Genomic DNA, 55,734 nt, shown 5'->3' with positions numbered 1-55,734 from the left:
GCCGACGCAGCTCCTCGGACAGCAGCTCGCTGAGCGTGCGGCGGGGCATCGTCACATGCTGGCCGCTCTGATCGCCCGGGAGGTTCATGACGATCGAGTCGTCGCTGGTGCGGACGAGCTCGATCGTGCCGTCCTCGCGGTGCAGACGCACGCCCCGCACGGAGGGGCCCTCCGAGACCTCACCGGCCGGCTCGACCGTGCGGACATCCACGCCGAGGGTGTGCTCGAGCCAGGCGGCCATCAGCACCACCGAGGGGTCCTCGGCGCTGCCGGAGACCTCCACCAGCTTCGGGGTCGAGATCGGGGGCACCTCGTAGGCGCTGGCGACGAGCCCGCGCCACCGGGTCAGCCTCGACCACGAGAGGTCGGAGTCCCCGCTGGCGTAGCCACGGCGCAGACGCTTGAGGGTGGCCAGCGGGCTGGAGCAGGCCGCGGCGTCGGTGATCCGGCGCTGCGACATGGAGCCCAGCACGTCGTGGACGGGGGAGGACGGGGCGCTCTCCGGCCACCAGGTGACGATCGGGGCGTCCGGCAGCAGCAGCGCCATCACCAGCGTGTCCAGCGAGTACATGATGTCCCCGCGGGCGCGGAGGATCACGATCTCGCCGGCGCCGGCGTCACGGCCCACGCGGATCTCCGCGTCCAGTCCCGAGGCCTCGGCCTCCGGGTCGACGTCGAGAACGAGGACCCGGGCGGGGTGCTCGTGACTGGCGCGCACGGCCGCCTCGAGAGGATCCTCGACATCTCCGGTGGAGATGATGATCAGCGTGAGCACCCGGCCGATGGTGTTCGCGCCGAAGGTCTCCCGCATCTCGATCATCTTCTTGTCGATGGCCGAGGCGGTGGTGTCTGTCAGGGTGGTGATCACGGTCGCCTCCAGGTACGTCCGTCACGGGCGAGCATCTCGTGGGCGGTGTCGGGCCCCCAGGTGCCGGGGCGGTAGGGCGCCGGCTCGAGGTTCTCCGACCAGAACTCGGTGATGGGGTCGAGGATCCGCCAGGAGAGCTCGACCTCCTTCTGCCGGGGGAACAGCGGCGGATCGCCCAGCAGGAGATCCAGGATCAGCCGCTCGTAGGCCTCCGGGGACTCCTCCGTGAAGTTCATGCCGTAGGCGAAGTCCATCGTCACGTCCCGCACCTCCATCTGGGTGCCGGGGACCTTGGAGCCGAAGCGCATGGTCACGCCCTCGTCCGGCTGGACGCGGATGACGATCGCATTCTGGCCGAGGTTCGCGGTATCGGTGGAGCGGAACGGGAGGAACGGGGCGCGCTTGAACACGACCGCGATCTCCGTGACCCGCCGGCCCAGCCGCTTGCCGGCGCGCAGGTAGAACGGCACGCCCGCCCAGCGCCGCGTGGCGATGTCGAGCCTCATCGCGGCGAAGGTCTCCGTGGTCGAATCCGCGGGGATGCCCTCCTCCTCGCGGTAGGGGCGCACCTCCTCGCCGCCCTGCCAGCCGCCCACGTACTGCCCGCGGGCGGTGTGCGCGGCGAGATCCTCGGGCAGCTCGATCGCGGCGAGCACCTTCTCCTTCTCCGCCCGCAGGTCGGAGGCACGGAAGGAGACCGGCTCCTCCATCGCCGTCAGCGCGAGCAGCTGCAGCAGGTGGTTCTGGATGACGTCCCGCGCGGTGCCGATGCCGTCGTAGTACCCGGCCCGGGACCCGATACCGATGTCCTCGGCCATCGTGATCTGGACGTGGTCGACATAGCTCGCGTTCCACACCGGCTCATAGAGCTGGTTGGCGAAGCGCAGCGCCATGATGTTCTGGACGGTCTCCTTGCCCAGGTAATGGTCGATGCGGAAGACGTCCTCCGGGCGGAACACCTTCTCGACCACGTCGTTGAGCTCGCGCGCGGAGGCGAGGTCGTGCCCGAAGGGCTTCTCGATGATCACGCGGCGCCAGGAGCCGTCCCGCGGGGTGTTCAGTCCCGACTCGGCGAGCTGACCGCAGACCTTCGGGAAGGCGTCCGGCGGGATCGAGAGGTAGAAGGCGTGGTTGCCGCCGGTCCCGCGGGTGCGGTCCAGCTCGCCGACGACCTCGGTGAGGCGCTCGAACGCCGCGGAGTCGTCGAACGTGCCGGTCACGAAGCGCAGCCCGCCGCGGAGCTGCTCGAAGACGCTCTCCGAGAAGCCGGTGCGGGAGTGCTCGGAGACGCTCTTGCGCACGTACTCGGCGAAGTCCTCGTCGGACCATTCGCGGCGCCCGAACCCGACCAGGCCGAAGCTGGCCGGCAGCAGTCCGCGATGGGTGAGGTCATAGATGGCAGGCAGGAGCTTCTTGCGGGCGAGGTCGCCGGTGACGCCGAACATCACCATGGAGCTCGGCCCGGCGATGAGCGGCAGCCGGCGGTCGCGGGGGTCACGCAGGGGGTTGGCGATCTCCGGTGTCTCGGCGCCTGCCGGAGGAGTGCTGGTATCGGTCACGATCGTCCTTTCTCGGACACGGACGGCGAGAGCACGGCCTGCCCCAGCGGGCGCGGCCGTGCTCTCGGAGAACTCAGGCTCGGGTGTCGTCGATGGTCGCCGACACGGTGTCGATGAGCTCCTGCCAGGACTTCTCGAACTTCTCGACGCCCTCGCGCTCGAGCAGCGCGAACACGTCGGCCAGGTCGACCCCGGCCTCCTCGACGCGCTCCAGGACGCTCTCGCCCGTCTTGGCGGTCTCGGCGTTCAGCGCGGCCTTGGGCTCGGAGTGCTCGGCGACGGCCTCCAGCGTCTTCTCCGGCATGGTGTTCACGCACGGATCGGCGACGAGGTTGTCGACGTAGAGCGTGTCGGGGTAGTCGGGGTTCTTGACCCCTGTCGAGGCCCAGAGCGGGCGCTGCACGTTCGCGCCCTTGTCCTTGAGAGCCGCGAAGCGCTCCTGCCCGAAGGCGGTGAGGTACTCGCCGAAGGCGGCCTGGGCGTTGGCGACGCCGGCGGAGCCGCGCAGCGTCTCGGCCTCGCCCCCGAGCGCCTCGAGGCGCTTGTCGATCTCGGCATCGACGCGGGAGACGAAGAACGAGGCGACGGAGTAGATCTTCGAGAGGTCCTTGCCCGCCTCGGCGGCCTGCTCCAGGCCGGCGAGGTAGGCCTCCATGACCTCCTGGTAGCGGGCCACGGAGAAGATCAGGGTGACGTTGACGCTGATGCCCTCGGCGATGGTGGCGGTGATCGCCGGCAGGCCCGCCTCGGTCGCGGGGATCTTGACGAACAGGTTCTCCCGGTCGACCAGGTCGCGCAGCCGCTTGGCCTGCTCGATGGTCTTGTCGGTGTCGTGGGCCAGCCGCGGGTCGACCTCGATGCTGACGCGTCCGTCCACGCCGCCGGTGGCCTCGTGCACGCCCTGGAAGAGGTCGCAGGCGCTGCGCACGTCGTCGGTGGTGACGACCTCGAGGACGCCGTCGACGTCCTTGCCCTCACCGGCCAGGCGAGCGATGTCGTCGTCGTACTCGGAGCGGCCGGAGATCGCGGCCTGGAAGATCGAGGGGTTCGTGGTGACGCCCACCACGTTGCGGGTATCGATCAGTTCCTGCAGGTTGCCGGAGGTCATCCGCTGGCGGGAGAGGTCGTCGAGCCAGATGGAGACGCCGGCGTCGGACAGGGCCTGGGTGCGGGGATTCTGAGTCATGTGCATATCCTTCCGGACGCTGCGCGCCCTGTGTCGAACTGCTGTCGTCGTCTAACGCTGGTCGGGCCGGATTTCTTCCAGCCAGAGGCGGGTGCGGGGCAGGACCCGTGGGCCCCGCCCCGCACCGGTCAGGCGCCGGCGGCCGCGAGGGACTCCTTGGCGGCGGCGATGACCGCCTCCGGGGTGAAGCCGTACTCGCGGAACAGCGTCTTGGCGTCGGCCGAGGCACCGTAGTGCTCGAGCGAGACGGCCCGGCCGTGGGCGCCGAGGAAGCGGTACCAGGGCATCGCGATCCCGGCCTCGACGCTGACGCGGGCGGTGACCGCCGAGGGCAGGACGGACTCCTTGTACTCCTCGTCCTGTTCGTCGAACCACTCCACGGACGGCATCGAGACCAGCCGGGTGGCGATCCCCTCGGCCTCGAGCTGCTTCTGGGCCTCGGCGGCGTACTGCACCTCGGAGCCGGTGCCGATCAGGATCACCTGAGGAGTGCCGGAGGAGGCCTCCTTCATCACGTAGGCGCCCTTGGCCAGCCCGTCGGCGCCCGCGTACTCCGAGCGGTCGAAGGTCGGCATGGCCTGACGGCTGAGGATCAGCCCGACGGGCCCGCTGTCCCGCTCGAGCAGAGCCTTCCAGGCCTGCGCGGTCTCATTGGCATCCGCCGGACGCACGATCGAGAGGTTCGGGATCGCCCGGTAGGCGGCCAGGTGTTCGACAGGCTGGTGCGTGGGGCCGTCCTCGCCCAGACCGATCGAGTCGTGGGTCCACACGTAGGTGGCGGGGACCTTCATCAGCGAGGCGAGGCGCACGGCGCCGCGCATGTAGTCGGCGAACTGGAAGAAGGTGCCGCCGTAGGGACGCGTGAGGCCGTGCAGCGAGATCCCCGAGAGGATCGCGCCCATCCCGTGCTCGCGGATGCCGAAGTGCAGCGTACGGCCGTACTCGTCACCGGCGAACTGCTCCGAGCTGTACTCCTCGGGCAGGAACGACGGCTCGCCCTTCATGGTGGTGTTGTTCGAGCCCGCGAGGTCGGCGCTGCCACCCCACAGCTCGGGCATGACCGGGGCCAGCTCGGCGAGGATCTTGCCGGAGGCGGCGCGGGTGGCGATGCCCTTCTCGTCGGCCTCGAAGGCCGGGAACGCCTCGGCGAAGCCCTCGGGCAGCTCACGCGCGACCAGGCGGTCCAGCAGCGTCGCCCGCTCGGGGTTCGCGGAGCGCCAGGCCTGGTAGCCCTCGTCCCACTCGGACTTGGCCGTCGCGGCGCGCTCGGCGAGCGAGCGGGTGCGGGCGAGCACGTCCTCGTCCACCTGGAACGACTTCTCGGGGTCGAAGCCGATGGCTTCCTTCAGCCCGGCGACGGCGTCGGGGCCGAGCTTGGCCCCGTGGACGCTGTGGCTGCCGGCGAGCTCCGGGATCGGCCAGCCGATGACGGTGCGCAGCCGGATGAAGGTCGGCTTGTCGGTGACCTTCTGGGCCTCGAGGATCTCGGCCTTGAGCGCGGCCACGTCCTCGAGGTAACTCTCGCCGCCCTGGGTCCAGTCCACGGTGCGCACGTCCCAGCCGTAGGCCTCGTAGCGAGCGGTGGTGTCCTCGGTGAAGGCGATCGAGGTGTCGCCCTCGATGGAGATCTCGTTGTCGTCCCACAGGACGATGAGGTTGCCCAGCTTCTGGGTGCCGGCCAGCGAGCTGGCCTCGCTGCTGACGCCCTCCTGGAGATCGCCGTCGGAGGCGATCACATAGGTGAAGTGGTCGAACGGGCTGGTGCCCGGCGCGGCCTCGGGGTCCAGCAGGCCGCGCTCGCGACGCTGGGCCATGGCCATGCCGACGGCGGAGGAGATGCCCTGGCCGAGCGGGCCGGTGGTGATCTCCACGCCCTTGGTGTGGAAGTTCTCCGGGTGGCCGGGGGTCTTGGAGCCCCAGGTGCGCAGCCCCTCGATGTCCTCCAGCTCGAGCCCGAAGCCGCCGAGGTAGAGCTGGATGTACTGGGTCAGGCTGGAGTGGCCGGCCGAGAGCACGAAGCGATCGCGACCGAGCCAGTCCGGGTCGGTCGGATCGTGCCGCATGACGTCCTGGTAGAGCAGGTATGCGGCGGGGGCCAGGCTGATGGCCGTGCCGGGGTGCCCGTTGCCGACCTTCTCCACCGCATCGGCGGCGAGGACGCGCACGGTGTCCACTGCGCGCTTGTCCAGGTCGGTCCAACCCTCCGGGGCCTTGAACGTATCGGTCACGTCGATTGCTTCCTTTCGCCGGGTAGCGGCCGCAGCGGCCGCGCGGATCGATGGCTCCGGCAGGCATCCCCGACAAGCATCCTTCGACGTGGTCAGTTCCTGCCCGAAGCGACGCGTCCCACCTTAGTGCTGGTCGAGACCGATGATGGACCTCGTCCAGCCGGTTGCCGCGAAGATCCCTCGCAGCGGCGGCCGACGGTGCCCTGCCTCACCCCGCCGGTGACTGCGACAGCGGCGCTCGAGCACATAGACTGGCCGGGTTCATGCGACGGTCCCGTCGCGCTCAGGAGGAAGGACGGTGGGCGGTGACCGCCACCCAGGGAGCTTCGACCCGGGACGCCGGCACGGGGGGTGACCCCGCTGCGCAGCGCACGGCAGGTTCCGTGATCCGGGCCTACGTGGCGCTGACCAAGCCCCGCATCATCGAGCTGCTGCTGATCACCACCATCCCCACGATGTTCCTGGCCGCGGGCGGGTTCCCCTCGGCGTGGCTGATCCTGACGACCATGATCGGCGGCTACCTGGCCGCCGGCGGCGCGAACGCGCTGAACATGTACCTCGACCGCGACATCGACGCGCGCATGAAGCGAACCCGGAACCGGCCGCTGGTGACCGGTGAGATCAGTCCGCGCGCCGGCCTGATCTTCGGCATCGCCCTGTCGCTGCTGTCCGGGGTATGGCTGGGCCTGCTGGTGAACTGGGCCTCCGCCGGCCTCGCCCTCGTCGCGATCGTGCTCTACGTGGTCTTCTACACGATGATCCTCAAGCGCCGCACCAGCCAGAACATCGTCTGGGGCGGCGTGGCCGGGTGCATGCCGGTGCTGATCGGCTGGTCGGCGGTGACCGGCACGGTGTCCTGGACGGCGGTGCTGCTGTTCCTGGTGATCTTCTTCTGGACCCCGCCGCACTACTGGCCGCTGGCCGAGAAGTTCAGCCAGGACTACGCCGATGCGGGCGTGCCGATGCTGCCGGTGGTGGCCTCCCGCGTGAGCGTCGCCCGCCAGATGATCATGCACACCCTGCTGATGATCGCCGCGAGCCTGGCGATCATCCCGCTGGGCCATACCGGATGGGTCTACGGCGTCAGCGCCGTCGCCGCCGGAGCCTGGTTCGCGTTCCTCGTGATCCGCTACGCCGTCCGGGTCCACCGTGGCCTGACCGGCAGGAAGCTCGGCCCGATGGTCGTCTTCCACGGCTCGATCACCTACCTGACCCTGCTCTTCGTCGCCCTGGCGATCGATCCCTTCGTCCGGCTGTGACCGAGCGCGGCGGTCGCCGACCCACCGGGGAGCCGACGCTGCGCCCCGGCGACCGCCGGATCCTCGAGCAGTACCTGAGCCATCTGCGGATCGAGCGGGGACTGTCCGCGAACACCCTCGCCGCCTACCGGCGCGACCTGGAACGCTACCTCCGCGATCTCGCGCAGGACGACATCGATCCCGCCGCCGTGGAGCCCGGGCGGCTGGCCGGATGGCTCCAGACCCTGCGGACCGGGGCCGACGGCGGCACCGCTCTGTCACCGTCCTCCGCAGCCCGCTCCCTCGCCGCCGTGCGCGGACTGCATGCCTTCCTCGACGCCGAGCGCGTCTCGAACACCGGGGACCCGTCCCGCCTGGTCCCCACCCCCGCCCTGCCCGGACGGCTCCCTCACCCCTTGACCATCGAGCAGGTCGAGGCGCTGCTGGAGGCGGCCGGACGCCCCGGGACCGGACGTGACGCCACCGAACGCGCCCTGCGCGACCGGGCACTGCTCGAGGTCCTCTACGGCACCGGCGCGCGCATCTCCGAGGCCACGGGCCTCGACCTCGACGACATCGATCGCGAGCAGCGGGCGGCGATCCTGCGCGGCAAGGGCGACAAGCAGCGCGTGGTGCCCGTCGGCCGGTACGCCCTGGACGCGCTGGATGCCTACCTCACCCGCGGCCGCCCGGTCCTCGCCAGCCGGGGGACGGGCACCCCGGCCGTCTTCCTCGGCTCGCGGGGGACCCGGCTGACCCGACAGGCCGCCTGGCAGGTGATCCAGCGCGTGGCCGGCGATGCGGATCTCGGCGAGCTGACCGAGCCCATCAGTCCCCACACGCTGCGCCACTCCTATGCGACCCACCTCCTGCACGGGGGAGCGGACGTGCGCAGCGTGCAGGAGCTGCTGGGTCATGCCTCGGTCACCACGACGCAGCTGTACACGCAGGTCACAGTGGATTCGCTGCGAGAGACACACGCCAGTGCCCACCCCCGGGCGCGACGGGGGGCTTAGACTTGTCCGGCACGAGGACCCGGCACGAGAACGACGACCGTCCCGCCCCGCGCACCAGCACTCGGGGCCGGCACCCACAGCCGGCTCTGCCCGGGCCATGGCCGGTCGCGAGCCGGTCCCTCGGCGGGCCGCCCCGCACCAGAGAACGACGCCGACGACAGGACAACGACGTGAGCTCGACTTCCGACCAGCAGCTGGACATCGATCTCGGTCCCACCGGCCGCCCGATGCCGGAGCTGCCGGAGCCAGCCCCGCTCGACGGTCACGGACCGGCCCGGGTCATCTCGATGGTGAACCAGAAGGGTGGGGTGGGGAAGACCACCAGCGTCATCAACCTCGGCGCGGCTCTCGCGGAGCTCGGCCGCAAGGTCCTGCTGGTCGACCTCGATCCGCAGGGCGCCCTCAGCGCCGGCACCGGGGTCAACCCGTACGAGCTCGACGTGACCGTCTACAACCTGCTGATGGAGCGCGGTCACGACGTCCATGACGTCATCCAGTCCACCGGCACCGAGGACCTCGACGTGCTGCCGGCGAACATCGACCTCTCGGCCGCCGAGGTCACCCTGGTCAACGAGGTGGCGCGCGAGATGGCCCTGGCCCGCGTGCTGCGCCCCGTCGCGGACGAGTACGACGTGATCATCATCGACTGCCAGCCCTCCCTGGGGCTGCTGACCGTCAACGCCCTGGCGGCCAGCCATGGCGTGATCATCCCGCTCGAGGCCGAGTACTTCGCGCTGCGCGGCGTGGCGCTGCTGGTGGAGACCATCGAGAAGGTGCAGGACCGCATCAACCCCAAGCTCGAGATGGACGGCATCCTCATCACGATGTTCGACCCGCGCACGCTCCACGCCCGCGAGGTGTGCCAGCGCGTGGTCGAGGCCTTCCCCGACAAGGTCCTCCACACCACGATCAATCGCACCGTGAAGTTCCCCGACGCGTCCGTGGCCGCCGAACCGATCATCTCCTTCGCCTCCTCGACGAAGGGCGCGGACGCGTACCGCCAGCTGGCCCGCGAGCTGATCTCCCGCGGCGCGGCGGCCTGATGGCCGGCGCCGCCTCCCCAGGGCGCCGTCAGCGCCGCCGCAGCGCCTTCACCCCGCCGAAGAAGGTGCGCTTGCGCGACGGCGAGGGCACCCCGCGTCCGCCGGCCCCGCGCGCGGACGACGAGAGCCCCGACGTGCATCGCGAGGACGGCGAGCGGCTGCAGAAGGTCCTGGCCCACGCCGGATTCGGGTCCCGCCGTGCCTGCGAGACGCTGATCTCCACGGGCCGCGTCATGGTCGACGGCCTGGTGGTCCGCGAACAGGGCGTGCGCATCGACCCGGCCACCCAGGTGGTCCACGTCGACGGCCGCCGCCTCCAGCTGGACACGGCGAAGGTGACCGTGGCGCTGCACAAGCCGCGCCGGGTCGTCTCGGCCATGAGCGATCCCGAAGGGCGCCGCGACCTCACCGAGTTCGTCGCGGGCTATCCCCAGCGGCTCTATCACGTGGGCCGGCTCGACTACGAGACCGAGGGCCTGCTGCTGCTGACCAACGACGGCGAGCTCGCCCATCGCCTCACCCATCCCCGCTTCGAGGTCTCCAAGACCTACGTGTGCCGCTTCGAGGCACCCGGTGGGCCGCCTCGCGGACTGGTCAAGGCGCTGCGCGAGGGCATCGAGCTCGAGGACGGCCCGGCCCGCGCCGACAGCGCGCGCGTGCTCGCCCAGAACGGCCGGGAGGCCGTCGTCGAGGTGACGCTGCACGAGGGTCGCAACCGGATCGTGCGCCGGATGTTCGCCTCCCAGGGCTTCGAGCTGACCGCGCTGGTGCGCACCCGCATCGGCCCCGTGCTGCTCGGTGACCTCGGCCCGGGGGCGACCCGCGAGCTCACCGGGCGCGAGCTCGGCACTCTGATGGCGGAGGTCGGCCTGTGAGCCCCTTGGTGGCCTCACCCGTGCGGATCATCGGCACCGGCCTCATCGGCGGCTCCCTCGGGCTGGCGCTGCGCCGCGCCGGAGCCACGGTCCAGGTCGAGGACATCTCCCCGGGTACCACTGCTCTCGCCGTCGAGCTCGGCGTCGGCTCGCTTCCCGCGGCCGAGGACGAGGACCCGGCGCTGGTCGTCGTCGCCGCTCCGCCCGACGTCGCCGCACAGGTCATCGCGGACTCGCTGCGTCGCTGGCCCTCGGCCCTGGTCACGGACGTCGCCAGCGTCAAGGCCACGGTGCTGGAGGGTGTGCGCGCCCAGGCCGATCCCGGCGATCTGCCGCGCTACATCGGTGCGCACCCGATGGCGGGACGCGAGGTCTCGGGCGTCATCTCCGCGCGCAGCGACCTGTTCCACGGCCGCCCCTTCGTCGTCGTCCCCCATGCCCAGACGCGCGCCGGGGCGGCCTCCGTCCTCAAGGGCCTGGCCACCGAGATCGGCGCAGTGCCCGTGGTGATGGACCCCCGCGCCCACGACATCGCGGTCGCCCACGTCTCCCACGTGCCGCAGGTGCTCGCGAGCCTGCTGGCCTCGACGCTGCTGGAGCCCACCGAGGAAGCGCTGGGCCTGGCCGGGCAGGGACTGCGCGACACCACCCGCATCGCCGATTCGGATCCGCGGCTGTGGGTCGAGATCCTGGGCGCCAATGCCGAGGCCGTCGGCACCGTCCTGCGCTCGGTGAGGGACCGGGCCGACGACGTGCTGGAGGCTCTCGACTCACTCGCCGGCACCCCGGATCCCGCGGTGGGGTCGCGCCGTGCCCTCGCCGATCTGGTGGCCGACGGCAACCGCGGCGTGCGGCGTATCCCGGGCAAGCACGGCGGGGCGACCGACGCCTTCGCGACCGTCGTGGTGCTGGTGCCCGACAGCCCGGGCGAGCTGGGACGCCTGCTGACCGAGATGGGCGAGATCGGTGTGAACCTCGAGGATCTGCGCCTCGAGCACACGATCGGCCAGCCGGTCGGACTCGCGCACATCGCCGTGGACGCCTCGCGTGAGGACCTGCTCACCAGATCGCTCGCCGAACGCGGCTGGACCGTCGCCGACGCCTGAGCGCCCCGTATCCTTGCAGGATGCACACCAGCGCGCCGCACGATCCCTCTGCCCTCGCGACCCCGGGACCGCAGATCGGCGTGACCATCGCGATCGACGGCCCGGCCGGCTCCGGCAAGTCCACCGTCTCCCGCCTCGTCGCCGAGGCCCTGGATGGCGGCATCGTCGACACCGGAGCCATGTACCGCGCCGTGACCTGGTCCTGCCTCGACCGCGGCGTCGATCTCGGCGACCGTGACGCGGTGGCGCAGGTCGCCCAGGACCTCGAGCTGGACCTCGGCACCGATCCGGGCGGGGCCAGCGTGGTCGTCGGCGGGCAGGACATCACCGGCGAGATCCGCACCGAGCGCATCTCCCAGCACGTCAGCGCCGTGGCCACCAACACGCTCGTGCGCGCCGTCCTCCAGCGCCGCCAGCGCGAGCTGCTGTTCGCCACGGCCGCCGACCGCGGATTCTGCGTCGCCGAGGGCCGCGACATCACCACGGTCGTCGCCCCCGACGCCCACGTGCGGGTCCTGCTGACCGCGAGCGACGAGGAGCGGATGCGCCGACGCGCCGCCGAGCTCGACCTGGAGGACTCCGAGAGCACCCGCCAGCGGATGGCCGACCAGGTCCTGCGGCGCGACCGCGACGATTCCACGGTCTCGGAGTTCCTCAGCGCGGCCGACGGGGTCGACACGGTCGATACCACCGGGCTCGAGGTCGAGGACGTCGTCGAGCAGGTGCTGATGCTGGTCGCCCAGGCGGAATCCGAGCTGGAGTCCGCCCTGGAGGACGAGGCCGACGGCCGCGCCGGATCCCCGGGCGAGGCGCAGGCGACGGATGCGCCGGAACCGAGCGGATCGCGGGCCGACGGCAGTCTCGACCCTGTCGGCCCCGGCCAGGCGGACGAGGATCCCGCCGGCGGACCGTCCGACGAGGAGATCGAGTCCGCACTGCGCGCCGGACTCACCGACTACGAGCTCGACGACGAGGACCTCGCTCTCCTCGGTGACGAGGACGGCGAGTACGCGCGCCCGACCGTGCAGCGCAACCTGCCGGTGGTCGCCGTCGTCGGCCGCCCCAACGTCGGTAAATCCACCCTGGTCAACCGCATCCTGGGCCGCCGGGAGGCCGTCGTCGAGGATGTCCCGGGCGTGACCCGTGACCGCGTGTTCTACGAGGCCGAGTGGGCAGGCAAGGACTTCTGGCTGGTGGACACGGGCGGCTGGGAGGACCGCCTGCAGGGAATGGCGCACCGCGTCGCCGAGCAGGCGGAGGTCGCCATCTCCCTGGCCGATGTCGTGATGTTCATCGTGGACGCGAACGTCGGCATCACCGCCACCGATGAACAGCTGCTGAAGGTGCTGCGCAAGGCCGAGCACCCGGTGGTGCTGGTGGCCAACAAGGTCGATGATCAGCGCGGGGAGCTCGAAGCCGCCGCGCTGTGGAATCTGGGCCTGGGCGAGCCGCATCCCGTCTCCGCGCTCCACGGACGCGGCTCCGGCGACCTGCTGGACGCCGTGCTCGCCGTGATGCCCGAGGAGGGTCGCGGTGCCGCGGTCGATCACGGTCCGCGCCGCATCGCCCTGGTGGGACGCCCCAACGTCGGCAAGTCCTCGCTGCTGAACCGGCTGGCGGGGGAGCAGCGGGTGGTCGTGGACGAGAGCGCAGGCACCACGCGCGATCCGGTCGACGAGAAGATCGTCCTGGGCGGCAAGGACTGGACCTTCGTCGACACCGCCGGCATCCGCCGCCGGGTGCTGCAGTCCCAGGGCGCGGACTACTACGCCTCCCTGCGCACGCGTGCGGCCCTGGACCGGGCGGAGGTCGCCATCGTGCTGCTGGAGGCCTCCGAGCCGATCTCCACGCAGGACCTCAAGATCATCGACATGGTGCTCGAGTCCGGCCGGGCCCTGGTGCTGGCCTTCAACAAGTGGGACCTGCTGGACGAGGAGCGCCACAAGCTGCTCGAGCGCGAGATCGAGCGGGACCTGGCGCACGTCGCCTGGGCGCCCCGGGTGAACATCTCGGCCCAGACCGGCCGGCACGCAGAACGCCTGGTGCCCGCGATCGAGAAGTCCTTGGAATCCTGGGACCGGCGCATTCCGACCGGGCGCCTGAACGCCTTCCTGGGCACCCTGGTCGCCGCACATCCCCACCCGCTGCGCGGCGGCAAGCAGTCGCGCATCCTGTTCGCCACGCAGGCCCGCACCCGACCGCCGCGCTTCGTGATCTTCGCCAGCGGATTCCTCGAGCACGGCTACCGCCGCTTCATCGAGCGCCGGCTGCGCGAGGAGTTCGAGTTCACCGGCTCACCGATCGTCATCGGGGTGCGGATCCGGGAGAAGCGGCGGCGCTGATCCCGGCCGCGACCGCACCGCAGCCGCGGCGCGCCCGTCGACGGCCGGGGCGAGTGCGGTCCCGCCCAGCGAGCACGTATTGTGGGCGGCATGAGCAACTCCGGTGACAACGGCTCCTGGACGCCCCAGGACGACCAGTTCGACGGCCAGCAGCCCGCCCACGGCCCCAGCGGTGAACAGGCTGCCGGCCAGGACCCCTGGGCCCAGCCGCAGTCCCAGGATCCCTGGGCCCAGCCGCCGTCACAGGATCCCTACGGCCAGGCGTCGGCCCAGCCCGCGCCTCAGGATCCGTACGGGCAGTCCTCGGGTCCGTCGGCGTCCGATCCCTATGGTCCCTCGTCCGGCCAGTCCGCGCCGGATCCGTACGGCCAGGGCCAGCAGTCCTGGGCCCCGGCCGCCGGGTCCGCCCCGTCGGCCTCGGACCCCTACGGTCAGCCGGCCGGGGGAGCGCAGCCGGCCGGCACGCCCTATGGCCAGCCGGCGCCCGGCCAGCCGGGATACGGACAGCCGGAGTATGGCCAGCAGGGATATGGCCAGCAGGGCGCTCCGCAGGGAGGCCAGCCGGGTGCGCCCGGCGGTGAAGCGCAGAGTCGGCTCCTGGTCGGCCTGCTCGGCATCTTCCTCGGAGCCTTCGGGGTGCACCGCTTCCTGATGGGATACACCACCATCGGGGTCATCCAGGTCTGCATCACGGTCCTCAGCTGCGGCATGCTCAGCTTCGTCAGCGGTATCTGGGGTCTTGTCGAGGGCATCATGGTCCTGGCGAAGTCCCCGCAGTTCGAGCGCGACGCCCATGGTCGCCCTCTGACCGATTGATCCTCTCAGCGACGAACGGCGAGGACCGCGATGAGCTATCCGCCCCCTGGACCTCTCGTGCCCGGCTACAGCGCGCCGGTTCCCGACCAGGAATCCATCCGCACCAGCGCCATCGTGCTGATCGTCGTCGGATTCCTGTGCGGAGGAATGCTCCCCTCGATCTTCGGGATCATCGCCCTGGTGCAGGCGGATACGGATCCGTACTCCGCGCGCACGATGAACAAGGTCGGCTGGATCATCACCTGGGTGCTGCTGGGTATCACGGTGCTCGCGCTGCTGGCGAGTCTCGCGTGGGCGGGGTTCGTGGTGCTGTTGATCGGGTCCCTGGCCACCGCGACGTGAGCGCCCGTCCCGCCTCGTCCATCCCGCTGCCGGCGTCGAGAGCGACGAGGTCCCATGGCCACGCCTGAGTTCGTCCTCGCCCTGCGCGAGCGCATCGGTCACGACCTGCTGTGGATGCCCGGGGTCACGGCGATCGTCCTGGATCAGCAGTCCTCGCGCATGCTCGCGGTCCGCCGCGCCGACAGCGGCGCCTGGACTCCCGTGACCGGGATCATCGACCCGGGCGAGGAGCCCGCGACCGCCGCGGTCCGCGAGGTCGGCGAGGAGGCGGGCGTCGACTGCCTGCCGATACGGCTGGTCGACGTGCGCACGCATCCGCCGATCCAGTACGCCAACGGTGATCACGCCCAGTACCTCGATCTGTGCTTCCTGTGCCATTACGTCGGCGGCGACCCGTACCCGGCCGACGGCGAGAACACCGAGGCCCGCTGGTTCCCCCTCGATCAGCCTCCGCCGATGAGCGCGCGGTTCCTCGAACAGCTCGAGCTCGCGCTCTCCGACGAGCCCCAGGCGCGCTTCCGCACATGAGCCGGCCGGCCTCCCACCGATGACGTCACCACGACCTTCCCCGCTCCACGGCGGAGCGCACCACCCGCTACCCGGCACCCGCGTGTCCATCCCGCTCACCGACCGCGTCGACGACGTCGCCGTCGTCCGCGTGATCGCGGCGCCCCGGCGCGACATGGTCCATGCCGGTCGCCTCAGCGTGCCTCTGCACCCGTTCGCCGACGCGCTGCTGGTCGACGTCGCGGTCGACGGGCGGATCGTCCTGCCCGGGGCCTGGGTCCAGCGCGAGGTGATCGACCGCGGAACGCCGATCGCGCCGGCCCGGGTCACCGCGGCGGACCTGCGCCCGCCGGCCGTGATCGTCGGCACCCCCGATCAGGCCGAGCTGCACTGGGGTGAGACCGTCTGGCCCCTGGCGCTGGGCGGCGCGATCGCGATCCCCGATGCGAGCCGGGCCGACCCCCACCCGCTGTCGCGGCTGCGGCGGCTGACGCTGGTCGCCGCCGGCCGGCGCGCCGAGATCGCCCTGACCCTGTGGCAGGGCCAGGACGTCGAGATTCCTTGGCACGACGTCCGGCTGCTGCCGCGAGCCGGGCGCTGGTTCGAACTCGCCCAGGTTCCCCCGGGCATGCGGTACGCCGATGCGGAGCGCGCCCAGGGAACCGGCAGAGCCCGCCCACGCCCCTGAACCGGCCCGCCCCGGCGCCCGCCGCCGTACCGGATGGTCCGGGCCGCGGCGCGCCGGTGGCGATGTGGTGTGACGCGCGAGACACAGGCTATGGTTCGGTGCGTGAACGACGACGACGAGGAGGTCATCGTGCCCCCCACCCCGCTCCATCGGATGCCGGCCGACCGCCGCAGCTTCCTGCGGTTCACCGCCGGAGCTGCGGCCGTGCTGCCGTTGACGGCCCTGGCCGGCTGCTCAAGTGCCAACCGCGACCCCAACCTGATCCGGATCGCGTTCCAGCAGTTCGGCTCGGGGACGATCAAGGAGGAATGGATCACCACGGCCGCCCAGGAGTTCTCGGAGGAGCACCCCGAGCTGAGCGTCGAGCTGGTCCCGATCGTCGCCTCCGAGAACGACTACTTCACCAAGAACGAACTGCTGATGAGCTCGCCGCGCACCAGCCCCGACCTGGTCTACGAGGATTCGTTCATCCTGCTCTCCGACGTCGGCGCCGGATACCTCCAGCCGATCACCGACCTGGTCGAGGGTTTCGAGCACTGGGACGACATCGCCGATGCCTCGAAGGAAGCGGTCACCGGCGAGGACGGGGAGGTCTACGGCATTCCCATCACCACCGATACCCGTGCCCTGTGGTTCCACAAGGACGTCTTCGCCGAAGCCGGGCTGCCGGAGGACTGGCAGCCCGGCAGCTGGGAGGAGATCCTCGAGGCGGCCCGCACGATCCGCGACTCCGACAGCGAGGCGACCCCGCTGTTCATCTTCGCCGGCACCCCGCAGGGGGAGAAGGCCTCCATGCAGGGCTTCGAGATGCTCCTGTACGGCACCGGGGACGGGACCGGGCTCTACGACCGCGACGCCGAGAAGTGGATCCTGGGCAGCCAGGGCTTCATCGACTCCCTGACCTTCCTGCGCACGATGTTCGACGAGAAGCTGACGCTGTCCCTTGGCCAGCACCTGGATCCCAACATCTCCGAGACGATCTACACCTCGCTGCTGCCCGAGGGGAAGCTCGGGATCCTCGTGGACGGCTCCTGGATCTCCCAGAACTGGACGGAGTCGGCGCCCGCCCCGTGGCCGGAATGGCCGGATGTGCTGGGCCTGGCGGACATGCCCACCCAGGACGGCGGCGGCACCGGCACAGTCACCCTCGCCGGCGGCTGGGGCCTGTCGATCCCGCACGGGGTCACGGACCGCGAGGTCGCCTTCCAGTTCCTCGAGAAGCTGGTCTCCACCGAGACCCTCGTGAACTACGCGATCTCCGACAACCACATCACCGTGCGCGAGGACGTCGCCCAGGACGAGCGCTACCTGAGCTACTCCCCGGCGGTCGAGTACTTCACCGACCTGCTGGAGACCGCGTACTACCGGCCGGCGCTGCCCTCGTACCCGGAGGTGTCCTCCGCGATCCAGGAGGCCATGGAGGCCGTGATGACCGGCACCGAGCCGGAGGCCGCGGCCGCCGAGTACGACGCCACCGTCACGGACATCGTCGGTCCGGAGAACGTGCAGGAGGCCACCTCATGACCACCAGTGCACCCGCAGCCCCGGAGCAGGATGCCGCAGCGCAGGACGCCCCGGCGCAGCCGCGTCGGCGCACCCGTCTCGGCGACCGCCTCACCGCAGCTCGCGCCGTCCCGATGCTTCCGGCCGGGCTGCTGCTGGTCGGTTTCATGCTCGGGCCGATCCTGTATTCGCTGTACCTGGCCTTCACCGACAGTGCGATCCGCGGCAAGGGCGCGGAGGAGACCAGCTTCGTCGGCTTCGAGAACTTCACCGATGCGTTCACCGACGGTGACTTCTGGAACTCGGTGGCCCTGACCCTGGTGTTCACCGTGATCTCCGCCGTGATCGGCCAGAACATCATGGGGATGGTGCTGGCGCTGCTCATGGAGCGCGCCAACCGTGTCATCACCTTCGCGGTCACCTCGATCGTGATCGCGGCCTGGATCCTCCCGGAGGTGGTGGCCGGGTACCTGCTGTACACGTTCTTCGCTCCGGAGGGCAGCCTGAACACGATCATCACCGCGATCGGGCTGCCTGAGCAGGACCTGCTGTTCAGCGCACCGATCATCGCGGTCGCCTTCGCCAACATCTGGCGGGGCACGGCCTTCTCGATGCTGGTCTACTCCGCAGCGCTGAGCTCCGTGCCGGCCGACGTGTACGAATCGGCCTCGCTGGACGGCGCCGGTCCGGTGCGCCGGTTCTGGTCCGTGACCGTGCCGCTGCTGCGGCCGGCGATCGCGACCAACCTGATGCTGATCACCCTGCAGACCCTCTCGGTGTTCGGCCTGATCTTCATCATGACCGGCGGCGGGCCGGCCAGGCAGAGCCAGACCCTGCCGCTGTACATGTACGAGCAGGCGTTCTCCTACGGCCAGCTCGGCTACGGCACCGCCGTCGCCCTGCTGCTGCTGATGATCGGGGCTGTCGCCTCGCTGGTGTACCTGCGTCTGCTGCCGGAGGAGGAGAAGCGATGAGCGCGACCCCAGAGACCACGACCGGGACCACCCCCGGCACCCCCGGCGCGGCGGATCCCGCCGGAGACGGCTCCGGAGGCCGCCGGAGCATCACCCCGAGGGCGTCGGAGGGACCGCGTGCGCGAGCCACCATGGCCGCCAGCAGCGTGGTGATGCTCGTGATCGGTCTGATCTTCCTGATCCCCCTGCTGTGGGTGGTCCTGGCCTCGTTCGACGTCGAGGCGTCGCTGTCGGTGGCCTGGCCGGAGAGCTGGAGCCTGGGCAACTTCGGCGCCATCTGGAACATGGAGACCACGTTCCGGCCGCTGGCGAACTCGCTGATCCTGTGCGGCGGCGCCACCGTGGTGACGATGACCGCGGCCGTCCTGTGCGCCTACCCGATGTCGCGGTTCCGGTTCCGCGCGAAGCGGCCGCTGCTGCTGACGATCATCTTCTCCACGGGTCTGCCGATCACCGCGATCATGATCCCGGTGTACTCGCTGTTCGTGCAGGTGAACCTGATCGACTCGATGTTCGGCGCGATCCTGTTCCTCGGTGCCAGCTCGCTCCCGTACGCCATCTTCCTGACCAAGGGCTTCATGGACGGCGTCCCGGTGGAGATCGAGGAGTCGGCATGGACCGAGGGCGCCGGTGTCTACCGGGCGCTGTGGTCCGTGGTGCTGCCGCTGATGCGTTCGGGCCTCTCGGTCGCCACGATCTTCACCTTCGTGATGATGTGGGGCAACTTCTTCGTCCCGTTCATGCTGCTGCTGAGCCCGGAGAACCTCCCGGCCGCGGTCACGCTGTACACGTTCTCCTCGCAGTACGGGCAGGTCGCCTACGGCCAGCTCGCGGCCTTCTCGATCTTCTACTCCCTGCCGGTCGTGGTGCTGTACCTGTTCCTGGGCCGCAGCCTGGGCACGGGCTTCGCCGCCGCAGGCGGGGTCAAAGGCTGATCGACGTACTGCGAGCTTGCGAGCGGTAGGAGATCAGGCGGTGGAACGCAGGCTGATCGACGTACTGCGAGCTTGCGAGCGGTAGGAGATCAGCGGGGCTGATGGAGGCTGATCGACGTACTGCGAGCTTGCGAGCGGGCGAACAATGCTCGCGGCCGCCGTCGCCCGTTCAGCCACGCCCCCAGCCACGTGGACCGCACGAACAGGTCGTAGCTGACCAGGAGCACGCCCACCACGATCACGAGGGCGATGGTCAGCTTCACGATGACCGGTAGGGCGAGGTCGGCCAGCGGCACCTCGACCAGCAGCAGCAGCGGCAGGTGCATGAGATAGATCCAGTACGAGGCGTCGGCGAGGTACCGGACCGCCGGGATCTCGCGGTCCAGCACCCGCCCGCCGAGCCCGAGCAGGGCGTACACCCAGGTCCACGCCGCCACGGCCGTCACGATCGCGGCCACGGGGAGCGGGACCAGGTGCTGACCGAGGAATTCGAGGATGCTCAGCAGCACCGCACAGGTGAGGTGCGCTGGCCACTGACGCTGCAGTCGCCGGAGTGCCTCCGGGCGGGCGTGGAGGGCCCAGCCGATGAGGAACGCGCCGGTGTAGGCGATGCTGGCGCCTGCCACAGGCATGAGGGTGCGGGGCTCGACGATCCCTCCCGCCATGGTCCCTTGCGCCATCACACCCAGCGCGTACGGCACCGCAGCGATCAGCACCCCGGCAGGTGAGGAGAGCAGTCCTCCGGCGCGGGAGATGAGCTTCTCGGCGCGGTGAGCACCGATGATCCGCACCAGGATGGCGCGAGCGGCGACGGTCACGAGCACGATCTCGAGCAGGAGCAGCAGGAACCACAGGTGGAAGGTGGGTAGAGCGAGGATGCCCGCCTCCGCGTCCCCACCGCTGCCCTCGGGAGCCGGCGGCTGGGTGAGGGGGCCCGCGCCGCGCAGCAGCTGATTCGTGACCAGGGCGAGCACTGTCAGTCCCGCCACGATCGGCCAGAAGCCCACCAGCGGGAGGCCGATCCTGGTCGCTCGGTCGCGGAGGTAGGCCCCGGCGCCTCGCCGGTTCAGCACCATGCGACCGAAATAGCCCGCGAGGAGCATGAACAGCACCATGCGGAAGAGATGGAGCACGTAGACCACCACGAGCGCGGCGTCCGAGCTGCGCGAATCGGTGACGAGCCAGGGAACGCCGGGGAGGAACGGCATCACGGCATGGAGCAGGACGCCCAGCAGCAGCGCACCACCGCGCAGGGCGTCGAGGGACGGGATGCGCATCGGCGGGGGAGCGGGCCGCGACTGAGGTCCGGCCCCGGAGCTGGAGCCGGACGGCGAGCCGGGTACCCGTGCGGGTTCCGCCGCGGTGCCGGGGCCGGAGGCCGGCCCGGAGAGGGGAGCGGCAGGGGAGGCGAGGGCAGGATCGCGATGTTCGGGCATGTCCACAACCTAGGAACGGCGGGCGCTGAGCGCCTCACCCGAACGGGCCGGGTGCGCTCCACCGATCGGTGGAGGTGGCGGGCCTGGTGCTGGCGGGCCCGGCACGGGAGACTGACAGCTATGGCGAGGACAGCGACCGGATCCGGGGTCACGGAGGAGGACCAGGCCGGTTCCATGCCGTCCGGATCCATCCGGCGCGGGCCGTCGGCATCCACAGTCCCTGCAGCGGAGACCGCCCCGCTGTCCGCCGGTAGGCCTCCGCTCGACGGCGAGCGCACGCCCGCCATCGCCGCCTCGCCCGCGGTGGCGACCGGAGCGGACGCCGGCCGGATCGGGACCATGGTGCTCGTGTGGCTGCCTCCCGTGCTGCTGGTCCTGGCGTGGGCCATCGGCCGGGCCGTCGCCGGGCGTGGGCTCGAGCCCCTCTCGGTGAACGGATCACTGGTGCCCGCGGCTGCCCTGCTGGCTCTGCGCCCGGTGCTGGAGCTCCGTCTCCGTCGCACCCGCCCCGGGGACCACGGACTCACCGCCCTCTACGCGCTGCATCTGCTCCTGGTCGCGGCGGCGGTGATCCTGAACCCGCTGATGTGCATCTATGCCTTCGTCGGCTACCTCGACAGCGGGCGTTTCCTCACCGGCCGTGCCGTGCTCTTCGTGCTCGCCGCCACCGCGCTGGTGTCGGCCCTCGGTCAGGTCGGAGGGGCCGAGGTGGCATTCGCCCATCCCGCGTTCTACGCCCTGCTGGCGCTGGTCAACCTCGGCCTCGCGGGAGCGATGACCTTCCTCAGCGGTGAACGGGAGCGGATGATCGATCAGCGAGAGGCAGCGGTCCGGGAACGGGACCGGGTCACTCGCGAGAACGCGGCGCTGCACGAGCAGCTGATGGGCCGGGCCCGTGAATCCGGCGTCGCCGAGGAGCGGGCACGGCTCTCGCGCGAGATCCATGACACCGTCGCCCAGGGTCTGGTGGGCGTCATCCGTCAGCTCGAAGCCGTCGGCGACCACATCGATCCAGCAACCCGCTATCGCCTAGCCGCCGCGGAGGACGCCGCGCGGGACAGCCTGCTGGAGGCTCGCCGGGCGGTCGAGGCGCTCGGGCCCCACCAGCTCCAGCACGGCGATGTGATCGAGGCGCTCGGGGACCTCGTGGCCCGATGGGCGCGCGCCCGCCACGTGGTCGCCACCTTCGATGCCGACGACGCCCCGCGCACCGGTGAGCACAGTGCCGTGCTGGTGCGGATCGTGCAGGAGGCCCTCGCCAACGTCGCGCGCCACGCCGAGGCCGGCACCGTCACCATCACCCTCGTCGGCGACGAGCACGAGCACGTGCTGCGGATCGCCGACGACGGCGAGGGCTTCGACCCCGACAGCGTCCCCCGCGGCCACGGACTGGCGAACATGAGCGATCGGCTGCGCGCCGTCGGGGGCAGCCTCACCGTCCTCGCCGAGCCGGGACGGGGATGCACCGTCACCGCCCGGGTGCCCCGATGAGCGCCGTGCCATCCGGGGCCCCGGTGCGGGTGATCGTCGTCGACGACCATCCGGTGGTGCGCGACGGCCTGGCGGCCATGCTCGGTGCGGACGAGCGCATCGAGGTGGTCGCCACCGCCTCCGACGGCGGGGAGGCGCTGCGGGAGATCGCCGCGAGCGGCACGGACGTGGTGCTCATGGACCTGCGGATGCCTGGCATGCCCGGCGCGGAGGCGATCCGAGCATTGCGCGAGTGTGAAGGCCCCCAGCCCAGGGTGCTCGTGCTGACCACCTACGACACCGATCGTGACATCCGCAGCGCGCTCGAGGCCGGCGCCGACGGATATCTGCTCAAGGACGCCCACCGCGAGGAGGTGATCCGTGCCGTCCATGACCTCGCCGAGGGCCGTCCCGTGCTGGCCCCGGCGGCGCTCGCCGCCCTGACCGGAGCGCGCAGCCAGCAGATCAGTCTCAGCGCCCGCGAGGCCGAGGTGCTGAGACTGGTGGCCGACGGCTGCACCAACCGGGCCGTCGCCTCCCGCCTCGGCATCGGCGAAGCGACCGTGAAGACCCACCTCATGCACGTGTACGAGAAGCTCGGCGTGGGTGACCGGGCCTCCGCGGTGCGCACCGCATGGGAGCACGGCCTGGTCTGACGCTCGACCACTCGTTCCGCGCCGTGACCTGCACAGGCGGCAGCGCTACGGTACATGGACCGCACCATGGAAGAAGGAGACGGCATGTCCCAGTCCTCGTCCGAGCAGTCCGCGGACACTCAGCCGCTGGTGCCGGAGGTCGCCCGGCGCGCCCACGACCTCTCCACCCACGGCGGCGAGCCGTCGTTCCCCGCACAGGACCAGCAGCCCCCGGGGCTGACCTCCCCGATGCAGCCCGTCCCGGACCACGGCGAGAGCACCTACGTCGGCCACGGCCGCCTGCAGGGGATGTCTGCCCTCATCACCGGCGGCGACTCCGGCATCGGCCGCGCCGTGGCGATCGCCTACGCCCGGGAGGGCGCGGACGTGGCGATCAACTACCTGCCCGAGGAGCAGGAGGACGCCGAGGAGACCCGGCGCTGGATCGAGGAGGCCGGCCGGCGAGCCCTGCTGCTGCCCGGGGACATCCGAGACGAGCAGACCGCCAGGTCCCTGGTCACGAGCACCGTCGAGGAGTTCGGGCATCTGGACGTGCTCGTGAACAATGCCGCCTTCCAGTGGGGCAGGGCCGAGCCCAAGGGTCTCGCCGGGATCGACTCCGAGCGGCTGCATCGCGCGCTGACCACCAACCTCGAGGCGCTGTTCTGGATCACCCAGGAGGCCGCCCAGCATCTGCAGCCGGGCTCGAGCGTGATCAACTGCTCCTCGATCCAGTCCTACGATCCCTCGGTGCCGTTGATGGACTATGCGGCCACGAAGTCCGCGATCAACAACCTCACGGTCAACCTCGCCTCCGACCTGGGCTCGAAGGGGATCCGGGTCAACGCGGTCGCGCCGGGGCCGATCTGGACGCCGCTGAACGTTGCCACCCGCGTCCCGGACGACTACGTCGCCTTCGGCGGCAACACCCCGCTGGGCCGCGCCGGGCAGCCCGCCGAGTGCGCCGGCGCGTTCGTGTTCCTGGCGAGCCCGGCCGACGCGAGCTACGTCTCCGGCACCGTGATCGGGGTGACCGGCGGCAGACCGGTCTTCTGAGCGGTGCGGGGCAAGGGCCCCGATCCCGACGCCGCGGCCCGCCCGGCGTCGGTCAGCGGAAGATGACGGTCCGGTTCCCGTCCAGCAGCACCCGTGACTGGGCGAACCAGGTGACGGCCTGGCGCAGGGTGCGCACCTCGGCGTCCTGCCCGATCGCCATCAGCTCCTGCGGGGAACGGGTGTGATCGACCCGGATCACGTCCTGCTCGATGATGGGGCCCTCATCGAGGTCGCTGGTGACGAAGTGCGCGGTCGCCCCGATCTGCTTCACCCCGCGCGCGTACGCCTGGCGGTACGGATTGGCGCCCTTGAAACCGGGCAGGAACGAGTGGTGGATGTTGATGCAGCGCCCGGAGAGCTCGGCGCACAGCTCGGGGGAGAGGATCTGCATGTAGCGGGCCAGGACCACCAGTTCGATGTCGTGCTCGGCGACGACCTCGCGCACGCGATCCTCGAACGCCGTCTTCTCCGCGGCGTCCTTGGTGGCCAGATGCTCGAACGGGACCTCGTAGAACTGCGAGAGCGGTTCGAGCGTGGCGTGGTTGGCCAGCACCAGCTTCGGGTCGATCGGGAGGTGCCCGGCATCGATCTGGAACAGCAGGTCGTTCAGGCAGTGCTTGGCCGTGGATCCGAGGATCAGGGTGCGCACGGGCCGTCCCACCGAGTCGATGCTGTACTCGATGCCGAAGCGGTCCGCCACCGGCGCCATGGCGGCCCGGATCTCGTCGGCCGAGGCGTTGGTGGCGATCTGGAGGCGCATGTAGAAGCGCCGGGTGGCACCGCTCTCGAACTGGCGGCTCTCGGTGATGTTCCCGCGGACCTCGACGATCGCTCCGGTGACGGCGTGCACGATGCCAGGGCGGTCCTCGCACACGAAGGTCAGGACGTACTCGCGCGTGGGGACGGTGTGGTGGGCGGGGATCGGACTGCTCATGGGACGAGTCTAGGAGAGGCGAGCGGGCCACCATATGGTCCGGCCGATGTCGAGTGCGAGGGCGGGCACCAGGAGGCTGCGCACGACGAAGGTGTCCAGCAGCACGCCGAGCGCCACGATGATGGCGATCTGGACGAGGAAGAGGATGGGGATCACGCCGAGCGCGGCGAAGGTCGCGGCCAGCACGAGTCCCGCCGAGGTGATGACACCGCCGGTCACAGCCAGGCCTCGCACCACCCCGCGCGCTGTGCCGTGCCGGAGTGTCTCCTCGCGGACCCGGGTCATGAGGAAGATGTTGTAGTCGATGCCGAGCGCGACCAGGAACACGAACCCGAACAGCGGCACCGCCGGGTCCGCCCCCGGGAACTCGAGGACATGGGTGAACACCAGTGCGGAGACCCCCAGGGCGGTGCCGAAGGAGAGCACGGTCGTGGCCACCAGCAGCACGGGCGCGAGCACGGAGCGCAGCAGGAGCATCAGGATCGCGAGGATCACGACCAGCACCACCGGGATGATGAGCGCCCGGTCGCGCGCCGAGGCGTCGTCGGTATCGATCGCCGTCGCGGTGACGCCACCGGTCACGGCGTCCACGCCCGCCTCGGCGAAGCTCTCCCGCACCTCGCGGACCGTGCGCTCGGCCGCCGCCGAGTCGGGGGCGTCGGTGAGAGTGGCCTGCAGCAGCACCCGGGTGTCGACCACGGTCGGCTCGGGCGCCGATCCGTCCGCGGCACCCTGGCCCCGAACGCCGTCGGCGGTGACGGGAGCACTCCCGCTGGGAACACCGTCGGCGGTCACCGTCACGCTGTCGATCCCAGCGGTTCCCAGCAGCACGTCGGCGGCGTCCTGCAGCTGGTCCTCCTCGGCGAGCACCTGGACGGGGCTGCCCTGGCCGGCCGGGAAGTGCTCTGCGAGCGCCTCCTGCCCGTCCCGCGCGGGTGAGGGTCCGAGGATGAGGTCGGACTGGGGGACGCCGTCGGCCTCCAGCTGGAGCGCCCCGGCGCAGCCGGCCACGAGGACCAGGGTGGTGAGGATCCAGATCGGGCGGGGCCGACGGGCCACGGCTCGGGCGAGGCGGCCCCAGGCGCCGCTGTCGGTGGCGGGGTGTTCGACATCGGCATCGGCGGCATCGGCCTGGGCCTCGGGGGCGTAGCGGGGGCGTCGAGGCCAGAACGCGACCCGCCCGGTGAGGGAGAGCACGGCCGGCAGGAACGTCAGGGCGGCGAGCATCGCGAAGGCGATGCCGATTGCTGCCACGGGCCCCAGCGCGCTGTTGGACTTCAGGTCCGACAGCAGCAGGCACAGCAGGCCGGCGATCACGGTGCCCCCGGAGGCGAGGATCGGTTCGAGGGTTCCGCGCAGCGCGGCGGCGGTGGCAGGCCCGGCGCGGCGCCGGCGGCGCAGCTCATCACGGAAGCGGGCGACGTAGAGCAGCGAGTAGTCGGTGGCCGCGCCGATCACCAGGATGAACAGGATGCCCTGGGTCTGGCCGCTCAGCAGCAGCAGCCCCGCCTTGGCCAGCCACCACACCGTCAGCAGCGCGGTGCACAGCGCGAACATGCTCGTGGCCAGGACGATCACCGGAAGCAGCAGGGAGCGGTAGACCACCACCAGGATGACCAGGACGGCCAGCAGGGCGACCCCGAGCAGGAGTCCGTCGATTCCGGCGAAGGCTCCGGAGAGGTCGGCGGAGAACCCGGCCGGCCCGGTCACGTGGGAGGTGACGCCCGGGGGGAGGTCTTCCGCGAGCCGGCCGTCCAGGCGCTGGACCACGGACGCGAGATCTGCCTCCGCGTCGATCGGGACGAAGACCTGCACGGCAAGACCGTCCTCGGACGGGATCGGTGGTGAGACGTCCCCGCGCACGCCGTCGACATCGGCGAGAGACGATGTGGCCGTCCTGATCGTCTCGAGCTGCCCGGGGGTGAGCTCGGCAGGGGAGGTGATCACGATCAGGGCGGGGATCGCATCGGTGCCGGTGAAGTCGCCGGAGAGCTGTTGGACGCGGGTGGCCTCGGCGGATTCCGGGAGGTACGCGGTGCGGTCGTTGGAGGAGACCTCGTCGACGCGGCCGAAGTAGGGGCCTCCGATCCCGGCTGCGATCAGCCAGAGGAGGATCAGGACCGATGGCAGCAGCAGTCGCAGCAGATACCCCGTGCGTGACTGCGCCCGACGGTGGGTGTGACGCGTGTCCGCCGGCGAGGGGCTCGGATCCTCCGGAGAGGAGCGATCTGTCCCTTGGGTCATCATCGCAGCTTAAGTCCCTTCCGCTCGGGGCGCGGCCGGTGCGCCACGGCCAGTATCGCACGACTAGCTAGCCTAGCTAGCTAGTCGTGCGCCGGGGGCAGGGGTGAGGCGGCACGAGTAGCATGCCTGCATGGCGAGCCCGGGGGAGAGCATCGAGGGCGGGTATCCGACGGCGGCCGACGTGTACAGCCTCTCCGGGAGCGATCCCGATCAGGATCTGGTCGACCGCACGGGGATGAGCGAGCAGGACATCGAGCAGATCGATGCCCTGATGTCCGCGCTCGGGCGCCTGCGAGCGGCTGAGAAGGAGCTGTCCGAGGCCTCACGGCGGTACATGAACCTCAACGAGACCGACATGCGGGCGCTGCACTTCCTCATCGTCTGCGAGAACCGTGGTGTCCCTGCCACCCCGGGTGCCATCGCGGAGTCGCTGGGGATCTCCACCGCCTCGACGACCAAGCTGCTCGATCGCCTCCAGCGCGGCGGGCACGTGCGTCGTCAGCGGCATCCGGCGGATCGTCGGGCGCTGGTGATCCGGCTCGAAGCAGCCACGCGGGCCGCGGCCGTCCGGACTGTGGGAGCGCAGCAGGCACGCCGAGTCCACGCCGCGCGTCGCCTGACGCCCGCTCAGCGCGCGGTGGTCACGGCGTTCCTCGCGGACATGACTGCCGAGATCTCCCTCGACGGTGCGCACTGGGACGAGGGTGCACAGCCCTCACCACGAGAGCCGGCAGGGGGATCGACATGACGAGCGGGGCAGCATCCGGACGGATCATCCGGTGCTGCCCCGCTGCCGGGGACATGCGTCCGCGCTCGGCCGCGGCGGGCCCTCAGCGGTGGGCGCGGCCGTACTGCGGCGGGATGTAGGCACCCTCGTGGCGCAGGGCCCGTGCCGCTCGCAGCGCGAAGTTCTGGTCGCGCAGCATCTCCCGGCCCAGCAGCACGACGTCCGCGAGGTCGGTGGCGACGATCTGCTCGGCCTGGAACGGCTCGTCGATCATGCCGACGGCCGCCGTGGGCAGGCCGCTGGCGGCGCGCACGGCGGTGGCCAGCGGCACCTGGTAGCCGGGGCCGACGGGAATCTGGGCGGGGACGTAGTTGCCGCCGCTGGAGATGTCGAGCATGTCCGCGCCGTGCTCCTTCAGCCAGGCGCCGACCTGGCCGACCTCGTCGGCGGTGAGGCCGCCCTCGACCCAATCGGTCGCCGAGAGCCGCACCAGCATCGGCATCTGCTCGCCGATCTCCTCGCGCACCGCGTCGACCACGCGCAGCAGCAGGCGGGCCCGGTTCTCGAGCGAGCCGCCGTACTCGTCGGTGCGCAGGTTGCTCAGCGGCGAGAGGAACTCGTGCAGCAGGTACCCGTGGGCGCCGTGGAGCTCGACCAGGTCGAAGCCCGCCTGGACGGCACGGCGGGAGGAGGCGACGAAGGCCTCGACGGTCTCGTCGATCCCGGCGGCGTCGAGGGCCCGCGGAGCCTTCAGGCCCGGGAACGGCTCGGCGGAGGGGCCGACGGTCTCCCAGCCGCCATCGTCCTCGGTGAGGCTCCCGGAGCCGTCGGTGCCCCACTCGGGATGGGTGGAGGCCTTCCGGCCCGCGTGGGCGAGCTGGATGCCGATCGCCGCACCTTGGTCGTGGACCAGATCGACGATGCGGGCGAGCGCGTCGCGCTGCTCGTCGTTCCACAGGCCCAGGTCCTGCGGGGCGATGCGCCCCTCGGGAACCACGCCGGTGGCCTCGACGATGATCGCGCCGACTCCGCCGCGCGCGAACGACCCGTAGTGCATGAGATGCCAGTCGGTCGCCTTCCCGTCCTGCTCATGGACGGAGTACTGGCACATCGGGGGGACCCAGATGCGGTTGCGGACCTCGAGGGAGCGCAGAGTGATCGGGTCGAACAGAGCGTGGGTCATGGTGGAGAACTCCTCATCTGAGACGAACGGTGCTGACCGGACGAGTCGCAGGGGACCGCCGTGTCAGCACCGATGCCACGAATGTACGACCGCAGCGATCGATGCACCAATCGTGAACCCTATGACTGGTATAGGGATCACTATGGGATGCGTGCCTAGGATCGGGGGATGACGGATACACGCCATCCCACACCGGCACCTCGGATCGCCGAGTCGCCGGCGGCTCCTCACCCGCACCGCCCCGGAGCGGGCACCGCGGATCTCAATCTCCTGCGCACCTTCCTCGCCGTCTTCCGGGCCGGGACGTTCACCGCCGCTGCCCCGGCGCTCGGACTCTCCCAGCCCACGGTGACCACCCAGATCCGCGCCCTGGAGAAGCACACCGGCCGCCGGCTGTTCGAGCGCCGGCCCCGCGGCGTCGAGCCGACCGCCTATGCGCGAGGACTCGCCGCCCGCATCAGCGAGCCGTTGGACTCCCTGGCCGGCGTGGACGACGGGGCCTGCGCCGCGGGGCGCCCGGCCCCGGTGCACCTCGCGGGGCCCTCCGAGCTCGTGTGCACCCGGTTGGTCCCGGCGATCGCCCCGCTGGTGGCCGACGGGGTCCACGTGCGTCTGAGCCAGGGCGTGAGCGACACCCTGCTCGAGGAGCTGCGAGAGGGGCAGCACGACCTCATCGTCACCACCCGGCGACCGCGCGGCCGGGCTCTGGAATCATTCCCGCTGGCCGACGAGGAGTACGTGCTGGTGGCTTCACCATCCTGGGCGCAGCACGTCGGTGCCGGGCAGTCCGGGCAGGTGCTGTGCCACGCGCTGCGGGAGGTCCCGCTGATCAGCTACGCCGACGACATGCCGATCGTGCGCCGCTATTGGCGCACGGTGTTCGGGACCCAGCATCCCCCGATCGGTCCCGCGCTGACGGTGCCCAACCTCCACGACGTCGTGGCCGCCGTCGCACGCGGGGCCGGGTACAGCGTGGTGCCCCGGTCGCTGGCCGCCGAGCACCTCGCTGCGGGCCGGCTGATCCAGCTCGACGATCCGTGCGACGGCCCGCTGAACACCCTGTTCCTGGTGCAGCGGCCCGGGGCCGATTCCAATCCGCACGCGGTGCGGCTGCGGGACGCCCTGCGAGCGGACGCGGTGTGCTGGAATGCGCCGCTGACCACGCGGGAAGACTGATCCGCCGATTCCGCGCGGGCTCGCGACCTGGGACGGAAGATCTCGAGAAGAACTCGTGGGCGTGGGGTACTTGACGGGGGGTTCCTCGGGGAGTGAGGGTCATCACACCGGACCGCACCTGCCACAAGGGGCGATCTTCGCTGCCGGGGTCCGGTACGGAGATCGGGATCGCCTCGCACCACGATGAGAGGTCTCCCATGGACACCAGCATCTTCGAACAGCATGAGTCCACGATTCGCGGCTACAGCCGCAATTACCCCACGGTGTTCAGCTCGGCCTCCAATGCCCGTCAGGTCGACGAGCAGGGGAAGTCCTACATCGACTTCTTCGCCGGGGCGGGGGTTCTGAACTTCGGGCACAACAACCCGAGGATGAAGGACGCGATGATCGCTTTCCTCCAGGCCGACGGCGTCAGCCACAGCCTGGACACCTACACCACCACCAAGCGCGACTTCGTCTCCCGGTTCCACGACGTGGTCCTGGCCCCCCGGGGCATGAACCACCGGATGCAGTTCATGGGCCCCACCGGCTCCAACGCGGTCGAAGCCGCTCTGAAGCTCGCGCGACTGGCCACCGGACGCCGCGAGGTCGTCGCCTTCAGCCACGGCTTCCACGGCATGACGCTGGGCTCACTCGCCGCGACCGCGAACGACGCCTTCCGCAAGTGGGCCGGCGTGCCGCTGGAGAACATCGTGCGACTGCCCTTCGAGACCGCCCCGGGTGGCACCACGGCGGTCGCCGAGTACGCCGAGGCGGTGGCCGACCCCTCCAGCGGGCTGACCCCGCCGGCGGCGTTCCTGGTCGAGGCCGTCCAGGCCGAGGGCGGCGTCAATGTGGCCACTGCCGAGTGGCTCCGCCAGATCCAGGACGTCGCCCACGAGATGGGTGCGCTGTTCATCATCGACGACATCCAGGCCGGCATCGGGCGCACCGGGAGCTACTTCTCCTTCGATGGGATGGGCCTGGACCCGGACATCATCACCCTGGCCAAGGGACTCGGCGGCTTCGGCACCCCGATCGCCATGAACCTCAACAAGCCCGAGATCGACGACAAGTGGTCCCCCGGTGCCCACACCGGCACGTTCCGCGGGCAGGGACTGTCCTTCGTCGCCGGCACCGTCGCCCTGGACTACTTCACCGATGACACCTTCCTCGCCGAGGTCCGGGACAAGGGCGAGGTCATGCGTGAACGCCTCCAGCGCATCGCCGAGACCCACGCCGGGCAGAGCTGGGAGGTGCGCGGGCGCGGCATGATGCAGGCCCTGGACACCGGCGACGGCGCCTTCGCCAAGCTCGTCCAGCAGGAGGCCTTCGAGGCCGGACTGCTGATCGGGCCCTGCGGCAGCGGCGGCCGCGTCATCAAGCTGATCCCGCCGCTGACGATCCCCGAGGATGACCTCACCGCCGGTCTGGACCGGCTCGAGCAGGCCATCGAGACCGCCCTGGAGGTGAAGTGATGCGCCGCCGCGAGGACATGACCTTCCCGCCCGAGGAGTACGAGCGTCGCGTGCGGGAGCTGCGCGAACGCATGGTCGAGCGCCGGCTGGATGCCGTGGTGATCTCGGATCCCGAGAACCTCATGTACCTCACCGACTACCAGACCACCGGCTACTCGTTCTTCCAGGCCCTGGTCGTGCCCCTGCACGACGAGCCGGTGATGATCACCCGCGCCATGGAGGAGTCCAACGTCATCCACCGCACCTGGGTGGAGCGCACCAACCCCTATCCGGACACCGGCGACGCCATCCGCACCCTGGTCCAGGTCCTCGAGGACCGGGGGCTGGGGGAGGCCCGGCTGGGCTTCGAGCGCAACAGCTACTACTTCCCCGCCTACCAGCAGGACCGTCTCCACGACGCCTACGGTGAGGGGCTGGTCGACTGCTTCGGGATCGTCGAGGAGGGGAGGCTGCGCAAGTCCGACGTCGAGATCGAGGTGATGCGCCGGGCCGCTCGCGCCGGTGAGGCCGGTATGGCCGCCGGGATCGAGGCCGCCGTGCCCGGGGCCACGGAGAACGACGTCGCCGCCGCCATCTCGGCGGCGATGTTCCGGGCCGGTGGGGAGTTCCCCGCCGTCATGCCCTACGTCGCCTCGGGTCCGCGTTCGATGATCGGCCACTCCACGTGGGAGGGGCGGACGATCCAGCCGGGCGAGCACGTGTTCCTCGAGGTCGGCGGCTGTTTCCGTCGCTACCACGCGGCGCTGATGCGTACCGTCGTCACCGGTGGACTGACCCCGTCGATGCGGCAAGCTCAGGAGACGATGAAGCTGGCGCTGGCCGAGCTGCGCAGCCGTATGCGGCCGGGCATGACCGTCTCGGAGACCGACCACATCGTGCGCAGCATCATCGAGGCCAACGAGGTCGGCGCCCGTCTGGTCACCCGCGCCGGGTACTCCATCGGGATCGCGTTCCCGCCGAGCTGGGACGAGGGCTACATCCTCTCGCTGATGGCCGGGGACGACACCCTGCTGGAGCCGGGGATGACCTTCCACGTGATCCCCTGGATGTGGGGAGTGGACGGTGACAAGACCGTCGGCATCTCCGACACCCTCCATGTCACCGAGGACGGCTGCGAGTCGCTGTTCACCCTGCCGGAGGACTTCGCCGTCCCCGGCGAGGAGCTGCCGGCCCCGGTGCCCGACCTGAACGCCCGTGCGAGCTGAACCCCGGTGACGGGAGAAGGGAGCAGCGCCATGACCGTGCTGACAGTCGTCGACCCGACCACAGAGAAGGTGGTCCGCGAGGTACCCGCTGCGAGCCCCGAGGAGCTCACCGCCGCGATCGAACGGTCCCAGACCGCCTTCGAGCTGTGGCGCTCGACGAGCTTCGCCCGCCGTGCCGAGGTGCTCACGGCGGTCGCCACGTATCTGCGGGAGAACACCGAACAGCTCGCTCCGCTGATGACCGAGGAGATGGGCAAGCCCATCACGGAGGCGCGCGGCGAGGTGGCCAAGGCCGCGTGGGCCGCGGAGCACTACGCCGCCCACGCCGAGTCGTATCTCGCCACGGAGCACATCGCCTCGGATGCGACCTCGTCGTACGTGCAGTATCTGCCGCTCGGGCCGGTGCTCGGGGTGCTGCCGTGGAATGCGCCGTTCTGGCTCGCGTTCCGCTTCTGCTCCCCGGCGCTGATGGCGGGCAACACGGCCGTGATGAAGCATGACCCGCACGTGCCGGGATGCGCGGCGGCGATCGAGGAAGCGTTCCGGGCGGCGGGCGCGCCGGAGGGCGTCTTCCAAGCGGTCCAGGCGGCCACCCCGGATGTGGAGGCGATGATCCGCGATCCCCGGATCCGGGCGGTCTCCTTCACCGGATCCGACCGGGCGGGCTCGGCCGTGGCGGCGACGGCCGCCTCGGAGATCAAGCCCGCCGTGCTCGAGCTGGGAGGATCGGATCCCTTCATCGTCCTGGCTGACGCAGACCTGGAGAAGGCGGCCGATGTCGCCGCTCTCTCGCGGATCATCAACGCCGGCCAGTCCTGCATCGCCGCCAAGCGCGTGATCGTCGAGCGGTCCGTGCACGATGAGTTCGTGGAGCTGCTGACCGAGCGGCTGCGCAACCTGGTGGTGGGCGATCCGCGCGAGGAGACGACACAGGTCGGTCCGATTGCGCGGGGCGACCTGCGCGAGAACCTCCACCGCCAGGTCACCTCCACGGTCACGGCGGGGGCCACGTGCGTCCTGGGCGGGCACATGCCGGAGGGGGAGGGGTTCTTCTACCCCGTCACCCTCCTGACCGGCGTCGAGCCGGGCATGGCCGCCTGCGCCGAGGAGACCTTCGGGCCTGTCGCCGCGGTGATCGCCGCCGACGACGCCGAGCACGCCCTGGCGCTGGCCAACGACACGGCCTACGGGCTGGGTGCGAGCGTGTGGACCACGAGCGAGCGGGGCGAGGAGATGGCGCGGCGGATCGAGGCCGGCCAGGTCTCCGTCAACGGCATCGTCAAGACCGACCCGCGCCTGCCCTCCGGCGGGATCAAGCGCTCCGGGTACGGCCGCGAACTGGGCCCGCACGGGATCCGGGAGTTCGTCAACGCCCAGCAGGTGTGGGTGGGGCCGGTCGCGTCCTGAAGGCCGGCCGCCGAGCGGACGGTGACGCGCACGGCGTGCGGTGGCACCGACGGTCGCCGATGAGCGTTCGCGCTGGTCGGCGGCCTCTGCTCGCGTGCCGTGCGCGGGCGGTCGCGCGGGATCGGGCCGGGATGCGGGATCAGGCGGAGAACCGCGGACCGACGAGCTGCTCGGAGACCTCCCAGAGTCGCGCGGCAGATTCCATGCTGGCGAAGGGCTTCCAGAACGGCACCCGGGCAGGGGCGCCGGCGATGGTGCGTCTCGGCCCGTAGAACTCGTCGCCCTTCGACGAGGGACCGGCCGCGGCGAGCAGTGCGGGAAGCGCCGCGGACTGGGGCGTCCCGGCGATGCCGAGGCGCGAGAGCACGTGGATCACGCGACGGCTGCCCGTGGCGCGCTCGCGGCCCAGCCCGGGCTGGGCGCCCAGCAGATTCGTCGGCGAGACCCCGGGATGGGAGAGGTTGCTGCTCAGTCCCCAGTTCTCCTGACGGCTGCGCGCATCGAGCTGACGGGCGAACAGCGCCACCGCGATCTTGGAGGAGGTGTACGCCGTCATCGGGTCGTAGCCCCGCTCGGAATTCAGGTCGTCCCAGAGGATCTCGCCGCTGCGCGCTGCGATGCTGGTCTGGTGCGTGACGCGTGCGCGGCCCTCCTTCAGCAACGGCAGCAACCCCAGGGTGAGGGCGAAGTGACCGAGGTGGTTCGTGCCCAGCTGCAGTTCGAAACCATCCTGGGTGACCTGCCGGGTCGGCGGGGTCATGACGCCGGCGTTGTTGATGAGGATCGCGATCGGGCGCCCCTCGCCGGTCAGCTGCTGTGCCAGAGCGGCGATGGAGTCCAGGGAGGAGAGGTCCAGCGGGCGGGTGGTGACGTTCTCGGCGCCCGTGTCCCGGCGGATGCGATCGGCGGCCGCGTCGCCTTTAGCAGGGGTGCGCACCGGCATCACCACGTCGGCGCCGGCCGCGGCCAGGCGGGAAGCGAGGTGGAGACCGATGCCGTCGCTGGCGCCGGTGACGACCGCGAGCTTCCCGCGTACGTCGTGGAGGTCGGGGGTGTTTGCCATGGAGATCCTTCGTCCGGTGACTCTCGTCCGCCGCTGGTCGGGCGTGACTCCATGTTTCACCTCGGGCGCGAGCGGATCCAGGACTCGGTGATCCACTGATACCGGGTCAGTGGGACGCACCGGGACGCGCTACGCCATCTCTCGCGCGCTGATCATCGAGAGGAGCTCGAGCTTCTCGTGGCTGTCCGTGCCGGGCACTGCGGTGTACACGAGCAGGCGGTGCGATTGCTCGGGGTCCAAGAGGGTCTGGCAGTGCAGCTCGAGCGCGCCCACTGCCGGATGCTGGAAGCGTTTGACCTCCGGCGGACGGATGCCGATCTCGCGCTGGTCCCACAGTGCCCGGAACTCGTCGTTGCGCGCGTACAGGAGGGTCGAGAGCTGCGCGGCCTTCGAGTCGGGCCCGCGCAGCGTGACGAGCTCGTGCAGGCCCGAGGCGTACAGCCGGGACAGATGATCCTGTTCGTCGATGGGGTAGCACTCCCGCGCCGCAGTGTCGGTGAACCAGCGGTAGCCGAGGCTTCGCTCGGGCCCCGTGAAGCGACCGGCATCGCCCAGGAGCGCGCGCCCCATGGGAGTCTGCCGGAGGGTCTCGCCGAGCTCGGTGACGATCTCGGCGGGCGTGTCCTGCAGCCGGTCGAGGATACGCAGGAGGCCGGGACCGATATGTTCGCTCGCCGGTCCCCGGGCCGGCGGCATGCGCCCCGCCAGTCGGAAGAGGTGATCGCGCTCGTCCAGGGAGAGATGAAGCCCCTGCGCGACCGAGGCGATCATCTGCTCCGAGGGCTGGGGCCCTGTGCCGCGCTCGAGACGGGCGTAGTAGTCGGTCGATATGTGGCAGAGCGTCGCCACCTCCTCGCGACGAAGGCCCTGCGTGCGCCGCCGCTGTCCCCGAGTGAGTCCGACGTCTTCGGGCTGCAGGGCTTCGCGCCGCCGCCGAAGAAAGATCGCCAGCTCCTTGCGATCGATCATTGTGGGGCCTCTCTCCGTCGCCTGCGTTCGTTCTACGCCCGTCCCAGCTCTGTGTGACCCCATCATCCCCAGGTCCTCGACGTGCTGGACCATCGTGAGCGTGGCCGTCACTGTATGGGCCGTGGATCGCAGGTGAGACCGTGGCGGCCATGGAGCTCCGTGCCGGCGGCGCGGAGTGTCGCCGGTGAACATCTCGCCGTGGGCGGGCCCGTAGCCCGTGAAGAGCAACAGGCACCCTCCATGATCTGGAAGGTGCCTGTGGCCTGCGCGAATCTCGGTCGGGCTGACAGGATTTGAACCTGCGACCCCATCACCCCCAGTGATGTGCGCTACCAAACTGCGCCACAGCCCGAGACCCTCCGTTGCCGGAGGACCGACGACGATAGTACCCCCGAACCGGACCCCAGAGCGAATCGAGAGCGGCGTGACCTGCGGCACCTCGCCGGCGCGGTGTCCACCGTGCCCGTGGGGACCTGCAGGTGCGGGGTGCGGCGCCCGTCGGGCCTCCTCCGGTGCGAACCGGCGGCGCGGCGGGCCGCCCGACCGGGTCCGAGGCCGGCGACCGACCAGATGGGCGGGGCGACAACGGCTCCCGGAGCGGTCTTCGTCGCTCTGCGTGCGACAGTGGGGCAAGAGGTCTCCGCACACGGAAGGACGTGCCCGATGGTGGACACAGCCGAGACTCAACGCTGGCACGATGCTCTGCGCGAGCAGCCCGCCGGATGGGACGTCACCACCTTGCCCGGGTTCCGCGAGCAGACGCCGCCGTGGCGATGGCGGAAACTGGTCGCCAACCTCGCCTGCATGTCCGACGCAGTGCTGGACCTCGGCACGGGCAACGGGGAAGTGCTGGCCGCACTGGCCGACGTCCTGCCGGAGAACACGGTCGCCACTGAGGGCAGGCCGTCCAGCCTTCCGGTCGCGCGCGCCCGGCTGGACCCTCTGGGCATCGACGTCCTCGAGCATGACGCCGGCAGCCCAGGGTCGCGCCTTCCCGCCGAGGACGACAGTGTCGGCCTCGTCCTGAGCCGCCACCAAGCGTTCGACCCGGTGGACGTCGCGAGGGTCCTCGCCCCGGACGGAGTCCTGCTCACCGAGCAGGTCGGCGGAGACGATCTCCGCGAGGTCCTCGAGGTCCTCGAGGTCCTCGGCATCGATCCGCCGCTGCCCGACATCACCCTCGCGACCATGGAGCATGCTCTCTGCCGCGCCGGCCTCACGATCGAGCGCGCCGACTCGTTCCACGGCACGTACGAGTTCGACGACATGGCGAGCCTGCTGGTCTACCTCCGCCGCCTGCCATGGCACGAACCGGGGGATCTCGACGTCGACCGTCACCGCGTGGAGCTCGAGGAGCTGCACGCACGGATGCAGGAGGGTCCTCTCCCCGCGACCTCCAGCCGGTTCCTCGTCCTCGCCCGCGCCCCGGGCAGGCCCGATCCCGGCCGCACCGACTTCGCAGACCTCCCCGCGGATGATCTCGAGGTCCCGCGGGTCTGAGCTCTCGGCCCCGTCAGCACCAGTAGTCTGCTGATATGCGTGCCCCGAAGCGGTCGACTCCGGGGTCGACCCCACGGTCGACCCCTCACGGCGAGACGCCGTACTCGCCGGCGTCGCTGCTGCGCGCCCTGACCGCGAACCCCTATGACGTCGACGAGCTGCGGATCCACGGCGGGACGCACACGGAGGATGCCCCGCCGGACAACCGGGCCACCCGCACCATCACCCTGCTGCTGGCCCTCCTGCTCGGCTTCGCCGTCGCTGTCGCGGTCACCGACCTGCGCCGGGACGCAGCAGCCGATGACAGCCCCCGCACCCTGCTCGAGGCGGAGGTGCGCGAGACCCGCACCGAGGCCGACGAGCTCGAGGCCCGCCAGGAGACGCTGGAGAGCGACGTGGCCGCCGCACAGGGGGAGGTCCTGGACAGCGCCGATTCGGGCGCCTCGCAGCGACTGGCCTCCTACGAGATCGCCAGCGCCGGGGTGGCCATGGCGGGCCCCGGGGTGACGCTGAGTCTCGAGGACTCGGCCCCACTGCCGGCCAGTCCCGGGGTCGAGAGCGGCACCGTCAACCGGGTCACGGACGGGGATCTGCAGATCGCGGTCAACGGACTGTGGGCGGCGGGCGCCGAAGCGGTAGCCATCAACGGGCACCGGCTCAGCACCACCAGCGCGATCCGCGCGGCCGGATCCGCCGTGCTCGTCGACTTCCGCCCCTTGTCGCCGCCCTACGTCATCACCGCTCTCGGGGACCCCGACGCGCTGCGATCCGGGGTCGAGGACGGTGAGACGGGGGAGTACCTCACCGAGGTCTCCACCCGCTTCGGCGTGCGTTACTCCTGGGAGAGCAGCGACGAGCTCACCGTGCCCGCTCGCGCCGTGGGCTCGCTGCGGGAAGCCGACGTGATCGAGTCCGAGCGCGACGGGCCCGACGGCGGCGCTGCGTCGGACTCTGCCGATTCATCTGCCGATACCGCCCCCGACCCCGCTGACGACAGCGGGTCCCGGAAGGACTCCGAATGATCGCCATCATCGGCCTCGCCCTGGGCATCGTGCTGGGCGTCGTCGTCCAGCCCGACGTGCCCGCCGCCCTCCAGGCCTACCTGCCGATCGCGGTGGTGGCCGCGCTCGACACCCTCGCGGGCGGGCTGCGCGCCAGCCTCGACGGGCTCTTCGACGCCCACGTCTTCATCACCTCGTTCCTGTTCAACGTGCTGATCGCGGCCTTCCTCGTGTTCCTCGGGGACCAGCTTGGCGTGGGCGCTCAGCTGTCGACGGCGGTGATCGTGGTGCTCGGCATCCGCATCTTCTCCAACGCCGCGGCGATCAGGCGCCTGCTCTTCCGCTCATGAGCGACGGCACGCGCATCCCCGAGAGCCCGGAGCAGCAGAAGCTGATCTGGCGGCGGCTCCGCGGCACGCTGCGTCCCCGCGCCACCTGGTCACAAGGGATCGTCGGGCTGCTCTGCGTGCTGCTGGGCCTGTCCATCGCCGCCCAGGTGCGCCAGAGCGACGATTCCCTGGAGGGTGCCTCCCAGCAGGAGCTGGTGCGGCTGCTGGATGAATCCGGGCGACACGTCGCCGGGCTCGAGGTGGAGAACGCCGAGCTCGAGAGCACGCTGGAGACCCTGCGCTCGGGACAGGACGACAACGCGGCCGCGCAGGAGGCCGCCGAGGATCGACTGGACGATCTCGAGATCCTCGCCGGCACCGCTCCCGCCCACGGCCGCGGGATCGTCGTCTCCATCGCGGATCCCGACGGCGGCGTGCGGTCCTCGACCCTGCTCGGTGTGATCCAGGAGCTGCGCAACGCCGGCGCCGAGGTGATCCAGGTGGGCGAGGTCCGCGTGGTCGCCTCCACCGCGGTCACCACCGACGCCGACGGTGCTCTGGTCGTCGACGGCACCGTCGTGCCCGCCCCGTACACGATCCGTGCCATCGGCGACCCCGCCGTGATGGAGCCGGCGCTGCAGATCCCCGGCGGCGCGGCCGACTCGGTGGCCGGCGACGGCGGAACGCTCGCCGTGGCGACCGAGGAGGACGTCCGGATCGAGGCGACCGTCGAGCTCAGCGAGCCAGAACGCTCACGAGTGGTCAAGTGATCGTCAAATTCTGACCCTGTCCCAGCAGGAACGGCGCTGGTGACCGATCCGGCGTGCGAAGATGGGCGGGCCGTATCCTGTTCGCTCACGGAACAGGGTCCGCTGCAGGCCAGGAAGGGGTGCGGGGTGTCCGGGAACACCGACTGGAACGACGAGAATCTCGACCACACGTCGAAGCTGAGCGCGATATCGCCCAGCGACGCGGTCGACGACGCCGAGCCCGGACTCTCAGCCCAGGATCGCCGCGCGATCGAGAACCTGCCCCCGCACAGCGCTCTGCTGATCGTGCGCAAGGGCCCCAACCTCGGCGCGCGCTTCCTGCTCGACTCGGAGACCACGATCGCCGGTCGCCACCCCAACTGCGAGATCTTCCTCGACGATGTCACCGTCTCGCGCAAGCACGCCGCCTTCGTGCGCGACGGGGAAGGGTTCCTGGTCCGCGATCTGGGATCGCTCAACGGCACGTACGTGGGCAAGGACCGCGTCGACGAGGTGCGTCTTCAGCCCGGCCAGGACGTCCAGATCGGCAAGTACCGCCTGACGTACCACCCCTTCCTCGGGAAGGACTGAGTCGATGCCGGCCTCCGCATCGCGCAGGCCGAGCTCGTCCGGGGCTGCACGGCTGAGCATCGGTCAGGTGCTCGAGATCCTCCGCGACGAGTTCCCGGACCTGTCCCACTCCAAGCTCCACTACCTGGAGTCCGAGGGGTTGATCGCGCCCGAACGCACCTCCGCGGGTTACCGCAAGTACACCCGCGAGGACGTCGACCGGCTCCTGTTCGTCCTGCGTGCCCAGCGCGACCGGTTCTGGCCGCTGAAGGTCATCAAGGAACATCTGCTCGAGCACGGGGTCGAGTCCGAGGTCACCTCCATCGCCTCCCGTCCCGGACCCAGCTCCACCATTCAGGCCGTGCGTCTGGACCGGCGCGGTCTGATCCGTCAGGCCGCGATCGACGAAGAGTTCCTGGCCGAGCTCGAGCAGTACGGCCTGCTGGCCGAGGGCGCCATGTTCTACGGTGCGGCCGAGCTCGAGATCGTCACCGCCGCCCGCGACCTCGCCGACGAGGGCCTGCACCCGCGCCACCTGGTCATGCTGCGCACCTCGGCCGAGCGCGAGGCCCACATGATCCGGTCCGTCGCCAGGCCGCGGTCGCGGTCCGGGGATGCCGCAGCCCGCGGAGGTGCCGAAGATTTCGCCCGTGACCTGGGAGAATCGATGATCTCCCTGCACAGCGCGGTGCTGCGCACGAAGCTGCGGGACAGCTGAGGGCCGCCCGGAAGAGTGCTGAGAGTCGTCACCAGTCCGTGATCTTCGACCGGCGAGTTGCTGTTCGCCGACGGGCAGTACGCGCTACTGTTGTCGCGTGCTCTCGTCTTCCCCTCGGAGAGCCGGATACCGGAGGTAGCTGTGAACGCCACTCGCGGCGAGGATCGCACTGAGCAATCCACCGTGCCCGCCGAGCCCGCGCAGGGCGTCCTGTTCGACGATGTCGTGGACACGCCAGGCGAACTCGGCTATCGCGGTCCGGCTGCCTGCAAGGCAGCCGGCATCACCTACCGTCAGCTCGACTACTGGGCGCGCACCGGCCTGGTCAAGCCGGGCGTGCGGGCGGCGTCCGGCTCCGGCAGCCAGCGTCTGTACGGATTCCGCGACATCCTCGTGCTCAAGGTCGTCAAGCGCCTCCTGGACACTGGGGTCTCGCTCCAGCAGATCCGCATCGCCGTGACCGCACTGCGCGAGCGCGGCATCGACGACCTCGCCCAGATCACCCTGATGAGCGATGGCGCCTCCGTCTACGAATGCACCTCGGCGGAGGACGTCTTCGATCTTGTCCAGGGTGGTCAGGGAGTCTTCGGCATCGCCGTCGGCCGCGTCTGGCGCGAGGTCGAGAACGACCTGGCCGTGTTGCCCGGTGTGGACCCCGCCGACGACGCCGCCCTCGCCCTCCAGGACGAGCTGGCCGCGCGTCGCCGATCCCGCCAGGCCGGCTGACCAACGCAGTTTCCGACAGAAGCGGCGAGCCCCCGGGAAGGGGCTCGCCGCTTCTGCATGCCGGGACAGGACGTACGGACCCTGTTCGAGTGGTCGCGTGCTCGAAAGCGGTCGCACCCGGATCCGGCCATCACGCCGTATCGGGCGGGCGGGATCAATCGGGCGGGCCGGATCAGGAGTGCTGGCGAGAATCCAGCACGGTCTTCAACAGGGCGTCGAAGTCCTCGGTGAGTCGCCTGCCCGAGGCACCCTCGTAGCGGTGCAGCGGCACGGCGCCGCCCTGTGCCTGCTGGAGCCCCACCCGTTCCTCGATGACCGGCTCGAGCACGGCGTCGCCGAAGAGGTCCCGCAGCTCGGCCAGGCGGTACTGGTGCTCGACCGACCGCGGACGGTAACGGTTGACCACGAGCCCCAGCGGCAGCAGCCGCGGCGCGATCCCGTCCTCACGCATCTCCGCGGCGAGCTTGAGCGCACGATCGGCGGCGGTGACGGCGAAGAACCCGGGCTCGGCGACCACCAGGGCGCGATCCGAGGCGGCCAGGGCCATCTGCGTCAGGCCGTTCAGCGAGGGCGGGCAGTCGATCAGCACGATGTCGTACTGGTGGGTGCGCTTGTCCAGCGCGTCCCGCAGGCGCCGCACATCCTTGGGATGCGGAGTGGGGGAGTCCATCACGGAGGACCGGCTGGAGCCGGGAATGATGTCCAGGTGCGAGCCCGCATCGGTCGCCCACGGCGTGGAGATGATCGAACGGTCGATCGTCTCCGTGCGCGGCGAGGAGACCACCTCGGCGATGTCGACCGTGGAGGACGGTTCACCCAGCAGACCCAGCGTGGTGTCGCCCTGGGGATCGAGATCGATGACGAGGGCGTTCACCCCCTGGTGCAGGGCCGCGGAAGCCAGGCCCAGGGTCACGGACGTCTTGCCGACGCCGCCCTTCAGGGAACACACACTCACGATGAACACGGAGGGAGTCTACCGACCCGACCCTGATCACCGCGGACGCGACAGGCGGTAACCTGCGTGAATCGTGCCTGGAGCACAGTGAGGAGGGCCCGACGATGTCGCATGTCACCCATGAACTCGTGCTCGAGGTGCTCGAGGGGTGCGCGCACAGCGCGCTCGAGGAGGCCCAGCGCCTGGGACCGGCCCGTGCGGCCGGCCCCACGGAACTCGTGCTCACGACGGAAGACCTCGACGCGGTGCGGGGCCTGCGCCGCGTGGTGGCCGCCTCGACGAGCATGACCGTTCCCGCGCGCCGGCCTCGTGAGCTGCTCGACACCTCCGTCCAGCAGCGGATCGGGGACCTGCTGGCGGACATCGGCCGCCAGCGGCCCCGACAGCGCTTCACCGGGCTGCGCCTGGAGGCCGCGGGCTCGCACACCCCGGACATGCGGCGCCTGGCCGACGCCTTCGCCGAGCACGCGGGAGTCGAGGTCGATGAGGACGGCGACCTGGTGGTGAGGGTGCGCCGCGGTGCAGGGCCCGGTACGTGGCAGGTGCTGCTGCGCACCACCCCGCGCCCGCTGTCCACCAGGGCCTGGCGGACGGTCGATTATCCCGGCGCGGTGAACGCGACCATCGCCGCGACGGTGCTCGACCTCCTGGAGGTGGGTGCCGAGGACCACCTGCTCGACATGACCTGCGGGTCAGGGACGTTCCTGATCGAACAGCTCGCCGTGGCCGCTCCCGCCCGGACGATAGGGGTGGACCTGAACCCGGCGGCGATCGACGCCGCCCAGCAGCACCAACGGGCCGCACGCCGCCGGGGCCGGATCGACTGGATCACCGGGGACGTGCTCACAACGGACCTCGACCCCGGCTTCACCAGGCTCCTGACCAACCCGCCCTGGGGAACCCTGCACGGGGAGCACGAGAGCAACGAGCGACTCCTGGCCGACCTGCTGGATCGCGGCGCCGAACTGGCCGCACCGGAGGCGAGGATGGGCGTGCTGACGCATGAGATCACGCGGATGCACCGCGTGCTCGAGCGGCCGGGCCTGCCCTGGCGTCCCGTGGGGGAGCACCGCTTCTTCCAGAAGGGGCACCATCCGCGGCTGTTCCTGCTCGAGCGCGGCTGAGCTGCCGGGCACGGCGACGGCGGGGCCGACAGGTCGCACCGTCGGCCCCGCCATCACCGCGGTCACAGACCGCGTCGGCCCTCCTCGAGCGCCTGCACGCCGCCGTCGTCGCCGTCGATCCGGACCTGTGCGACCTCGTCGCGGCCCGAGACCCACAGCAGCAGTTCGAGCGGATCGCCGTGCACGCGCACGCTGCCGGCCGGCCGGCGGGAGCGCAGCCGTCTCCCGCCGTGCGGGGCAACCAGCGTGACGTCGGCCGGAACCCGTACGGCCACCGGGGCCAGCAGCGAGAGAGCGCGCCACGCCTTCGCCTGCGTCGCCTCGGGCAGCGCTCGCGGCTCCCATCCCGGCTGTGCCCGGCGCAGGTCCTCGTGATGGATCAGCAGCTCGCCCTCCCCGCTGAGGGAGTCGACCGTGCCCGCGAAGGACAGCGGTCCCGGGCCCGCGCGGAACAGGTCCACGAGATCGCCCCAGGTCCGGGCGCGGAGCTGCTGCCGGGCCTGCTGGGCGCGACGGCCCAGCTCTCCCGGCAGTCTCGGCCCCACCATCAGGTGCGGGTAGCGCTCCCGGAGCAGCAGGTGCTCGAGCAGCTCGGGAGCGCCCCAGCCCGGCAGGATCGTCGGCGCCTCGGGACCGAGGTCGGCGAAGGTCGCCGCGAAGGCCCTGCGCTCGTCACTCGCGGGCGTCGCCATCGTCGCTCATCAGCCCTGGTTGCTGAACGCGGCGTCGAAGGAGACCTCGGAGACCGGGTAGTCCAGGCTCTCGAGCACCTCGATCGCCTCCTTGGCCCCGTGCAGACGATCCATGCCCGCGTCCTCCCACTCGATGGAGATCGGACCCTCGTAGCCGATCGAACGCAGCGCGCGGAAGGCCGCATCCCACGGCACGTCGCCGCGGCCGAAGGAGACGAAGTCCCAGCCACGGCGAGGATCGCCCCAGGCCAGGTGGGAACCCAGGCGGGTGTTGCGACCGGTGACCCGCACCCGGATGTCCTTGCAGTCGACGTGGTAGATGCGGTCGGCGAAATCGGTGATGAAGGAGACCGGATCGATCTCCTGCCACATGAAGTGGGAGGGGTCCCAGTTCAGGCCGAAGGCCTCGCGGTGACCGATCGCCTCGAGCGTGCGCTGGGTGGTCCAGAAGTCGTAGGCGATCTCGGAGGGGTGGACCTCGTGGGCGAAACGCACCCCGCACTCGTCGAAGACGTCGAGGATCGGGTTCCAGCGGTCGGCGAAGTCCTGGTAGCCGTCGTCGATGACGTCCTGGCCCACCGGCGGGAACATCGCCACGTACTTCCAGATCTTCGAGCCGGTGAAGCCGACGACGGTCTTCACGCCCATCTTCTGCGCCAGGCGGGCGGTGTTCTTCATGTCCTCGGCCGCGCGCTGGCGGACGCCCTCGGGATCACCGTCGCCCCACACCTCGGAGCCGACGATCGCCTGGTGGCGGAAATCGATCGGATCGTCGCAGATCGCCTGGCCCTTGAGGTGATTGGAGATGGTCCAGCACTTCAGCCCGTGCTTGTCGAGGATGCCCAGGCGGTCGGCGACGTAGTCGTCGTCATCCCAGCGGGAGGCGTCGAGGTGCTCGCCGGAGACGGCGATCTCGAGGCCGTCGTAGCCCCAGCCGGCGGCGAGCTCGGCCACCTCGTCGAGGGTGAGATCGGCCCATTGGCCGGTGAACAGGGTGTGCGGATGAGCCATGGTGGTGATGCTCCTTCTGCGGTGAGCGATATCGAGTGCGTTCGGCGTGGAGGGGGCCGGCCGCGTTTCGGCGGCCGGGGTCAGAGGGTGATGGTGGCGCCGTCGGCGGCATCGGAGGAGATGACGGCGTCGAGCACGCGCTGCAGCGCCAGCCCGTCGGCGAAATCGGGGGAGTAGCCGGTGGCGTCCTCGCCTCCGCGGTCACGGATGGCCACCAGCAGGTCGCGCGCCTGGTTGGAGAACGCGTTCTCCCAGCCCAGCACGTGCCCCTGCGGCCACCAGGCCTCGAGGTAGGGGTGCTCGGGCTCGGTCACCAGCACGCGCGCGAACCCCTGCTCGGCGATCGGCCGGGTCGCGTCGAGGAACCACAGCTCGTTGGGGTTCTCCAGGCTGAACTTCAGGGCGCCCTTGCTGCCGTAGAGCTCGACGGTCAGCTGGTTCTTGGCGCCGTTGGCCATGCGCGAGACCTCCACGGAGGCGACCGCGCCGCCATCGAGCTCGAGGGTGGCCCACGCGGCGTCGTCGACGGTGACGTCCTCGGGGCCGTCCGGCCCGGGACGCTGGGGGACCACGGTGGCCAGTCGTCCGCGCACCGCGGTGACCTTCTGTCCGGTCAGGTGCTGGACCTGATCGATGGCGTGGGATCCGATGTCGCCGAGCGCACCGGAGCCCGCGGTCTCCTTCCGCAGCCGCCAGTTCATGGGGGCGGTCTCGTCGACCAGCCAGTCCTGGAGGTAGGCGGCCTTGGCCTGGCGGATCTGTCCGAGCTTGCCGTCCTGGACGAACTGCTTGGCCAGCGCCAGTGCCGGGACGCGACGGTAGGTGAAGCCGAGCGCCGCGATCTGGCCGCGCGCAGTGGCGGCCTCGGCCGCCTCGACCATCGCCTCGGCCTCGGCGGTGTCGTTGGCCAGGGGCTTCTCGCACAGCACGTGCTTGCCGGCCTCGAGGGCGGCGATGGCGATCTCCGCGTGGAGGAAGCCGGGGGTGCAGATGTCGACGATGTCGATGTCGTCACGGGCGATGACCTCGCGCCAGTCGGTGGCGTGCTCCTCCCACCCCAGGCGGCGTGCCGACTCCGCCACCGCCTCCTCGTCACGGCCGACGATGACGCGCCGGGCGACCTCGGGAACCTCGAAGGCGGCGCCGACGGTGCGCCAGGCCTGGGAGTGGGCGCGGCCCATGAAGGCGTAGCCGATCATGGCGACGCCGAGAGGCCGGCCGGAGGGGAGGTTGGGGGTGTCGGACACAGGGGTCTCCTTCGAGAAGTGCGTGCTCGGTCGGTTGCGGGCGAGGTCAGCGGTCACAGAGTCGAGAGGTGGGGGTCGAAGTCCGCGTCGAGCAGGTCGGGTGCGGTCACCGTGGAGGACACGGTCACCGCACCGTCCACGGTGGTGGCCTCCTCGAGACTGATCATGACGTCCAGGACGTGGGCGGCCAGCTCCCCGGTGAGGCGGTGCGGCCGGCCGGCGCGCAGGGCCCGCGCCATCTCCAGCGTTCCCAGGCCGCGCCCGCCGACGGCGCCGACGGGCCCGCGCTCGGTCCAGTCGTCCTCCCCGCGCATCGCGATGCCGGAGACGCCGGAGAACTGGTTGGGATCGGGCAGGGCGATGGTGCCTGCGGACCCGGCCAGCTCCAGCACGTGCGGACGGTCCAGCGCATCGTCGAAGGAGAACTCGACCGCGGCGGAGGCGCCGTCGGCGAAGCGCAGCAGCCCCTGGACCCGGGTGGGGACCTCCACGGCGAACGACTCACCGGCACGCGGGCCCGACCCGATCGTGCGGGTGTCCCGGGACCGCGATCCCACCGCGGAGACGGAGACCACGGGCCCGTAGGCCAGCACCAGGGTGGTCAGGTAGTAGGGGCCCATGTCGTACAGCGGCCCGGCGCCGGCCTGGAACAGGAAGTCCGGGTTGGGGTGCCAGGATTCGGGACCGGGGGAGCGGAACTGAGCGAGCGCGGAGCGCGGCTCGCCGATCTCCCCGGCCCGCACGGCACGCAGCGCCGATTGGACGCCCGCGCCCAGGACCGTGTCCGGTGCGCCGCCGATGCGGAGGCCCTGACGACGGGCGTGCTCCAGCAGGTCGGCCGCGTCCTCGCGGGTCGTCGTCAGCGGCTTCTCGCTCCACACGTGCTTGCCGGCGGAGAGGATGTCGCGGGAGACGGCGTGGTGGGCTGCGGGGATCGTCAGGTTCACGACGATCTCGATCTCAGGATCATCGAGCACGGCCTCGACCGGGCCGTGCCCGGCGATGCCGTGCTCCTCGGCGCGCGCGGCGGCGGCCTCGGGCCGCAGGTCACCGAGGGCGCGGACGTCGATGTCCGGGTAGGTGGTCAGCTGGCCGAGGTACTGGGCGGCGATGACGCCGGCTCCGATGATGCCGACGCCGACGGGTCCGGTGGTCCCGCTCATGCCTGGGTGCCCTGCAGGTGGGAGGTCAGCTGCGCGAAGGAGCGGCTGACGGCCTCGAAGATGTCCCCGGAGTGGTCGTCGAACTCGATGACGCCGGTCTCGAGCCAGGGGGCGGCGGCGAGGATCGCGGGAACGTCCATCTCGCCCTCGCCGAGTGGAAGCTGATCCTTGACGTCACCCTGCAGGTGGCCGTCCTTGAGATGTGCCAGCTGAACGCGCTGGCCGAGACGTCCCAGCAGTTCCGCCGGATCGGTGCCGCCGACGGCCGCCCAGAACGTGTCCAGCTCCAGGACGACGCGGGGGTCGAGGTGATCGGCGAGCACCTCCAGTCCGCAGCGGCCCTCGAAGACCGGCCGGGCCTCGTGGTCATGGTTGTGGTAGCCCACGCGCACACCGTTCTCGGCGGCCACCGGGGCGAGTGCGTTCAGGCGCTCGGCGGTCGCCTTGATGTCGTCCTCGCGGGTCCAGTGCTCCCGGCCCCAGTGCGGGTCGATCACCGTGCGGACCCCGAGGCCGGCCGCGGTCGCGAGCACCCGGGCCGGGTCCTCGGCACCCAGGAGGGAGACGTGGGCCGAGGGGGCGTCGAGGCCGTGCTCGGCCAGCAGCGGCCCCAGCGTCTCGGCGTGCTCCATCAGCCCGAAAGGCTCCACATGGGTGAATCCGATTCCGGAGAGCCGCTGCAGGGTGGCGGCCGGGTCGGCCGCGAAGGCTTCTCGCACGCTGTAGAGCTGGACGGAGATCTGCACTGACTGCTCCTCAGGTTCGACTGTGACCCGATCCGATACCGGGATGACCACACTATGTCGGTGATCACGTCCGGGCAAAGACGGTCCGTTCCGCAGCGAGCCTGCGATGGGAGAGACTGAGAGCGTGGAGAGACATGTGCGCGCGTGGATGACAGCGGAGGTCGCGGCAGGGACGGACATCGCCCTGCTGGTGGCCGTCTCTCGGGCACCGGTGGCGCAGGAGTCGCTGACGGTGCTGGCGGGGTCCCGGCCGCATCCGGTCACCGAGACCCGGGACCGCTTCGGCAGCAGACTCCACACCGTCACCGGGCTGCCGGCCGGGCAGGTGGAGATCGTCTACGCCGCCCGCGGCATCATCCCCGCCCCGGTCCCGCACCCCGGGGACGTGGACGCCGAGACGGCCGAGCACCTGCGCCCCTCGCGGTACTGCGAGGTCGACGAGTTCACCGGGATCGCCCGCGAGATCGTCGGCGGGCGCACCGGGATCGAGGCCGCCGACGCCGTCGTCGACTGGGTAGGCGATCAGCTCGACTACGTCCCCGGCTCCAGCACCGTCACCGATTCCGCGCGCACCACCTACGACTCCCGACAGGGGGTGTGCCGCGACTACGCGCACCTGACCGTGGCGCTGCTGCGTGCCAGCGGCATCCCGGCGCGGTGCGCCTCGGCGTACGCCCCAGGGCTCAGTCCGATGGACTTCCATCTCGTGGTCGAGGCCCTGGTCGAGGGGACCTGGCTCGTGCTCGACTCGACCCGTCTGGCGCCGCGTGCCTCGATGGTGCGCATAGCGACCGGGCAGGATGCGGCGGACACCGCCTTCATGACCACGCTGGCCGGCAACGTGACGCTGACGGGGATCCAGGTCACCGCCGTCGCGGACCCGGAGCTGCCCCGCGAGGATCCGCGGGAACGGCTGTCGCTGCGCTGAGCAGCCGCTCCCGCAGCGCGACCCTCAGAGACCGGAGCCGGACGAGTCCTGATCCGAGGAGGAGTCATCCTCGTCCAGCTGCGGATCCTCTGCGACCGAGGAACCGTCGGCGTCGGGCCGCCCATCGTCCGGGGCCGGCGCGTCGCCGTCTGTCCCGTCGTCCCCGTGGTCCTCGGCGATCCCGGCCAGGTAGTTCTCCACCTCGGCGGCGATGTCATCGGCCGTGGGGACCTCGGCTCCGGCGCCGGAGGTGATCATCCGGTCGAAGCGCTGCTCGAGCCCCTCGACCATCTCCTGCAGCTGCGGCGCCTGCTCGACCTGAGCGGCGACGGCCTCGCGCACCGGCCCGGCCTGGGCCTCGAGCGCGTCGACCGGCACGTGCGGGCCCTTCTCCTGACCGATCGCCGTCAGCAGCGCGATCGCCGCGTCGGGGTAGGACATCTCGTGGAGGTACTGCGGCACGTGCACCACCAGACCGACCACCTCGTGACCGGCGTCGGCCAGACGCATCGTCAGCAGCGCGGTGAACGGCGCGCGCAGACGGAAGGTGCCGGGCATGGTGCGGCGCACGGCGATGGACTGCGGGTTGCCCGCGAAGCGCGTCACCGGCAGCTCACGCGTGTGGGGGACAGGTGCCGGGAAGCCCTGCACCAGCAGGGTGCGCTCGATGCCGAGCTGATCGACGACGATGCGCAGCGCATTGGCCACACGCTCCCACTGGAAGGACGGCTCCGGGCCGGTGAGCAGGAAGAACGGCTCACCGTCGGGGTCGGTGACCTCGTGCAGCAGGATCTCGGGCTTCTCGTAGTCCGAGAAATGGTCCAGCTCCAGGGTGACCTCGGGGCGGCGACCGGCGTAGTCGTAGACCTGGTCCATGTCCAGACGGCCGACGACGCGGCTGGGCAGGGTGTTGAGCAGGTGATCGTCGACCAGGTCCTGGGCGTTACCGGCGTCGCTGAACGCGCCGAGGGTGACCAGGAGCGTGCGGGCGCGCAAGGAGCGCGAGTCGACGTGACGCTCATAGCTGAACAGTGTCGTCGGATCCATCGTGACCTCCAGGCAACGGGCCGCCGGCTGGGCGGCAGGTGGTGACTGAAAGGACAACGACACGAGGCAGGGGAGTATTCCCCCCGAAGCCCCATCTCAGGTGATGAGCGCCACTGTGTCCACTGCCAGTCGCAGCGCGAGGGCCCCGGTGACGATCAGGAACACGATCCGCACGAAACCGGAGCCGAACCTGATCGCGAGTCGCGCACCGAGATAGCCGCCGAGCACGTTGGCGATGGCCATGACGGCGCCCAGGAGCCACCACACCTCGCTCTGGGTCCCGAACACCAGCAGGGCGCCGATGTTGGTGGTGAGGTTGGCGAGCTTGGCGTGCACGCTGGCCTCGAGGAAGCCGTACCCGAGGACGGCGACCATCAGGATGATGAAGAAGCTGCCGGTGCCGGGCCCGAGGATGCCGTCGTAGAGGCCGACGACGGCGCCGATGCCTCCGGATCGCAGGATGTGGGCGCGGCCGGTGTGCCGCGGATCGTGGACCAGGCCCATCGCAGGTCGCAGCAGTGTGTACAGGCCGACGGCGATCAGGGCCACCAGGACGATGGGGGAGAGCCACGGTCGGGGGATGAAGGTGGCCAGCCCGGCACCGCCGGCACTGCCCAGCAGGGCGCACAGCACCAGCGGTATCGCGGTCACCGCGACCGGCGTGATACGGCGCACATAGGTCCACGAGGACACCGCGGTCCCGGCGGCGGAGGCGACCTTGTTGGTCCCCAGCACCGTCGCGGTCGAGGTGTCGGCCGGCAGCGCCGTCAGCAGCGCCGGCAGCTGGATCAGACCGCCCCCGCCGACCACGGCGTCCACCCAGCCCGCGAGGAAGGCGGCTCCGATCAGCAGCACCAGGGTCAGCGCGGAGAGCTGGAGCAGCTGATCGAGGAGAGGCACGGCGCAAGTCAACACCGCGGTGGCCGGGACGACCAATCGGGACGTCGCGCAGGCTGTCACACTGCCGGTATGCGAGCAGTGATCTGGGACCTCGGCGGGACGCTGGTGGACACGTATCCCGACGTCGATCGGGCCCTCGCCTCGGCGGTCCACTCCGAGGTCGACGACGCGGCGCTGCGCGAGGTCGCCCGGCTCACCCGCGTCTCCAGCTCCCACGCCATCGCCACCCTCGCCGAGCGCCACGGAGTCTCCGAGCGGCGGCTGCGCGTGGCGTACGAGGCGACCAAGCAGCACTGGCTCAACCACCCTCCCGCGGTGATGGAGGGCGCCCCGGAGGTGATCGAGGCGGTTCGCCGCGCCGGGGGAATGAACCTGGTCGCCACCCACCGTGAACGCTCGAGCGCCCAGGCGCTCCTGGACGCGCTGGAGCTGCGGATCGACGACATGGTGTGCGCGCCGGACGGGTTCGAACGCAAGCCGGACCCTGCCATGATCCGGGAGCTGCTGAGCCGGCACGATCTCGACCCGGGGGAGTGCCTGGCCATCGGCGATCGACCCGCCGATGTCGAAGCCGCCGCGGCCGCCGGGGTCCGGAGCGTGCTGCTGGAGACTCCCGGCGTCCCGATGCCGGCGGGGAGCGCGCCACGCATCACCCGCGTGGACGAGCTGCCGGGGCTGCTCGGACTCTGAGCCCGGCCGTTCGACGGAGCGCGCGGGATATCCCCCGAGAGTTCGCGGGGGATCGCCGGATTTCTCGGCTGACCTGCCCGCGAGCTGTTCCCCCGCGGGTGCGGCGCGCCTAGATTGACGGCAGGCGCCGCGCCTTCAGCGGGGCGCACCCGCCGGAAGGACCAGCCCATGCCGGGCCTCGCCACCGTCCGCCGTCTTCGTCGCGATGCCGCGGTCACCGCGACCCTCACCGTCCTGCTCGCCCTTGCCGTGCTGTGCGCCGTCGCCGCGGCCGGTCTGATGGCCCGCCTGGCCGGCGCGTCGACCGCTCTGCTCGACCAGGCCGACGCCCCGCACCTGGCGCAGATGCACGCCGGGGAGCTCGACGCCGGTGCGGTGGACGCTTTCGCGGCCGAGCGCCCGGAGGTCACGGCTCACCGGACGCAGCTGCTGCTGGGTCTGGATGGTTCCCAGCTCAGCTTCGACGGTGTCGGCCAGGACAGCAGCATCCAGCAGAACTCCCTCACGGTCCCGTCCGCCGAGAGCGACCTCATGCTCGATCTGGACGGGCAGGCCGTGACCGAGGTGCGACCGGGGACGATCTGGCTGCCGGTGATGTACCGGATCGAGGACGGCCTGCGAACCGGTTCCGAGGTGACCATCACAGGGCCGGACGGCTTCGCCCGCGACCTCGAGGTCGCCGGCTTCTTCCGCGACTCCCTCATGAACACGCCTCTGGCGAGTTCCAAGCGGTTGCTGGTCAGCGAGCGGGATCTGGCCGAGATCGCCGACCGCACCGGCAGCACCGAGTACCTGATCAGTTTCTGGCTCCAGGATCCGCAGACGCAGGTCTCCGCCGTGCGCACCGCCTACCAGGTGGCGGATCTGCCGGAGGACGGGCCGATGGTGGACCGCCAGGCGTTCATGCTGTTCGCCGTGCTCGGAGACGGCCTGGTGGCCGCCGCCGTGCTGGGCGCGGCCCTCGTGGTGCTGGCGATCGCGCTGATCTGTGTACGGCTGGCGCTGGCGACCGCGCTGGCGCGGGAGCGTCGCGAGATCGGGGTCCTGCGTGCCCTCGGGATCCGCCGCGCTGACCTGCGCCGCGCCTATCTGCTGCGCTACGGAACGATCGCACTGGCCGCGACGATCATCGGGCTGCTCGGAGGTATCACGCTCGGTTCCGCGCTCGCCGCGGATCTCACGGCGTACTCGGGCCCCACCGGCGGGGCAGCGGTCCTGCTGGCACCCGTGGTCGCAGCGCTCGCGGTGCTGATCGTGGCACTCGCCGGTGTCTCCCTGATGCTGAGGCGCATCCGTCGGATCGACCCCGTCGAGGTGCTGCGCGGAGCGGCGAGCGGCGCGGCAGGCCGGAGCGGGCCGAGCCGGGCACACGGTCTGTTCGGGCTGTTGAGCCTGCACAGTTCGCCCCTGCCCGTCCCGCTGCTGCTGGGACTGCGCACGCTCGTGCGGCGCGCCGGCTCGTCGTTCATGCTGCTGACGGTCTTCACGCTGTGCACCGTGCTGGCGGCGGCCCCGACCGGGGTGGCATCGACCCTCACGTCACCGGGGATCGTCACAGCGATGGGTATCGGTCGGTTCGACGTCCGGATCGACGTTCCGCTCGCCGGGGAGGTCGACTCCTCGATGCACGAGCGTGCCCTCGCCGCCGTCGCCTCGGATCCCCGCATCGAGGAGTACGCGGCCAGAGTGAGCACCCGCCACCTGGTCGAGGTCGAGGACGGCCCTCCGCTCAATCTCCCCATCGAGTCCGGTGACCACACGGTCCTGCCCGTCCAGTATGCCGAAGGCCGCGCGCCGACGGCCGACGAGGAGATCGCCCTCAGCCTGGTCGCGCTGGCCGAGACCGGCGCGAGCCTGGGCGACACGCTGACCGTGCGGACAGCGGCCGGGGCCCGGCCGCTGCGGGTCGTCGGCGCCTACCAGGACGTCACCCAGGGCGGGCTGACCGCCAAGGCTCAGCTGCCCACCGCGCAGGAGGAGGTGCAGTGGTCCGTGATCGCCACGCGCCTGGCACCCGGTGCGGACCAGGAGGCGCTGATCGCCGACCTCGCCGCCGCCCTGCCGGAGGCCACGGTGGGGGATGTGAGCATGTATCACCAGCAGCTGCTGGGCGGAATGGCTGGGGGCATGACGCGAGCGGCGACGGCCGCGGCCGCGGTCGCGGCGGCGCTCGCGGGACTGATCGCCGCGCTGGTCACGCGCATGGTGCTGGCCGAGGACGCGCGCCAGCTCGACACCCAGCGTGCCCTCGGCATCCCGCGCGACGTGCGCCGCAGCCCGTACCTCGTGCGCATGCTGGCCGCACTGCTGCTGGCCCTGCCGCTGGGACTGCTGCTCAGCCAACTCATCGCACAGGGCGGACTGAACGTGATGATCGAGGCCATGACCGGGGGACTGGCCACTCTCGGTCAGGGCACCAGCCGCATCACCCTGCACCGTGCGCCCGTGATCGTCCTGGTCGCCATACCCCTGGTGCTTGCCGTTGCCGTCACCGTCGCGACCCGACTGGCCACCATCGAACGCACCACGAGGAGAGGACCATCATGAGTGAAGACGCGCTGCGCGCCCGAGGGGTGAGCCACCACGTCGGAACCACACAGCTGCTGCATGAAATCGATCTCGAGGTCGGTGCGGGGGAGTTCGTGGCCGTCTCCGGCCCCTCCGGCAGTGGCAAATCCACGCTGCTGCAGACCCTCAGCGGCATGTCCCGGCCCAGCACCGGCAGCATCGAGCTCGGGGGAGAGGAGCTGACAGCACTGGGGGACGAGCAGCTCGCCGCGCGCCGGCTGCACCGGATCGGTGTGGTCTTCCAGCAACCGGAACTGCTGCGCGACCTCACGATGCTGGAGAACGTGGTGCTGCCCGGCCGCGCGGCCCGTCGGGCATCCCGGGCCCAGGTCACGGCGCGGGCTCGTGAGCTCCTGGAACGGATGGGGGTCGCGGACCTGGAGAGCCGCTTCGCGGGCGAGGTCTCCGGAGGTCAGGCGCAACGCGTGGGCATCTGCCGAGCTCTGATCAATGAACCGGAGATCGTGTTCGCCGACGAACCCACCGGCGCTCTGGACTCGCGCGCCGCAGGGAAGGTGCTGGCCCTGCTGCAGGCCATCGCCGCCGAGTGCGGTGATCATGGCGACCCATGATCCACGGATGGCCGTCGGCGCAGACCGTGTCATCCGCCTGTTCGACGGGAGGATCGCGTCGCCGGTCGCGGCGTGAGCAGTGCGGCCCTGGAGCCGCACCGCGATAGGTTGGAGCCATGGCGACGATCCACCAGGCCGAGCTGACCCCGAGCAAATCCGACATGCTGCGCACGTTCCTGGAGTCCCGGTCGTGGGGCGAGGCGGGGGAGCTCGAGGTGCTGGGTGCCTACCGCTTCGATGACCCCGAGGGCGAGGTCGGCATCGAGTGCCATGTGGCACGCGTGGGGGAGACGATCTTCCACCTGCCGCT

The 55,734-nt window shown here is 70.9% G+C and carries 52 protein-coding genes and 1 tRNA gene (2 of these 53 only partly in view); 34 read left to right on the top strand and 19 right to left on the bottom strand.

Annotation, left to right across the window (positions count from 1 at the left end; all coding sequences use genetic code 11):
- The 4 genes from pgl to tkt all read right to left on the bottom strand — a co-directional run.
- A protein-coding gene (gene pgl, locus ACFQRJ_RS03755) for a 6-phosphogluconolactonase (protein WP_377017168.1) crosses the window boundary here: on the bottom strand, positions 1-868 show its 5' portion. The gene continues 842 nt to the left of window position 1, outside the view; 868 of the gene's 1,710 nt are visible here — the first part of the coding sequence; it begins with the start codon at positions 866-868; its stop codon lies off the left edge, out of view.
- Positions 865-2,427 carry a glucose-6-phosphate dehydrogenase gene (gene zwf / locus ACFQRJ_RS03750; protein WP_377017166.1) on the bottom strand — a complete coding sequence of 521 codons (1,563 nt, stop codon included), beginning with the start codon at positions 2,425-2,427 and terminating at the stop codon, positions 865-867. Before zwf ends, pgl begins: the two co-directional genes overlap by 4 nt.
- A gap of 73 nt (positions 2,428-2,500) precedes the next feature.
- Entirely contained in the window at positions 2,501-3,613 is a 1,113-nt protein-coding gene (tal, locus tag ACFQRJ_RS03745) for a transaldolase (RefSeq protein ID WP_377017164.1), read from the bottom strand.
- A gap of 128 nt (positions 3,614-3,741) precedes the next feature.
- A complete protein-coding gene (gene tkt, locus ACFQRJ_RS03740) occupies positions 3,742-5,841 on the bottom strand; it encodes a transketolase (protein ID WP_377017162.1) in 2,100 nt (699 codons plus the stop codon).
- Between the two features lie 305 nt (positions 5,842-6,146).
- Here tkt and ACFQRJ_RS03735 point away from each other — a divergent pair, with 305 nt between their 5' ends.
- From ACFQRJ_RS03735 to ACFQRJ_RS03675, 13 genes are all read left to right on the top strand, one after another.
- The gene (locus tag ACFQRJ_RS03735) at positions 6,147-7,100 is read left to right on the top strand and encodes a heme o synthase (RefSeq protein ID WP_377017160.1); all 954 of its coding nucleotides are present in this window, start codon (positions 6,147-6,149) and stop codon (positions 7,098-7,100) included.
- Positions 7,097-8,095, top strand: a complete 999-nt coding sequence (locus tag ACFQRJ_RS03730) for a site-specific tyrosine recombinase XerD (RefSeq protein WP_377017158.1) — start codon at positions 7,097-7,099, stop codon at positions 8,093-8,095. The genes ACFQRJ_RS03735 and ACFQRJ_RS03730 overlap by 4 nt, the downstream gene beginning before the upstream one ends.
- 170 nt (positions 8,096-8,265) lie before the next feature.
- Positions 8,266-9,138, top strand: a complete 873-nt coding sequence (locus tag ACFQRJ_RS03725) for a ParA family protein (protein ID WP_377017156.1) — start codon at positions 8,266-8,268, stop codon at positions 9,136-9,138.
- Positions 9,138-10,013, top strand: a complete 876-nt coding sequence (locus ACFQRJ_RS03720; protein WP_377017154.1) for a pseudouridine synthase — start codon at positions 9,138-9,140, stop codon at positions 10,011-10,013. Before ACFQRJ_RS03725 ends, ACFQRJ_RS03720 begins: the two co-directional genes overlap by 1 nt.
- Positions 10,010-11,119 (top strand): prephenate dehydrogenase, encoded by a 1,110-nt coding sequence (locus ACFQRJ_RS03715; protein ID WP_377017152.1) that lies wholly within the window; start codon positions 10,010-10,012, stop codon positions 11,117-11,119. The genes ACFQRJ_RS03720 and ACFQRJ_RS03715 overlap by 4 nt, the downstream gene beginning before the upstream one ends.
- A gap of 20 nt (positions 11,120-11,139) precedes the next feature.
- The gene (gene der, locus ACFQRJ_RS03710) at positions 11,140-13,461 is read left to right on the top strand and encodes a bifunctional cytidylate kinase/GTPase Der (protein WP_377017150.1); all 2,322 of its coding nucleotides are present in this window, start codon (positions 11,140-11,142) and stop codon (positions 13,459-13,461) included.
- Between the two features lie 90 nt (positions 13,462-13,551).
- Complete coding sequence (locus ACFQRJ_RS03705) at positions 13,552-14,277, top strand: NINE protein (protein WP_377017148.1); 726 nt, start codon at positions 13,552-13,554, stop codon at positions 14,275-14,277.
- 30 nt (positions 14,278-14,307) lie between these two features.
- Positions 14,308-14,619 carry a hypothetical protein gene (locus tag ACFQRJ_RS03700; RefSeq protein ID WP_377017146.1) on the top strand — a complete coding sequence of 104 codons (312 nt, stop codon included), beginning with the start codon at positions 14,308-14,310 and terminating at the stop codon, positions 14,617-14,619.
- Between the two features lie 54 nt (positions 14,620-14,673).
- Positions 14,674-15,147 (top strand): NUDIX domain-containing protein, encoded by a 474-nt coding sequence (locus ACFQRJ_RS03695; RefSeq protein ID WP_377017144.1) that lies wholly within the window; start codon positions 14,674-14,676, stop codon positions 15,145-15,147.
- Between the two features lie 82 nt (positions 15,148-15,229).
- Entirely contained in the window at positions 15,230-15,814 is a 585-nt protein-coding gene (locus tag ACFQRJ_RS03690; protein WP_377017142.1) for a hypothetical protein, read from the top strand.
- A gap of 153 nt (positions 15,815-15,967) precedes the next feature.
- Positions 15,968-17,338, top strand: a complete 1,371-nt coding sequence (locus ACFQRJ_RS03685) for a substrate-binding domain-containing protein (RefSeq protein ID WP_377017280.1) — start codon at positions 15,968-15,970, stop codon at positions 17,336-17,338.
- Complete coding sequence (locus ACFQRJ_RS03680) at positions 17,335-18,291, top strand: carbohydrate ABC transporter permease (protein ID WP_377017140.1); 957 nt, start codon at positions 17,335-17,337, stop codon at positions 18,289-18,291. Before ACFQRJ_RS03685 ends, ACFQRJ_RS03680 begins: the two co-directional genes overlap by 4 nt.
- 131 nt (positions 18,292-18,422) lie before the next feature.
- The gene (locus tag ACFQRJ_RS03675; protein WP_377017278.1) at positions 18,423-19,226 is read left to right on the top strand and encodes a carbohydrate ABC transporter permease; all 804 of its coding nucleotides are present in this window, start codon (positions 18,423-18,425) and stop codon (positions 19,224-19,226) included.
- Positions 19,227-19,315: 89 nt separating this feature from the next.
- Here ACFQRJ_RS03675 and ACFQRJ_RS03670 read toward each other — a convergent pair whose 3' ends face one another.
- Positions 19,316-20,662, bottom strand: a complete 1,347-nt coding sequence (locus tag ACFQRJ_RS03670; RefSeq protein WP_377017138.1) for an acyltransferase family protein — start codon at positions 20,660-20,662, stop codon at positions 19,316-19,318.
- Between the two features lie 120 nt (positions 20,663-20,782).
- On the opposite strand from ACFQRJ_RS03670, the gene ACFQRJ_RS03665 reads away from it, so the two are divergent.
- The 3 genes from ACFQRJ_RS03665 (at position 20,783) to ACFQRJ_RS03655 (ending at position 23,823) form a co-directional block, all read left to right on the top strand.
- The gene (locus ACFQRJ_RS03665) at positions 20,783-22,153 is read left to right on the top strand and encodes a sensor histidine kinase (protein WP_377017136.1); all 1,371 of its coding nucleotides are present in this window, start codon (positions 20,783-20,785) and stop codon (positions 22,151-22,153) included.
- Positions 22,150-22,788, top strand: a complete 639-nt coding sequence (locus ACFQRJ_RS03660) for a response regulator (RefSeq protein WP_377017134.1) — start codon at positions 22,150-22,152, stop codon at positions 22,786-22,788. The genes ACFQRJ_RS03665 and ACFQRJ_RS03660 overlap by 4 nt, the downstream gene beginning before the upstream one ends.
- 84 nt (positions 22,789-22,872) lie before the next feature.
- Positions 22,873-23,823 carry an SDR family oxidoreductase gene (locus ACFQRJ_RS03655; protein ID WP_377017132.1) on the top strand — a complete coding sequence of 317 codons (951 nt, stop codon included), beginning with the start codon at positions 22,873-22,875 and terminating at the stop codon, positions 23,821-23,823.
- 52 nt (positions 23,824-23,875) lie between these two features.
- On the opposite strand, the gene ACFQRJ_RS03650 is transcribed toward ACFQRJ_RS03655, so the two are convergent.
- Both ACFQRJ_RS03650 and ACFQRJ_RS03645 read right to left on the bottom strand, forming a co-directional pair.
- Complete coding sequence (locus ACFQRJ_RS03650; protein ID WP_377017130.1) at positions 23,876-24,757, bottom strand: formyltetrahydrofolate deformylase; 882 nt, start codon at positions 24,755-24,757, stop codon at positions 23,876-23,878.
- A 9-nt stretch (positions 24,758-24,766) separates the two neighbouring features.
- On the bottom strand, positions 24,767-27,004 hold the full coding sequence (locus tag ACFQRJ_RS03645) for an MMPL family transporter (RefSeq protein ID WP_377017128.1): 2,238 nt from the start codon (positions 27,002-27,004) through the stop codon (positions 24,767-24,769).
- A gap of 127 nt (positions 27,005-27,131) precedes the next feature.
- On the opposite strand from ACFQRJ_RS03645, the gene ACFQRJ_RS03640 reads away from it, so the two are divergent.
- Complete coding sequence (locus tag ACFQRJ_RS03640; protein ID WP_377017126.1) at positions 27,132-27,749, top strand: MarR family winged helix-turn-helix transcriptional regulator; 618 nt, start codon at positions 27,132-27,134, stop codon at positions 27,747-27,749.
- Positions 27,750-27,831: 82 nt separating this feature from the next.
- On the opposite strand, the gene ACFQRJ_RS03635 is transcribed toward ACFQRJ_RS03640, so the two are convergent.
- Positions 27,832-28,911, bottom strand: coding sequence for an NADH:flavin oxidoreductase/NADH oxidase (locus ACFQRJ_RS03635; protein ID WP_377017124.1), 1,080 nt, complete (start codon positions 28,909-28,911; stop codon positions 27,832-27,834).
- A 168-nt stretch (positions 28,912-29,079) separates the two neighbouring features.
- Between ACFQRJ_RS03635 and ACFQRJ_RS03630 the strand changes: the two genes are divergently transcribed.
- The 4 genes from ACFQRJ_RS03630 to ACFQRJ_RS03615 all read left to right on the top strand — a co-directional run bounded on the left by ACFQRJ_RS03630 (position 29,080) and on the right by ACFQRJ_RS03615 (position 34,156).
- Entirely contained in the window at positions 29,080-30,087 is a 1,008-nt protein-coding gene (locus ACFQRJ_RS03630; protein ID WP_377017122.1) for a LysR family transcriptional regulator, read from the top strand.
- Between the two features lie 197 nt (positions 30,088-30,284).
- Positions 30,285-31,544, top strand: a complete 1,260-nt coding sequence (locus ACFQRJ_RS03625; RefSeq protein WP_377017120.1) for an aspartate aminotransferase family protein — start codon at positions 30,285-30,287, stop codon at positions 31,542-31,544.
- Positions 31,544-32,749, top strand: a complete 1,206-nt coding sequence (gene doeA, locus ACFQRJ_RS03620; protein ID WP_377017118.1) for an ectoine hydrolase — start codon at positions 31,544-31,546, stop codon at positions 32,747-32,749. Before ACFQRJ_RS03625 ends, doeA begins: the two co-directional genes overlap by 1 nt.
- Before the next feature lie 30 nt (positions 32,750-32,779).
- Positions 32,780-34,156 (top strand): NAD-dependent succinate-semialdehyde dehydrogenase, encoded by a 1,377-nt coding sequence (locus ACFQRJ_RS03615; protein ID WP_377017116.1) that lies wholly within the window; start codon positions 32,780-32,782, stop codon positions 34,154-34,156.
- 139 nt (positions 34,157-34,295) lie between these two features.
- Here ACFQRJ_RS03615 and ACFQRJ_RS03610 read toward each other — a convergent pair whose 3' ends face one another.
- The 3 genes from ACFQRJ_RS03610 to ACFQRJ_RS03600 all read right to left on the bottom strand — a co-directional run bounded on the left by ACFQRJ_RS03610 (position 34,296) and on the right by ACFQRJ_RS03600 (position 36,540).
- Complete coding sequence (locus ACFQRJ_RS03610) at positions 34,296-35,219, bottom strand: SDR family oxidoreductase (RefSeq protein WP_377017114.1); 924 nt, start codon at positions 35,217-35,219, stop codon at positions 34,296-34,298.
- A gap of 129 nt (positions 35,220-35,348) precedes the next feature.
- On the bottom strand, positions 35,349-36,188 hold the full coding sequence (locus tag ACFQRJ_RS03605) for a helix-turn-helix transcriptional regulator (protein WP_377017112.1): 840 nt from the start codon (positions 36,186-36,188) through the stop codon (positions 35,349-35,351).
- 278 nt (positions 36,189-36,466) lie between these two features.
- Positions 36,467-36,540, bottom strand: a tRNA-Pro gene (locus tag ACFQRJ_RS03600).
- Positions 36,541-36,851: 311 nt separating this feature from the next.
- On the opposite strand from ACFQRJ_RS03600, the gene ACFQRJ_RS03595 reads away from it, so the two are divergent.
- From ACFQRJ_RS03595 to ACFQRJ_RS03565, 7 genes are all read left to right on the top strand, one after another.
- A complete protein-coding gene (locus tag ACFQRJ_RS03595; RefSeq protein ID WP_377017110.1) occupies positions 36,852-37,688 on the top strand; it encodes a class I SAM-dependent methyltransferase in 837 nt (278 codons plus the stop codon).
- Between the two features lie 35 nt (positions 37,689-37,723).
- On the top strand, positions 37,724-38,710 hold the full coding sequence (locus ACFQRJ_RS03590; protein ID WP_377017108.1) for a DUF881 domain-containing protein: 987 nt from the start codon (positions 37,724-37,726) through the stop codon (positions 38,708-38,710).
- The gene (locus tag ACFQRJ_RS03585) at positions 38,707-39,039 is read left to right on the top strand and encodes a small basic family protein (RefSeq protein ID WP_377017106.1); all 333 of its coding nucleotides are present in this window, start codon (positions 38,707-38,709) and stop codon (positions 39,037-39,039) included. The genes ACFQRJ_RS03590 and ACFQRJ_RS03585 overlap by 4 nt, the downstream gene beginning before the upstream one ends.
- Entirely contained in the window at positions 39,036-39,788 is a 753-nt protein-coding gene (locus ACFQRJ_RS03580; protein WP_377017104.1) for a DUF881 domain-containing protein, read from the top strand. The genes ACFQRJ_RS03585 and ACFQRJ_RS03580 overlap by 4 nt, the downstream gene beginning before the upstream one ends.
- Before the next feature lie 126 nt (positions 39,789-39,914).
- Complete coding sequence (locus ACFQRJ_RS03575; protein ID WP_377017102.1) at positions 39,915-40,358, top strand: FHA domain-containing protein; 444 nt, start codon at positions 39,915-39,917, stop codon at positions 40,356-40,358.
- Positions 40,359-40,362: 4 nt separating this feature from the next.
- Positions 40,363-41,055, top strand: a complete 693-nt coding sequence (locus tag ACFQRJ_RS03570) for a MerR family transcriptional regulator (RefSeq protein WP_377017100.1) — start codon at positions 40,363-40,365, stop codon at positions 41,053-41,055.
- A 141-nt stretch (positions 41,056-41,196) separates the two neighbouring features.
- A complete protein-coding gene (locus tag ACFQRJ_RS03565) occupies positions 41,197-41,781 on the top strand; it encodes a MerR family transcriptional regulator (protein WP_377017098.1) in 585 nt (194 codons plus the stop codon).
- A gap of 172 nt (positions 41,782-41,953) precedes the next feature.
- Here the strand turns inward: ACFQRJ_RS03565 and ACFQRJ_RS03560 are convergent, their stop codons facing one another.
- Positions 41,954-42,745, bottom strand: coding sequence for a ParA family protein (locus tag ACFQRJ_RS03560; protein WP_377017096.1), 792 nt, complete (start codon positions 42,743-42,745; stop codon positions 41,954-41,956).
- A 95-nt stretch (positions 42,746-42,840) separates the two neighbouring features.
- Between ACFQRJ_RS03560 and ACFQRJ_RS03555 the strand changes: the two genes are divergently transcribed.
- Positions 42,841-43,860 carry a methyltransferase gene (locus tag ACFQRJ_RS03555; RefSeq protein ID WP_377017094.1) on the top strand — a complete coding sequence of 340 codons (1,020 nt, stop codon included), beginning with the start codon at positions 42,841-42,843 and terminating at the stop codon, positions 43,858-43,860.
- Between the two features lie 62 nt (positions 43,861-43,922).
- Here ACFQRJ_RS03555 and ACFQRJ_RS03550 read toward each other — a convergent pair whose 3' ends face one another.
- The 5 genes from ACFQRJ_RS03550 to ACFQRJ_RS03530 all read right to left on the bottom strand — a co-directional run bounded on the left by ACFQRJ_RS03550 (position 43,923) and on the right by ACFQRJ_RS03530 (position 48,719).
- Positions 43,923-44,552 (bottom strand): TIGR03085 family metal-binding protein, encoded by a 630-nt coding sequence (locus ACFQRJ_RS03550; protein ID WP_377017092.1) that lies wholly within the window; start codon positions 44,550-44,552, stop codon positions 43,923-43,925.
- Between the two features lie 9 nt (positions 44,553-44,561).
- The gene (locus tag ACFQRJ_RS03545; protein ID WP_377017090.1) at positions 44,562-45,563 is read right to left on the bottom strand and encodes a sugar phosphate isomerase/epimerase family protein; all 1,002 of its coding nucleotides are present in this window, start codon (positions 45,561-45,563) and stop codon (positions 44,562-44,564) included.
- Positions 45,564-45,643: 80 nt separating this feature from the next.
- Positions 45,644-46,762 carry a Gfo/Idh/MocA family protein gene (locus tag ACFQRJ_RS03540; protein WP_377017276.1) on the bottom strand — a complete coding sequence of 373 codons (1,119 nt, stop codon included), beginning with the start codon at positions 46,760-46,762 and terminating at the stop codon, positions 45,644-45,646.
- Positions 46,763-46,863: 101 nt separating this feature from the next.
- Entirely contained in the window at positions 46,864-47,973 is a 1,110-nt protein-coding gene (locus ACFQRJ_RS03535; RefSeq protein ID WP_377017088.1) for a Gfo/Idh/MocA family protein, read from the bottom strand.
- Positions 47,970-48,719, bottom strand: a complete 750-nt coding sequence (locus ACFQRJ_RS03530; protein ID WP_377017086.1) for a sugar phosphate isomerase/epimerase family protein — start codon at positions 48,717-48,719, stop codon at positions 47,970-47,972. Before ACFQRJ_RS03530 ends, ACFQRJ_RS03535 begins: the two co-directional genes overlap by 4 nt.
- Before the next feature lie 106 nt (positions 48,720-48,825).
- On the opposite strand from ACFQRJ_RS03530, the gene ACFQRJ_RS03525 reads away from it, so the two are divergent.
- Positions 48,826-49,647 (top strand): transglutaminase family protein, encoded by an 822-nt coding sequence (locus ACFQRJ_RS03525; protein ID WP_377017084.1) that lies wholly within the window; start codon positions 48,826-48,828, stop codon positions 49,645-49,647.
- Positions 49,648-49,671: 24 nt separating this feature from the next.
- On the opposite strand, the gene ACFQRJ_RS03520 is transcribed toward ACFQRJ_RS03525, so the two are convergent.
- Both ACFQRJ_RS03520 and ACFQRJ_RS03515 read right to left on the bottom strand, forming a co-directional pair.
- On the bottom strand, positions 49,672-50,694 hold the full coding sequence (locus ACFQRJ_RS03520) for a PAC2 family protein (RefSeq protein ID WP_377017082.1): 1,023 nt from the start codon (positions 50,692-50,694) through the stop codon (positions 49,672-49,674).
- Between the two features lie 96 nt (positions 50,695-50,790).
- Positions 50,791-51,594, bottom strand: a complete 804-nt coding sequence (locus ACFQRJ_RS03515; protein ID WP_377017080.1) for a TSUP family transporter — start codon at positions 51,592-51,594, stop codon at positions 50,791-50,793.
- A 69-nt stretch (positions 51,595-51,663) separates the two neighbouring features.
- Between ACFQRJ_RS03515 and ACFQRJ_RS03510 the strand changes: the two genes are divergently transcribed.
- From ACFQRJ_RS03510 to ACFQRJ_RS03495, 4 genes are all read left to right on the top strand, one after another.
- Positions 51,664-52,284 (top strand): HAD-IA family hydrolase, encoded by a 621-nt coding sequence (locus tag ACFQRJ_RS03510; protein WP_377017078.1) that lies wholly within the window; start codon positions 51,664-51,666, stop codon positions 52,282-52,284.
- Positions 52,285-52,452: 168 nt separating this feature from the next.
- On the top strand, positions 52,453-54,831 hold the full coding sequence (locus tag ACFQRJ_RS03505; RefSeq protein WP_377017076.1) for an ABC transporter permease: 2,379 nt from the start codon (positions 52,453-52,455) through the stop codon (positions 54,829-54,831).
- Positions 54,828-55,424: an ABC transporter ATP-binding protein gene (locus ACFQRJ_RS03500; protein WP_377017074.1), complete on the top strand. Its 597-nt coding sequence runs from the start codon at positions 54,828-54,830 to the stop codon at positions 55,422-55,424. The genes ACFQRJ_RS03505 and ACFQRJ_RS03500 overlap by 4 nt, the downstream gene beginning before the upstream one ends.
- Positions 55,425-55,540: 116 nt before the next feature.
- Positions 55,541-55,734 carry the beginning of a hypothetical protein gene (locus ACFQRJ_RS03495; RefSeq protein ID WP_377017072.1) on the top strand. It continues 376 nt past the right edge of the window, so 194 of the gene's 570 nt are visible here — the first part of the coding sequence; it begins with the start codon at positions 55,541-55,543; its stop codon lies beyond the right edge, outside the window.

The organism is Brachybacterium sp. GCM10030252 (genome assembly GCF_042666535.1).
Taxonomy (GTDB): Bacteria; Actinomycetota; Actinomycetes; order Actinomycetales; family Dermabacteraceae; genus Brachybacterium.
The sequence above is the reverse complement of the archived record's forward strand: the minus strand, read 5'-3'. Positions and strand labels throughout refer to the sequence as shown.

What these genes read in the sequence shown, in the direction of transcription:
- ACFQRJ_RS03605 (WP_377017112.1), bottom strand. Translation starts at nt 36,188, where the DNA reads ATGATCGATCGCAAGGAGCTGGCGATCTTTCTTCGGCGGCGGCGCGAA.
- ACFQRJ_RS03670 (WP_377017138.1), bottom strand. Translation starts at nt 20,662, where the DNA reads ATGCCCGAACATCGCGATCCTGCCCTCGCCTCCCCTGCCGCTCCCCTC.
- ACFQRJ_RS03540 (WP_377017276.1), bottom strand. Translation starts at nt 46,762, where the DNA reads ATGATCGGCTACGCCTTCATGGGCCGCGCCCACTCCCAGGCCTGGCGC.
- ACFQRJ_RS03660 (WP_377017134.1), top strand. Translation starts at nt 22,150, where the DNA reads ATGAGCGCCGTGCCATCCGGGGCCCCGGTGCGGGTGATCGTCGTCGAC.
- ACFQRJ_RS03595 (WP_377017110.1), top strand. Translation starts at nt 36,852, where the DNA reads ATGGTGGACACAGCCGAGACTCAACGCTGGCACGATGCTCTGCGCGAG.
- der (WP_377017150.1), top strand. Translation starts at nt 11,140, where the DNA reads ATGCACACCAGCGCGCCGCACGATCCCTCTGCCCTCGCGACCCCGGGA.
- ACFQRJ_RS03705 (WP_377017148.1), top strand. Translation starts at nt 13,552, where the DNA reads ATGAGCAACTCCGGTGACAACGGCTCCTGGACGCCCCAGGACGACCAG.
- ACFQRJ_RS03555 (WP_377017094.1), top strand. Translation starts at nt 42,841, where the DNA reads ATGTCGCATGTCACCCATGAACTCGTGCTCGAGGTGCTCGAGGGGTGC.
- ACFQRJ_RS03625 (WP_377017120.1), top strand. Translation starts at nt 30,285, where the DNA reads ATGGACACCAGCATCTTCGAACAGCATGAGTCCACGATTCGCGGCTAC.
- ACFQRJ_RS03685 (WP_377017280.1), top strand. Translation starts at nt 15,968, where the DNA reads ATGCCGGCCGACCGCCGCAGCTTCCTGCGGTTCACCGCCGGAGCTGCG.
- ACFQRJ_RS03640 (WP_377017126.1), top strand. Translation starts at nt 27,132, where the DNA reads ATGGCGAGCCCGGGGGAGAGCATCGAGGGCGGGTATCCGACGGCGGCC.
- ACFQRJ_RS03695 (WP_377017144.1), top strand. Translation starts at nt 14,674, where the DNA reads ATGGCCACGCCTGAGTTCGTCCTCGCCCTGCGCGAGCGCATCGGTCAC.
- ACFQRJ_RS03655 (WP_377017132.1), top strand. Translation starts at nt 22,873, where the DNA reads ATGTCCCAGTCCTCGTCCGAGCAGTCCGCGGACACTCAGCCGCTGGTG.
- ACFQRJ_RS03700 (WP_377017146.1), top strand. Translation starts at nt 14,308, where the DNA reads ATGAGCTATCCGCCCCCTGGACCTCTCGTGCCCGGCTACAGCGCGCCG.
- ACFQRJ_RS03630 (WP_377017122.1), top strand. Translation starts at nt 29,080, where the DNA reads ATGACGGATACACGCCATCCCACACCGGCACCTCGGATCGCCGAGTCG.
- ACFQRJ_RS03590 (WP_377017108.1), top strand. Translation starts at nt 37,724, where the DNA reads ATGCGTGCCCCGAAGCGGTCGACTCCGGGGTCGACCCCACGGTCGACC.
- ACFQRJ_RS03680 (WP_377017140.1), top strand. Translation starts at nt 17,335, where the DNA reads ATGACCACCAGTGCACCCGCAGCCCCGGAGCAGGATGCCGCAGCGCAG.
- ACFQRJ_RS03520 (WP_377017082.1), bottom strand. Translation starts at nt 50,694, where the DNA reads ATGGATCCGACGACACTGTTCAGCTATGAGCGTCACGTCGACTCGCGC.
- ACFQRJ_RS03585 (WP_377017106.1), top strand. Translation starts at nt 38,707, where the DNA reads ATGATCGCCATCATCGGCCTCGCCCTGGGCATCGTGCTGGGCGTCGTC.
- ACFQRJ_RS03675 (WP_377017278.1), top strand. Translation starts at nt 18,423, where the DNA reads ATGGCCGCCAGCAGCGTGGTGATGCTCGTGATCGGTCTGATCTTCCTG.
- ACFQRJ_RS03610 (WP_377017114.1), bottom strand. Translation starts at nt 35,219, where the DNA reads ATGGCAAACACCCCCGACCTCCACGACGTACGCGGGAAGCTCGCGGTC.
- ACFQRJ_RS03615 (WP_377017116.1), top strand. Translation starts at nt 32,780, where the DNA reads ATGACCGTGCTGACAGTCGTCGACCCGACCACAGAGAAGGTGGTCCGC.
- ACFQRJ_RS03535 (WP_377017088.1), bottom strand. Translation starts at nt 47,973, where the DNA reads ATGAGCGGGACCACCGGACCCGTCGGCGTCGGCATCATCGGAGCCGGC.
- ACFQRJ_RS03525 (WP_377017084.1), top strand. Translation starts at nt 48,826, where the DNA reads ATGGGAGAGACTGAGAGCGTGGAGAGACATGTGCGCGCGTGGATGACA.
- ACFQRJ_RS03550 (WP_377017092.1), bottom strand. Translation starts at nt 44,552, where the DNA reads ATGGCGACGCCCGCGAGTGACGAGCGCAGGGCCTTCGCGGCGACCTTC.
- ACFQRJ_RS03580 (WP_377017104.1), top strand. Translation starts at nt 39,036, where the DNA reads ATGAGCGACGGCACGCGCATCCCCGAGAGCCCGGAGCAGCAGAAGCTG.
- ACFQRJ_RS03570 (WP_377017100.1), top strand. Translation starts at nt 40,363, where the DNA reads ATGCCGGCCTCCGCATCGCGCAGGCCGAGCTCGTCCGGGGCTGCACGG.
- ACFQRJ_RS03500 (WP_377017074.1), top strand. Translation starts at nt 54,828, where the DNA reads ATGAGTGAAGACGCGCTGCGCGCCCGAGGGGTGAGCCACCACGTCGGA.
- ACFQRJ_RS03510 (WP_377017078.1), top strand. Translation starts at nt 51,664, where the DNA reads ATGCGAGCAGTGATCTGGGACCTCGGCGGGACGCTGGTGGACACGTAT.
- ACFQRJ_RS03635 (WP_377017124.1), bottom strand. Translation starts at nt 28,911, where the DNA reads ATGACCCACGCTCTGTTCGACCCGATCACTCTGCGCTCCCTCGAGGTC.
- ACFQRJ_RS03650 (WP_377017130.1), bottom strand. Translation starts at nt 24,757, where the DNA reads ATGAGCAGTCCGATCCCCGCCCACCACACCGTCCCCACGCGCGAGTAC.
- ACFQRJ_RS03505 (WP_377017076.1), top strand. Translation starts at nt 52,453, where the DNA reads ATGCCGGGCCTCGCCACCGTCCGCCGTCTTCGTCGCGATGCCGCGGTC.
- ACFQRJ_RS03545 (WP_377017090.1), bottom strand. Translation starts at nt 45,563, where the DNA reads ATGGCTCATCCGCACACCCTGTTCACCGGCCAATGGGCCGATCTCACC.
- doeA (WP_377017118.1), top strand. Translation starts at nt 31,544, where the DNA reads ATGCGCCGCCGCGAGGACATGACCTTCCCGCCCGAGGAGTACGAGCGT.
- ACFQRJ_RS03720 (WP_377017154.1), top strand. Translation starts at nt 9,138, where the DNA reads ATGGCCGGCGCCGCCTCCCCAGGGCGCCGTCAGCGCCGCCGCAGCGCC.
- ACFQRJ_RS03665 (WP_377017136.1), top strand. Translation starts at nt 20,783, where the DNA reads ATGGCGAGGACAGCGACCGGATCCGGGGTCACGGAGGAGGACCAGGCC.
- tal (WP_377017164.1), bottom strand. Translation starts at nt 3,613, where the DNA reads ATGACTCAGAATCCCCGCACCCAGGCCCTGTCCGACGCCGGCGTCTCC.
- ACFQRJ_RS03645 (WP_377017128.1), bottom strand. Translation starts at nt 27,004, where the DNA reads ATGATGACCCAAGGGACAGATCGCTCCTCTCCGGAGGATCCGAGCCCC.